Annotated in this window: 45 protein-coding genes, 2 pseudogenes and 1 riboswitch (1 of these 48 running past the window's edge); of the genes and pseudogenes, 20 read left to right on the forward strand and 27 right to left on the reverse strand. The window is 60.7% G+C overall.

Annotated features, from left to right (window positions below; genetic code table 11):
- Positions 1 to 114: 114 nt before the first annotated feature.
- The 4 genes from CR492_RS15325 to CR492_RS15340 all read right to left on the reverse strand — a co-directional run bounded on the left by CR492_RS15325 (position 115) and on the right by CR492_RS15340 (position 3766).
- Positions 115 to 1056 (reverse strand): class I SAM-dependent methyltransferase, encoded by a 942-nt coding sequence (locus CR492_RS15325; protein ID WP_180982573.1) that lies wholly within the window; start codon positions 1054 to 1056, stop codon positions 115 to 117.
- Positions 1057 to 1105: 49 nt separating this feature from the next.
- Positions 1106 to 1966: a dTDP-4-dehydrorhamnose reductase gene (gene rfbD, locus CR492_RS15330; RefSeq protein WP_102844610.1), complete on the reverse strand. Its 861-nt coding sequence runs from the start codon at positions 1964 to 1966 to the stop codon at positions 1106 to 1108.
- Positions 1963 to 2499: a dTDP-4-dehydrorhamnose 3,5-epimerase gene (gene rfbC, locus CR492_RS15335; RefSeq protein WP_102844611.1), complete on the reverse strand. Its 537-nt coding sequence runs from the start codon at positions 2497 to 2499 to the stop codon at positions 1963 to 1965. Before rfbC ends, rfbD begins: the two co-directional genes overlap by 4 nt.
- Before the next feature lie 340 nt (positions 2500 to 2839).
- Positions 2840 to 3766: an NAD-dependent epimerase/dehydratase family protein gene (locus CR492_RS15340; protein ID WP_102844612.1), complete on the reverse strand. Its 927-nt coding sequence runs from the start codon at positions 3764 to 3766 to the stop codon at positions 2840 to 2842.
- A 661-nt stretch (positions 3767 to 4427) separates the two neighbouring features.
- Here CR492_RS15340 and rfbF point away from each other — a divergent pair.
- The 8 genes and pseudogenes from rfbF to CR492_RS21185 form a co-directional block, all read left to right on the forward strand.
- Positions 4428 to 5195 (forward strand): glucose-1-phosphate cytidylyltransferase, encoded by a 768-nt coding sequence (gene rfbF, locus CR492_RS15345; protein ID WP_102844613.1) that lies wholly within the window; start codon positions 4428 to 4430, stop codon positions 5193 to 5195.
- Positions 5189 to 6259: a CDP-glucose 4,6-dehydratase gene (gene rfbG / locus CR492_RS15350; protein WP_245412113.1), complete on the forward strand. Its 1071-nt coding sequence runs from the start codon at positions 5189 to 5191 to the stop codon at positions 6257 to 6259. Before rfbF ends, rfbG begins: the two co-directional genes overlap by 7 nt.
- Positions 6260 to 6274: 15 nt before the next feature.
- Positions 6275 to 7513, forward strand: coding sequence for a class I SAM-dependent methyltransferase (locus tag CR492_RS15355; RefSeq protein ID WP_102844615.1), 1239 nt, complete (start codon positions 6275 to 6277; stop codon positions 7511 to 7513).
- A gap of 127 nt (positions 7514 to 7640) precedes the next feature.
- Positions 7641 to 8807, forward strand: coding sequence for a hypothetical protein (locus CR492_RS20560; protein WP_146030294.1), 1167 nt, complete (start codon positions 7641 to 7643; stop codon positions 8805 to 8807).
- Between the two features lie 99 nt (positions 8808 to 8906).
- On the forward strand, positions 8907 to 11408 hold the full coding sequence (locus tag CR492_RS15365) for a glycosyltransferase family 2 protein (protein WP_180982574.1): 2502 nt from the start codon (positions 8907 to 8909) through the stop codon (positions 11406 to 11408).
- 61 nt (positions 11409 to 11469) lie between these two features.
- A complete protein-coding gene (locus CR492_RS15370; protein ID WP_102844618.1) occupies positions 11470 to 12264 on the forward strand; it encodes a hypothetical protein in 795 nt (264 codons plus the stop codon).
- 200 nt (positions 12265 to 12464) lie between these two features.
- Complete coding sequence (locus CR492_RS15375) at positions 12465 to 13256, forward strand: ABC transporter permease (protein WP_102844619.1); 792 nt, start codon at positions 12465 to 12467, stop codon at positions 13254 to 13256.
- 73 nt (positions 13257 to 13329) lie between these two features.
- Positions 13330 to 13546, forward strand: a pseudogene (locus tag CR492_RS21185) (IS481 family transposase); the annotation flags it as partial.
- 52 nt (positions 13547 to 13598) lie between these two features.
- Here the strand turns inward: CR492_RS21185 and CR492_RS15385 are convergent.
- Positions 13599 to 16403 (reverse strand): sensor domain-containing protein, encoded by a 2805-nt coding sequence (locus CR492_RS15385; RefSeq protein ID WP_245412105.1) that lies wholly within the window; start codon positions 16401 to 16403, stop codon positions 13599 to 13601.
- A gap of 183 nt (positions 16404 to 16586) precedes the next feature.
- A pseudogene (locus tag CR492_RS21535) lies at positions 16587 to 17129 on the reverse strand (CHASE domain-containing protein); the annotation flags it as partial.
- Between CR492_RS21535 and CR492_RS21195 the strand changes: the two are divergent.
- On the forward strand, positions 17058 to 17261 hold the full coding sequence (locus CR492_RS21195) for a hypothetical protein (protein ID WP_245412107.1): 204 nt from the start codon (positions 17058 to 17060) through the stop codon (positions 17259 to 17261). The pseudogene CR492_RS21535 and the gene CR492_RS21195 sit on opposite strands and share 72 nt — an antisense overlap.
- 128 nt (positions 17262 to 17389) lie before the next feature.
- Here the strand turns inward: CR492_RS21195 and CR492_RS15390 are convergent, their stop codons facing one another.
- Together CR492_RS15390 and CR492_RS15395 are read right to left on the reverse strand one after the other, a co-directional pair.
- Positions 17390 to 20011, reverse strand: coding sequence for a putative bifunctional diguanylate cyclase/phosphodiesterase (locus CR492_RS15390; protein ID WP_102844622.1), 2622 nt, complete (start codon positions 20009 to 20011; stop codon positions 17390 to 17392).
- 617 nt (positions 20012 to 20628) lie between these two features.
- Positions 20629 to 21282, reverse strand: coding sequence for a helix-turn-helix domain-containing protein (locus CR492_RS15395; RefSeq protein WP_102844666.1), 654 nt, complete (start codon positions 21280 to 21282; stop codon positions 20629 to 20631).
- Between the two features lie 463 nt (positions 21283 to 21745).
- Between CR492_RS15395 and CR492_RS15400 the strand changes: the two genes are divergently transcribed.
- The 4 genes from CR492_RS15400 to CR492_RS15415 are packed head-to-tail and all read left to right on the forward strand — an operon-like array spanning position 21746 to position 26278.
- Positions 21746 to 22051, forward strand: coding sequence for a DUF485 domain-containing protein (locus CR492_RS15400; protein WP_102844623.1), 306 nt, complete (start codon positions 21746 to 21748; stop codon positions 22049 to 22051).
- Complete coding sequence (locus CR492_RS15405; RefSeq protein WP_102844624.1) at positions 22051 to 23742, forward strand: cation acetate symporter; 1692 nt, start codon at positions 22051 to 22053, stop codon at positions 23740 to 23742. Before CR492_RS15400 ends, CR492_RS15405 begins: the two co-directional genes overlap by 1 nt.
- Positions 23743 to 23795: 53 nt before the next feature.
- On the forward strand, positions 23796 to 25607 hold the full coding sequence (locus tag CR492_RS15410; RefSeq protein WP_102844625.1) for a putative nucleotidyltransferase substrate binding domain-containing protein: 1812 nt from the start codon (positions 23796 to 23798) through the stop codon (positions 25605 to 25607).
- Positions 25608 to 25609: 2 nt separating this feature from the next.
- Entirely contained in the window at positions 25610 to 26278 is a 669-nt protein-coding gene (locus CR492_RS15415; protein ID WP_102844626.1) for a 3'-5' exonuclease, read from the forward strand.
- 155 nt (positions 26279 to 26433) lie between these two features.
- On the opposite strand, the gene CR492_RS15420 is transcribed toward CR492_RS15415, so the two are convergent.
- The 6 genes from CR492_RS15420 to CR492_RS15445 form a co-directional block, all read right to left on the reverse strand.
- Positions 26434 to 27699 (reverse strand): glycerophosphodiester phosphodiesterase family protein, encoded by a 1266-nt coding sequence (locus CR492_RS15420; RefSeq protein WP_102844627.1) that lies wholly within the window; start codon positions 27697 to 27699, stop codon positions 26434 to 26436.
- 261 nt (positions 27700 to 27960) lie between these two features.
- The gene (locus CR492_RS15425; RefSeq protein ID WP_102844667.1) at positions 27961 to 28383 is read right to left on the reverse strand and encodes an acyl-CoA thioesterase; all 423 of its coding nucleotides are present in this window, start codon (positions 28381 to 28383) and stop codon (positions 27961 to 27963) included.
- Positions 28384 to 28396: 13 nt separating this feature from the next.
- A complete protein-coding gene (locus CR492_RS15430; RefSeq protein WP_102844628.1) occupies positions 28397 to 29107 on the reverse strand; it encodes a glutathione S-transferase family protein in 711 nt (236 codons plus the stop codon).
- 49 nt (positions 29108 to 29156) lie between these two features.
- Positions 29157 to 33431 carry a translocation/assembly module TamB domain-containing protein gene (locus CR492_RS15435; protein ID WP_102844629.1) on the reverse strand — a complete coding sequence of 1425 codons (4275 nt, stop codon included), beginning with the start codon at positions 33429 to 33431 and terminating at the stop codon, positions 29157 to 29159.
- Positions 33431 to 35434 (reverse strand): autotransporter assembly complex protein TamA, encoded by a 2004-nt coding sequence (locus tag CR492_RS15440; protein WP_180982575.1) that lies wholly within the window; start codon positions 35432 to 35434, stop codon positions 33431 to 33433. The genes CR492_RS15435 and CR492_RS15440 overlap by 1 nt, the downstream gene beginning before the upstream one ends.
- A gap of 183 nt (positions 35435 to 35617) precedes the next feature.
- Positions 35618 to 36901 (reverse strand): NAD(P)/FAD-dependent oxidoreductase, encoded by a 1284-nt coding sequence (locus tag CR492_RS15445; RefSeq protein ID WP_102844631.1) that lies wholly within the window; start codon positions 36899 to 36901, stop codon positions 35618 to 35620.
- A 235-nt stretch (positions 36902 to 37136) separates the two neighbouring features.
- Between CR492_RS15445 and CR492_RS15450 the strand changes: the two genes are divergently transcribed.
- Both CR492_RS15450 and CR492_RS15455 read left to right on the forward strand, forming a co-directional pair.
- Positions 37137 to 38153: an Lnb N-terminal periplasmic domain-containing protein gene (locus CR492_RS15450; protein ID WP_146030296.1), complete on the forward strand. Its 1017-nt coding sequence runs from the start codon at positions 37137 to 37139 to the stop codon at positions 38151 to 38153.
- An 89-nt stretch (positions 38154 to 38242) separates the two neighbouring features.
- Positions 38243 to 38488, forward strand: a complete 246-nt coding sequence (locus tag CR492_RS15455; RefSeq protein WP_245412108.1) for a PepSY domain-containing protein — start codon at positions 38243 to 38245, stop codon at positions 38486 to 38488.
- A 53-nt stretch (positions 38489 to 38541) separates the two neighbouring features.
- On the opposite strand, the gene CR492_RS15460 is transcribed toward CR492_RS15455, so the two are convergent.
- The 6 genes from CR492_RS15460 to CR492_RS15485 form a co-directional block, all read right to left on the reverse strand.
- Entirely contained in the window at positions 38542 to 39192 is a 651-nt protein-coding gene (locus tag CR492_RS15460; RefSeq protein WP_102844633.1) for a peptidase S14, read from the reverse strand.
- A 102-nt stretch (positions 39193 to 39294) separates the two neighbouring features.
- Entirely contained in the window at positions 39295 to 40458 is a 1164-nt protein-coding gene (locus tag CR492_RS15465) for a glycosyltransferase family 4 protein (RefSeq protein ID WP_102844634.1), read from the reverse strand.
- A complete protein-coding gene (locus CR492_RS15470; protein WP_102844635.1) occupies positions 40455 to 40658 on the reverse strand; it encodes a hypothetical protein in 204 nt (67 codons plus the stop codon). Before CR492_RS15470 ends, CR492_RS15465 begins: the two co-directional genes overlap by 4 nt.
- Before the next feature lie 56 nt (positions 40659 to 40714).
- Entirely contained in the window at positions 40715 to 41389 is a 675-nt protein-coding gene (locus CR492_RS15475; RefSeq protein ID WP_180982576.1) for an FkbM family methyltransferase, read from the reverse strand.
- A 107-nt stretch (positions 41390 to 41496) separates the two neighbouring features.
- A complete protein-coding gene (locus CR492_RS15480; protein WP_102844637.1) occupies positions 41497 to 42798 on the reverse strand; it encodes a lipopolysaccharide biosynthesis protein in 1302 nt (433 codons plus the stop codon).
- 260 nt (positions 42799 to 43058) lie between these two features.
- A complete protein-coding gene (locus CR492_RS15485; protein WP_102844638.1) occupies positions 43059 to 43892 on the reverse strand; it encodes a YoaK family protein in 834 nt (277 codons plus the stop codon).
- A 50-nt stretch (positions 43893 to 43942) separates the two neighbouring features.
- Between CR492_RS15485 and CR492_RS15490 the strand changes: the two genes are divergently transcribed.
- Positions 43943 to 45058 (forward strand): NADH:flavin oxidoreductase/NADH oxidase, encoded by a 1116-nt coding sequence (locus CR492_RS15490; protein ID WP_102844669.1) that lies wholly within the window; start codon positions 43943 to 43945, stop codon positions 45056 to 45058.
- Positions 45059 to 45074: 16 nt separating this feature from the next.
- Here CR492_RS15490 and atzF read toward each other — a convergent pair whose 3' ends face one another.
- From atzF to CR492_RS15525, 7 genes are all read right to left on the reverse strand, one after another.
- On the reverse strand, positions 45075 to 46880 hold the full coding sequence (gene atzF / locus CR492_RS15495) for an allophanate hydrolase (protein ID WP_102844639.1): 1806 nt from the start codon (positions 46878 to 46880) through the stop codon (positions 45075 to 45077).
- On the reverse strand, positions 46877 to 50395 hold the full coding sequence (locus CR492_RS15500; RefSeq protein WP_102844670.1) for a 5-oxoprolinase/urea amidolyase family protein: 3519 nt from the start codon (positions 50393 to 50395) through the stop codon (positions 46877 to 46879). Before CR492_RS15500 ends, atzF begins: the two co-directional genes overlap by 4 nt.
- A 4-nt stretch (positions 50396 to 50399) precedes the next feature.
- Entirely contained in the window at positions 50400 to 51044 is a 645-nt protein-coding gene (locus tag CR492_RS15505) for an urea amidolyase associated protein UAAP2 (RefSeq protein ID WP_102844671.1), read from the reverse strand.
- A 23-nt stretch (positions 51045 to 51067) separates the two neighbouring features.
- Positions 51068 to 51880, reverse strand: coding sequence for an urea amidolyase associated protein UAAP1 (locus CR492_RS15510; protein ID WP_102844672.1), 813 nt, complete (start codon positions 51878 to 51880; stop codon positions 51068 to 51070).
- Between the two features lie 83 nt (positions 51881 to 51963).
- Complete coding sequence (locus CR492_RS15515; protein ID WP_102844640.1) at positions 51964 to 52734, reverse strand: ABC transporter ATP-binding protein; 771 nt, start codon at positions 52732 to 52734, stop codon at positions 51964 to 51966.
- Positions 52731 to 53549 (reverse strand): ABC transporter permease, encoded by an 819-nt coding sequence (locus tag CR492_RS15520; protein ID WP_102844641.1) that lies wholly within the window; start codon positions 53547 to 53549, stop codon positions 52731 to 52733. The genes CR492_RS15515 and CR492_RS15520 overlap by 4 nt, the downstream gene beginning before the upstream one ends.
- A 6-nt stretch (positions 53550 to 53555) precedes the next feature.
- Positions 53556 to 54629, reverse strand: a complete 1074-nt coding sequence (locus tag CR492_RS15525) for a putative urea ABC transporter substrate-binding protein (RefSeq protein ID WP_102844673.1) — start codon at positions 54627 to 54629, stop codon at positions 53556 to 53558.
- Positions 54630 to 54691: 62 nt separating this feature from the next.
- Positions 54692 to 54799: riboswitch (guanidine-I (ykkC/yxkD leader) on the reverse strand.
- Positions 54800 to 55106: 307 nt separating this feature from the next.
- On the opposite strand from CR492_RS15525, the gene CR492_RS15535 reads away from it, so the two are divergent.
- From CR492_RS15535 to CR492_RS15550, 4 genes are all read left to right on the forward strand, one after another.
- Positions 55107 to 56042, forward strand: a complete 936-nt coding sequence (locus CR492_RS15535) for a ketopantoate reductase family protein (RefSeq protein ID WP_102844643.1) — start codon at positions 55107 to 55109, stop codon at positions 56040 to 56042.
- Between the two features lie 25 nt (positions 56043 to 56067).
- Positions 56068 to 56448 carry a DUF805 domain-containing protein gene (locus CR492_RS15540; protein ID WP_102844644.1) on the forward strand — a complete coding sequence of 127 codons (381 nt, stop codon included), beginning with the start codon at positions 56068 to 56070 and terminating at the stop codon, positions 56446 to 56448.
- 54 nt (positions 56449 to 56502) lie between these two features.
- Positions 56503 to 57390, forward strand: a complete 888-nt coding sequence (locus CR492_RS15545; RefSeq protein WP_102844645.1) for an NAD(P)-dependent oxidoreductase — start codon at positions 56503 to 56505, stop codon at positions 57388 to 57390.
- A gap of 117 nt (positions 57391 to 57507) precedes the next feature.
- A protein-coding gene (locus CR492_RS15550) for a DUF1428 domain-containing protein (RefSeq protein ID WP_102844646.1) crosses the window boundary here: on the forward strand, positions 57508 to 57671 show its beginning. Its footprint extends 190 nt past the window's final position; 164 of the gene's 354 nt are visible here — the first part of the coding sequence; its start codon is at positions 57508 to 57510; the stop codon falls past the right edge of the window.

Genomic DNA, 57671 nt, shown 5'->3' on the forward strand with positions numbered 1-57671 from the left:
ACAAACGGCTCGAAGAACGCCCACTCCTCGTCGCTCATCATGTCCCGAATCAAAGCCGCCTCCCTGAGAAAGCAACGTTGAATCACCGAAAGCCGGGACTGGGAATCTTATTTGTCAACAGGACCTAGACTTGGTGATCCCCGACAGATTACCTTCCAAGTCGTCGATTTTGGTATTTGCCAAGTCGTCGATTTTGGCTTTTGCAATGCCACACTCGTTTTGTAGAGCACTGATACGGCCGCGCTGCTCTTCAATTATTTCGAGGAGTGAAGCGCTGATTTCCTGGGCGGCTGCGTGACCCAATAATATTGATTGTAGCGCACTTTTTGAGGAGGTAGTAAGCCAATTTTGCTCGGGCTCGACAACTGCTTCCTTACCACTATAAAGGCGACGGTAAGGCCGCGATTTTTCCTGGACAAGCCTTTCTACAACAGCGATCGAATCGTAAAATGTAATGCTGCCGAGCGATCTGTTAAGATCAACAAACAGTCCCCGTTCTTCATCAAGAATTTCATGGGAAGCGATGTGATCAAGATTGAGCGCATCTATTGCTGTTTTCAGCCACTCGATCGAGGACCCCGGCCGACGCAGACCGCCTTCATGAGACGCGTAATAGCTGCAGTGGAGATCTTCAATAAAAAAAACGCCTCCCGGATTAAGATGGTGGAACAATGCTTTGAAAGTAGCTACGACGTCTTTTGAACGATGTGATCCATCATCGATAATGATATCGAACCCTCGTCCCTGGAAGGCGTCTTCCAGCTTCGCAGCGTCGGTGGCGTCGAGGATATGGACTTCGATATTTTCCGTCTCAAATCGCAGGGCGCCGACTGCGGTATCAATATCGATGCCTGTAATCTTAGATCCGGAGGGCAGATACTGGCTCCAGAGCTCCAGCGAACCACCGTTTTGTACTCCGATCTCAAGAAGATCGAGCGGTTTTTCCTGGCGCAAAAACCTCTTTAACTCGCGCTCATATACGCCAAGATATTGCTCCCATTTATCGACGGTCTTTGAGTTCTTTTCGAAAAACAAATCAGCAAGTCGTGGTTGCACAGGCCCCTCGCTATTCGATAATGCCGCCAAATAAAAACTGCCGGTCTGGCTAAAGCGTTTCCACGTATCGCGCGAGCGCGGACTGCCAGGAAGGCAGCTTAATACCCAAAGACGCCACTTTCTCACAGCTCAGAACGGAATAGGGCGGCCGACGCGCTGGAGCATAGGCGCCGCCTCGATCGACGGGTATTACCTTGGTCGAAACCTTGGCCAGATCGAATATGGCCCCGGTGAAAGCCGCCCAGTCGCAAGCCCCCTCGTTCGTCACGTGATAATAGCCGGCGGGCGCATGCATTGCGATCATCGTTATAAGCGCCCCTGCCAAATCTGCCGCCGCCGTCGGGGTACAGACAAGATCAGAGCCGACTTCGATGTGCTTTCGCGTTCGCGCGTCGGCGAGGCGATTCAACACGAAATTGCCGCCCTTTTGCCGGCTCGACGCATGACCATAGAGACCGCAACTGCGGACCACCAGGGCGCCATCCGGATGCGCCGCAAGCGCCGACATTTCACCGGCGACTTTGGATACGCCATAACATTGAACAGGCGATGGCGCATCGGCTTCGCGATAAGGCGTCCGCCTGGCCCCATCGAAGGCATAATCCGTGCTAATCGTGACAAATCGTGCTTTGACCTCAGCAGCGGCCTTCGCCAGGTTCGACACCGCAAGAGCATTGATTGCTAACGCATCGCCAAACCTGTTTTCACATAGATCGACGACATGAAATGCGCTCGCATTGACTATAAGGTCAGGTTGAATGGCCGCGACCGAGGCGCGCAGGATGTCCGGCATGGCGACATCGAGCTCGGCGTGGCTCGGCGAAACAATGTCCCACATATCAGCGGCCTGAGCGCGAAGCTCGGTCCCGAGCTGGCCTGAACCGCCGATAAGGAGAGCCCGCAGCGTCATGGACGCCAATCGGCGAGGAGCGGCCAGGACCGATCTGCATCGGCAATGACCGACACGGGCAACGGCCAGCCTATTGAAATCGCGGGATCGTCGAACCTCAATCCGGCGCCGCGGCCCGGGGTATAGGCGGGCGAGATCATGTAGAAGACCTCCGTTTCATCCTGCAGGGTTTGAAACCCGTGCGCGACATCCTGAGGGACATAAAGCGCATACCCATTGGCGGCGTCGAGCTCAAATCCGAGCCATTGCCTGAAGGTCGGCGAAAGGGGTCTGAGATCCACGACCACGTCGAAGACAGCGCCCCGGACGCAACGGACGAGCTTGGTCTCAGCATGGGGCGCACGCTGGAAGTGCATGCCGCGGACCGTGCCCTTGCGCAGGTTGAATGACACGCTGCATTGCGCGAAATCGGTCAAGCCTCGATCGGCAAATTCATCCCTGCAAAAGGTTCGCGCAAAGTAACCGCGGTCGTCCTCGCGTCGCTGCGGGACAACAAGCAGAACTCCGTTAATATTCGTCTTGGAAAAAATCATCGATCACTCAAACCTGGCGCCGGCGACCCTGCTGGCGTCGCGCCCGAAAAAGACCGATCACCATGTCGAACGACCGTATTCGATTGTGAAGCGAAGTGGCAGAATTGATCTTGACTGTCAACTTTCTGACGCTTGCTATCCAGGTGCCCGTCTGAAAGCGCTGGCAGGATCTGCGCAGTGCGCGGAGGTCCCCTATTTGCGTTGTTTGATCGGCCGTCAAGCTGGGCGAGCATTGGCGCGCTTGGCGCGGGCCTCGCCTCTTTTAGTCATGCAAGGAGTGCGCCCCTATGTGCTCCCGCCAAAGGGCCGCCGCCTTGCAGCGAAGCAGGAACCCTCACGTTTAAGCTCTTTTGTCGGACCAACCTGAAAGCGCTTGCAGCGTCGCCTCAATGCCATCGGCAAACGAAACAATTGGCGTCCAACCCAGTTCGACTTCCGCGCGGGAGACATCGAGGACCGATATTGGCACATCAAAACGGCGAGGTGGAAGGTAATTGACCTTGATCGAGCGTCCAGTCAGGGAACGAATGACATCGATTACGTCGTTCAACGAATGACCCGCCCCGCTCCCGACATTGATTACACGCGATTGACTTTGAACTGAACCGGCAGCCACAATTGCCCGCACAAGATCGGAAATATAGAGATAATCGCGTACGACCGAGCCATCACCGTAGATGTTGATTGGTTTGTCGTCCAGAACAAGGGAAGCGAAGGTCGCGATGGCGCCAAAGTTGCGCCCGGTCGACTGGCCCGGACCATACGGATTGCTGATTCGCAGCGAGACGGCGTTGAAGCCGTAAAGATCATGGTAGAAGTCCAAATATTTCTCGACTGTGAGTTTCGAAACTCCGTAAGCGCAAGTTGGGCGGGTCCGATGTATTTCGGGCGCCGGCAGGGTCGATAGCGGGCCATAAACCGTGCCGCCCGAGGAAGTAAAAACGAATCGAACGCCGCCCTTCTTGTTAGCCGCTTCGATCAACCGCAAGCTTCCCACAATATTGTCGAGAGCATCTCCGACTGGATCGGAATTGGACGATTGTGGCAGGCTCGACCAAGCCAAATGGTAAATCGTGGACACGCCATCCAGCAGAGGCAGCCAATCGATCGCTTCGTAATTTGGGAGCGTCCGCCAGATCATCGATGGAGACGACCTTGCAATACGTGGTTTTCCGCTTACGACAATCACCTCTTCGTCACGCTGGGCGAGTTCCTTCAGCAATGCTTGACCTACAAACCCCGTCGCGCCGGTGATAAGAACAGTCATAAAAGCTCCAGGATAAAACGCTCCGCGATGCAAAAAGCACGAGCGCCGATTTCGTGCAATCGAGGCGCTCACATTACAGAATCTGGTCTCTCTCCAGGCATCGTTTTATCTGCAATTGCCCTCTTTGGGGATGAACGATTCGCTTTTACGTAGGCTGGTGCAGTTGAGCATAAAATGGCGTCCGCGACGGGATTGGAGAAGCCGTCGTTAGAACGACCGATAGCGCTTGTCTCATTCCCGCCTGTCTCGTTCCCGGCTCTGGAAGCGACGGTTCGCGCGAGGAGTTCGACCTGCATGTTTTTTTGAAGGTCTTGACCAACCCATACCGAAAATGGCCTTTGCCTCGACGCTGCAACGCGCCGCTTATTAAACCGGAAAAGCTGTCCAAACAACCGAGCCAGCTTCTTCTAGTGGTCCGATTCTGACATTCGCATCCGCGACTATCAGGATAAATCGGCATACAACATGTTGATCTGGTGGATAAACTTATCCTGCCGCTTGGGATTCAAGCGTCAGGTTTTATCCACTAGGGTTTTGAAAGTAGGCCCGCGGGCGCGATTGACATTTCGAGCTTCGGTCGTCTAACACCCTTCGGGTGTGATGCGAAGGTCGTGTTTGCCAAAACATCGAGGTTCTGAAGCATTATTGAAGAGGCGCCACAATGAAGCTGGTTATACTTGCTGGAGGCTTTGGAACCCGCTTATCCGAGGAAACGGATTCCCGGCCCAAGCCAATGGTGGAAATAGGCGGGCGTCCGATTCTTTGGCATATTATGAAAATATATTCAGCCTACGGAATCAACGAATTTATTATTTGCTTAGGCTATAAAGGCTATTACGTAAAGGAATACTTCAATAATTATTTCATGCATATGACAGATGTCACAATAGATATAGGTAACAATAAGATAGAAATGCATCATTCCAGGGCCGAGCAATGGCGGATAACCCTCGTTGACACCGGTCTGGAAACAATGACTGGCGGGCGTTTAAAGCGCGTGAAAGATCATGTCGGCGACGAAACCTTTTGCATGACCTACGGCGACGGAGTTGGCGATATAGATATCGGCGCGTTGATAGGCTTCCATGAAACGCACGGCCGCGAGGCCACGGTTACGGCCGTGAAGCCGCCCGGGCGTTTTGGCGCGCTGGATATTTCGAACGATCAGGTCAGGGGCTTCCTTGAAAAACCCCTGGGCGACGGCAACTGGATCAATGGCGGATTCTTCGTGCTGTCAAACAAGGTGTTCAGCCGCATTGCGGATGACAGCACTGTTTGGGAAAAGGATCCCCTTGAAAGCCTCGCACGCGACGGGCAATTGTCAGCGTACCGGCATGAAGGATTTTGGCAACCGATGGATACGCTGCGCGACAAGCGTATCCTTGAAGACCTCTGGGACAGCGGCAAAGCCAAGTGGAAGACGTGGTGATCCCCTCCTCTAGCTTCTGGGCCGGCAAGCGGGTCCTCCTCACGGGGCATACAGGTTTCAAAGGGTCCTGGGCGTCCCTTTGGCTGCGCAAGCTTGGGGCAGACGTTTTCGGGCTTGCGCTGGAGCCCGACACACAGCCCGCACTGTGGAATTTGCTCGGCCGGCCGTTCCTCGACGGGTCTCTCGGCGACATACGCAACAGCGCCGTGGTGAACGCGCTGTTCGACGCAAGACAGCCCGAGATCGTCATCCACATGGCGGCTCAGGCGCTGGTCCATCCATCCTACGCAGATCCGGTCACGACATTCTCTACAAATATCATGGGCCTCATCCATGTCCTGGAGGCCGCTCGCAGGACGCCAAGCGTCCGGGCATTCGTTAACGTCACCAGCGACAAGTGCTACGAAAATCGCGAGCAGATTTGGGCTTACAGAGAAGACGAGCCGATGGGCGGCTCCGATCCCTATAGCGCGAGCAAGGGCTGCGCGGAGCTGGTCACGGCATCTTATCGACGCTCGTTCTTCAATCTTCCGCAAGGACCAAGGCTCGCCTCCGGCCGAGCCGGCAATGTGATCGGCGGCGGGGATTGGTCGGAGGATCGTCTTGTTGCCGATTGCGTGCGAGCTTTCCAGACCGGCAGCCTGGTCCTGCTTCGAAACCCCCTTGCAACGCGTCCGTGGCAGTTTGTGCTGGAGCCCATTAGCGGCTATCTGGCTTTGGCGCAGGCGCTCTATGAGCGCGGCTCAGAGGTTGCGGAGGGCTGGAATTTCGCTCCGCCTGACGAAGACGCATGGACTGTCGGTCGCGTGGTGGAGCGCTTGATTGATGCCTGGGGGTCAGGCGCTTCCTGGGCGCCCGACAAAGACATGCGCGCCAAGGAGGCCATGCTGCTGCGCGTCGACGCGACGAAGGCCCGCTTGCGCCTCGGCTGGCGCCCGCGCCTGCCCTTGACGGAAGCTCTGGGTTGGACGGTCGACTGGCACAAAGCGGTTGCGGCAGGCGAGCCCGCTTTAGATGTGACGATCCGCCAGATCGAGTGCTTCGAAAAGCTTCTACCGGCGTGAAGGGATCGAATTTAAATGAACCACAGCTGCCGTTTTTGCGGCTCTCCTCTTGAAGTTACCTTTGCCGATCTCGGAATGTCGCCCATCTCCAACGATTATGTCGCCGCCGACAAGTTAATGGCGATGGAGCCTTTCTACCCGCTGCACGCCTATGTCTGCAGCGCCTGTTTACTTGTCCAGTTGATCGACTTTGAAAAGGCGGAAAACCTGTTTTCCAATGATTACGCCTATTTTTCTTCGTACTCCGAGTCCTGGCTGCGCCACGCACAGCGCTACGCCGAAGCCGCCATCGAGGCGGAGAGGCTGGGACCACAGTCGATGGTGGTGGAGATCGCCTCCAATGACGGCTATCTGCTGCAATATTTTCGCAAGTCAGGCATTCAGGTGCTTGGCGTGGAGCCCACCGCGAATACGGCTAAAGTGGCTCTTGAAGAACGCGGCGTGCCAAGCGAAATCGCTTTTTTCGGCCGGGAAACGGCGCAGCGGCTTGTCGATAGAGGGGTCCGCGCCGATGTCATGGCGGCAAATAATGTCCTGGCCCACGTCCCCGATATTAATGATTTTGTATCCGGCTACCCAATTCTATTGAAGCCCGAAGGCGTCGCAAATGTGGAGTTTCCACACCTGCTGAGGCAAATTGAATACCGGCAATTCGACACCATCTATCACGAGCACTTCAGCTATTTGTCGTTTACGGTCGCCTGCAAGATCTTCGCCGCGCATGCCATGCGCGTCTACGATGTCGAAGAATTATCGACGCATGGCGGCTCCCTGCGCCTTTATATCTGCCATGAAAACAATGCGGCGCGTAAAAACACGCACCGCGTGGCGGCGATGCTGGAGCAGGAGATCTCCGCAGGCCTGCAAGACCTCGAAACCTACAGGCTTTTCTCGAAGGCCGTGATCGAAACGAAATGCGATCTCCTCGACTTTCTGGTGAAAGCAAAGCGCGAGGGCAAGGCAGTCGCCGGCTACGGCGCCCCGGCCAAAGGAAATACGCTCCTCAACTATTGCGGAGTGAAAAACGACCTTATCGAATTTACCGTTGATCGCAGTCCGCAAAAGGCGGGTAAATTCCTGCCGGGCACGCGCATCCCGATTCTGACGCCTGACGCCATTTTGGCGCGCAGGCCGGATTACGTGCTCATCCTTCCCTGGAATTTGAAGGACGAAATCATGGAACAGATGAGCGCTGTAAGGACGTGGGGCGGGAAGTTCGTGACGCCCATTCCCACTGTAAAGATTTTCGATTGAGGTTGTGACACACGCGACGGCCTCGGAGGAAGGGCGTTGCGTTTCTCATTGACTGGCGCCATCGCTTCCGACTGGAGCATATTTTGATCAGATTGAATCGATCCGATCGCCAGGAATATGCTCTGGAGTGCTGATACGCCTGACGTTTTTATCGAAGGCAGGCGCTCTCGCAAAGGTTGCCGATTTCGCGAAGAACTTGACGGAAGGGTCTATCATGTTACCCCAGGATGATCGAGCCGGAGCGCAAAATTCTGGTGAAACATACCTTGGCGACCAGTTCTTGGACCGTGTGCGCAGCAGCTATAGGCTTTCCCTGCGTACGGACGCCGTATCGAGCGACTCTATGTGGGTTCAAATTGGCGCCCTGCAAACTTCGGTGCATGAAGCGCTTCTGGCTCAGGACAATTCTTTATTAAGAGCGGCTTTTATTGATCCGTCTACTACAGACTTATATTATGGTGTAGATAATTTTGCTCGCTCAATTGTAGAACCCCTGGTCAATAGACCGGATCTTGAAGAAATTAAATCGCGAGCAGCCGAAGATGTACGAATTTCGATATTTCGTCTATCCGAGGCGGTGGGGGTGAGACGATGGCTACCGCTCGATTCTGCGCAAGCTTCAAATTATTATCCAGACGGCCATGAAGTAGCCCCTGACATTGACGATCTTCTATCAATTATCGCCAAGTTCATTGGGCTTGATATTCGTTTTCCAAATCCATTTATCGGTGAACTGGGCTTGAAAACTTCGAGAGGTCTTGCAAGCTATCGTGCAATCCAGGCGATTTACCAAACGCATCGTATCAATCAAGAACTGAATGGATCCGCGCGGAAGTCCGTTTTGGAGATTGGGCCCGGCATGGGGCGTACGGCATTCTACGCTAGAAAAGGTGGCATAGCGGCGTATTCGACGGTCGATCTTCCCCTCGGAGTTGTGGCGCAAGCCTGTTTTCTTGGCGCGACGCTCGGACCCGACGCCGTCTGGATGATCGGCGATAGTCCGGCGCTCGCGGCTGAAAGGATATGCCTGTTTCCAAGCACCCATCCGCTGCCGGAGACGGAGAGATTTGGGCTCATCCTCAACGTCGATTCGATAACCGAGATGGGGGCAAGCGCCAGCGCCCGCTACGCAGAGTGGATCGCAAAGCGAGCCGATGTTTTTCTGTCGATTAATCATGAGGCGAATGCGGTGACAGTGGCAGATTTGGCTTCCCGTTTTTTCCCTTCGGCGGACTCCCGCCGGGTGATCTATTGGATGCGTCACGGCTACGCCGAGGAAGTGTTTCGTTTTTAGGCTTCTATCGACTATCGTGCGACCGTTTGCCTGTCCTCGAATTCCAGCAGATGGGCGAAGATGCGGGACCCCAACTGGCTCAAGAACAGGAACCATCCTATGCTCTTCGGCAAGAGTCGGTCGTCCGGCGAACACGCGCGCTCGATCATTGAAAAATCCGGCATTTTTGATGAAGGCTGGTATCTGGAAACATATCCCGACGTGCGGGCGGAAGGCGTCGACCCTCTTGATCATTACATTCGGTTCGGCTCAGACGAAAATCGCAACCCCAATCTCCTGTTCGATGCCCTGTTCTACAAGCAGCAGGCGGCGTCAGGTGGGACAAATCCTCTTGTGCATTATATAACGACAGGAGAGAGAGCAGGGTTATCGCCCTCGATCTTTTTCCCTTTGCCTTGGTATTTGGCAAAATATCCCGACATAAAACAGGCTGGCGTATCCGCCCTAAGTCACTTTATGCTGTACGGGGCGAAAGAGCACAGGAATCCAAATCCGCTGTTCGATACAGCCTGGTTCATCCGGGAATTCAATTTGTCCCCGGATTTGGCGCCGTCGGCATTTCATTATTTCATGGCCAACTGGCGGACTGAAAAACTAAGGCCAAATCCACTCTTTGATCCGTTATGGTATCTGAGCCGATACCCTGACGTTGCGCAGGCCGGCGTTGACCCATTTTTGCATTATTTAACCTCCGGAGGGCGTGAAGGCCGATCCCCCCATCCGCTCTTTGAAGCCGACTTTTATCTTGCGAGCTATCCGGACGTCTACCAGGCCGGGATTAACCCGCTTGCGCATTACCTCGACCACGGCCGCTTCGAAGTTCGTAACGTCAATCGCTATTTCGATGCGACCTGGTATTTGACCAGCTACCCGGACGTCCAGCAGGCCAATCTTGACCCTGTTCGGCACTACATTGAACATGGAGCAAAAGAAGGCCGCAATCCATCGCCTCTTTTTGACTCGTCCTGGTATCTCGAAGCCTATCCGGACGTCGCCGCGACGGGCGTAAATCCCTTGCACCATTTTTTGGAATGCGGCAACCGCGAAGGGCGCGAACCGCTTGACCCAAATTTGACTTTTGCCAAGTACAATCTGGCAAAGACACAACGAAATGTTGTAGAAACCACCGAGATCGAAAGCCACATAGCGGTCATGACGTGGCGGCCCCGTTTCGCTATTGTCAGTCTGAACGAAATCGACGTTTTTTCCACGCCTTCCCTTAAGAATCAGCCCTACCCTTGCTGGGAGTTGGTCGAGGCGGATTCCCGCAGATTGGCGGATATAGAAGCCGATTATTTAATATTTGTCGATGTGGCTGCCTCCTGCGACCGGCGGATGCTTTACGTCTATGCTTCATACATTATCGCCTATCCGGATGTTGATATTCTTTATTGTGATGCCGACTGTGTCAACACACAGGGGATGAATGAGCGCCCGTTCTTTAAACCCGATTGGAGCCCGGATTATCTTGAGGTGTTTAATTATATTGGCGCCGGCGCCTGCTACTCCCGTTCTTTAGTCCATAAACACTGGCCCGAGTCGCAATCCTATTATGACTTTGTGCTAAGGGCCGTGGAAGGCGAGAAAAAGATTCATCATCTCCGTGATATTCTGGTCCACCTGCGGTCGCCGACAGAGTTTTACACGGAGCAGAGCGAGGTAGAGCAGGCCTTGGCTGCACGCCTCCAGCGAACCGGCAGGAATGGCGCAGCCGCGCGAATTGGCGGAACGGATTACTACAGGATCAACCTGAGGCGCGCGACGGCGCCGCTTGTCAGCGTGGTCATTCCTACAGCAGGGAAAACGATCGACATTGAAGGGCAAAAAATTGACTTGATTGTGAATTGTATCGAGCAAATCTCGGCAAATAGCGCATACAAAAATCTTGAGTTTGTCATTGTAGATAATGGCGACCTTACTTTCCAACAAAGGCGGCGCCTTGCAGCATTTGGCGTCAAGCAGAGGGTTACCTATAGAGAACCCGTCTTTAACGTGTCGAAAAAACTCAATCTCGGCGCCCGTTACGCTTCCGGTGATTTTCTCTTGCTTATGAACGACGATATCGAACCGTTGACGACGGACTGGATCGAGACTTTGCTGAACGAGTTTGACAAGCCTTGGGTCGGCGTTGTCGGCGCGAAGCTCCTCTTCCCCGCTGAATTGATTCAGCACGCCGGAGTGATCCTCCATGACGGAAACCCCGACCATGTCCGAAAATTTTATCCACACGATGATGAAGGGTACTTTGGCAGCACATGCGCCAATCGCAACTATGTCGCGGTCACCGGCGCCTGCATGATGACAAGGACTGCGCTCTATCGCGAGGTCGGCGGGTACAATGAACATCTCGCGGTCAGCTACAATGACGTCGATTATTGCTTTAAGGTCCGTGAAGCTGGTTACACAGCGGTCTACGCCGCCGCCGCCGAACTAACGCATTTTGAGTCACAATCGCGGGCGCCGAAGCTCGATCTGTCGGAGGCGGATTATTTTCACAAGCGCTGGCGCCACATGCTCGCAAGAGATCCATTTTACAATGGGCAAATGCTATCCAGCGCGCCCCCCAATTACAAAATTGTGCATAGAACGCGGTCGTTTTAAGCAATCTACAATGAGCGCCTACTAGCCGGTTCACAATTCCATTCCAAGGTGATAGATCGTCATGAGCAGTGCAAAACCTGCAGTTCTTTACCTCGCTCGTGGTGCCGACAGCAATGCCGAGGCGAAATTCGCAGCTTTTGTCCGGTCATACTCGAATTTTCCCGCCGGCGTCGAGCACGATTTATTTATTGTCATGAAGGGTTTTGCCAGCACGTCAATGCTCCACTCGACAAAGGACGTGTTTAAGGGGCTCGCGCCTGTGTTTATCGAAGTAGACGATAATAGTTTCGATATTGGCGCCTACAGAGATACCTTGAAAACAATTCCGCATGAGCGCTTGTGTTTTCTCAACACCAATAGCGAAATATGCAGTGCGTCATGGCTATTGAAGCTTTGCGTCAATCTCGATCGGGACAACGTCGGGGTTGTCAGCGCGAGCGGCTCGTTCGAAAGCCTTTCGATGATGGGAAGGCGTTTCCCGGCATTCCCGAATGTTCACATTCGTTCTAACGCCTTCCTGATGCATCGCAATCACTTCCTGGCCGTCGTCAGCAAGGCGAAGCTCAGCGCCAAATTGGACGCGTGGTTGCTTGAAAGCGGAGATTCCAGTTTCACGCGCTATGTGTTCTCGCTCGGCCTCGATGCTTTGATCGTTGGCAGAAACGGGCGCGGCTATTCATCGGCCTGGTGGACGGCGAGCGACACGTTTCGGCAGGGCGAACAAAGCAATCTCCTGGTCAGCGACAATGTGACCCGAAGCTTCGATGACATGACCTGGTCCGATAAGGCAGACGCGTGCCGTAGCGCCTGGGGCGATTATATCAATAACCCGGGCAACATTGTCGTTGCCGGGTAAGAGGCGGCGCGAGTACGGAGAAAATGGCGATTTGGATGACGCCTTCGGCGCTGGTGGTTCGGCGCCGAAGATGGCGGCGCGTCTTGGCCATAAGCGCGGTGAATTACTCATGCGCCGCTCCCGGGAGACGATTCGGCACGCTCCTAGGCATACACCCAAAATGGCTATAACTTTCTGATTCGGTAACGAGGCGGAGGAATATGTCCGAGACAGGGGAACCGCCGCCGGCCAGCGCGCTTGCGATTAACCTTGCGGTAATTCGCGCGATCCTGTTGCGCGATATAAATGTCCTCGTGGGGCCAAACGGCGTCGGCCTGCTCGTGCTGCTCCTGATGCCTCTTGGGCATCTTCTTGTAATTACGGTTATTTACAAAGTGCTCGGTCGGCTCGCGCCCGTCGGAATGGATGACACCGTCTATTACGGCATATCTATACTTCCGTTTGTAATGTTTGTTTATCCCTCGCGACAAATAATGATTGCAATTATCTCAAATAAATCACTTTTATATTTTAGCAGAGTTAAGACGTTCGACATTTTATACGCAAGAGTAACACTTGAAATTGTAACCGCAATCGTTGTTTTTGTTGTCGTAATGCTTGCTTTGTTAATATTTTCACGCGGATTTTCGCCCAGAGATCCATCTGGATTCATTTTTGCGATTGGTGCAACAATCTATCTCGCGTGTTCGATCGGCATTATGAACGCCCTGCTGGCACAAGTCCTCCCTATCTGGTTTATGATTTTTAATCTCTGCGCACCTATCCTATGGATGATCTCCGGAATTATCTTTTTTCCGCCCGCCCTCCCGGACCAATATTCTTATTGGCTTGGTTTTAACCCATTACTTCATTGTGTGGAGTGGATACGATACGCCTACTACGAGGATTATCCGGAAAAGTGTCTGGACATCCCTTACATTTTCAGCTTCGCAACGGTGTGCCTTTTAGGGAGCTTGATTGGGGAAAGACTTTCCCGGGCCGCGCTTCGCTAGTTGTTTGATCTCGGCCTTTGATGGCGCGATTTTTTCTACCGAATGGAAGGATGCGCTATGGCTCCAGTTCTCCATGGGTGGCGCCACGACGACGACGGCCGCGCGTCGAGTAATACAAAATTGCCAGGAGAGCCTGAGGGCGCTGGCCAAACTGCGACGGGATCGACCAGAAGACCCTCCCCAAACGGAAGGAACGGACCTCGCCGGGCGATCTGCCGATCGGTTCGAAGGAGCCGAGGTCGACGGTGCTCTCAGTTGAGGAGGAGGGGATCATTGTCGCCTTCACGCGCATATGCACCGACGCGCCGGGCGGCGGGCGCTCTGCTGCCCAAACCGCGCCGGTCAGGCCGCGGGTTTAGCGTCGAGCCGTGCTCCAAAACGCGGTTCGATTCGCTTTTGCCGCAACAATTCGGCTGCCCGTTCCGCCTGAACTGGCTCGCTGTAATAGAACCCTTGCACTTTCATCGGCAAGGGACCGGCCGTCAGCAGCGCGCGTTGCGCTTCGGTCTCCACGCCCTGGGCGACCACCTCCATGTTCAGTTCGCGCGCTATGGCAATAATCGCCCGCACCATCGCCAAACTGCCTGAATCAGATGTCGCAGACTCAATCACCGATCGCGGTATCTTCAGCCGGTTCACATGATAAGTATTGAGATAGAAAAGCGATGAATATTGACTGCCAAACTCATCGATCGCGATCCGCACGCCGAACTGCTGAAGACGCTCAAGGACGTTATTTTGCATTAAAGTGACATGGGCCAGCATCGCTTCGGTCACATCGAGCTCCAACGCCTTCGGTTCAAGGCGCCATTTCGCCAGGGTTTGCATAACGTCGTCAACCAACTTGTCTCTGGTCTTGAGCTGACCCAGCGAGAGATTGACTGCGAGGGTTGGCGGAGCGATTGCGGCCTTTCGCCAGGCGCTCATTTGCTCGCAAGCATGGTCGAGCACCCAATGTCCGAGCGCGATAGAGGCGCCTGTCTTCTCTGCGATCGCCATGAAGTCAGCTGGTTTGAGGATGCCGTAACCGGGACGATTCCACCGGATCAGCGCTTCCATTCCGACGATTCGACATGTGGCGAGCTCCAGCTGGGGCTGGTAGTATAGTTCCATCTCGTCACGCTCGAGCGCACGCGCCAGATCTCCCCTGAGGGCGATTCGCTCGCGCGCCTCTTTGTCGAGTTCCTCGGAATGGAAGCGAAATTGATCGCGGCCTTCCTCCTTGGCGCGATAGAGCGCGAGATCGGCTTGCTCCAGCATCTCCTTCGGCCCCAATACCTCGGAAGCGTAGGAGGCAATGCCGATGCTGACGGTGATCCGCAATTCGCTTTCGCCGAGTCGGTAAGGCGCCGTGAGTAGATCACGGATCGTCACCGCCAGGGCTGTTGCGCCCGAGAAATCCGTCAACTCCGTTTGCAGAATTGCGAATTCATCGCCACCCAAACGCGCGGGAAGATCGGCTTCACGGCAACCGCTTTTCAGACGGCGCCCGACTGCCTGCAGCAGTAAATCGCCCATGCCATGGCCAAGCGTGTCGTTGATATCCTTAAAGTGATCGAGATCAAGATAAAGAACGGCGAACGGGCTGGCGCCGCGCCTCGCGGCGGCGAAGGCTTGCTGGAGACGATCCATAAATGTCGCCCGATTGGCCAGCCCGGTGAGGGAGTCAGTCCTGGCGAGCAAAACGATCTTCTCCGCCGCCTCCTTGCGCTCCGTGATATCGGTCATGGCGCCTTCGATTTCGAGCAGGCGCCCTGTGGTGTCGCGGACCGGCGTAACGTAGGTTTCGACCCAGCGATAAACGCCGTCGCGCCTCCGGAGCCGGAATTCGATGACAGAGGGGCCGGCGCCCTCCGTCGCTGCGGCCGCCTGAGCTTCCTGCACCTTCGTCACATCGTCTGGGTGCTGGAGGGTCTTGTAGAGCTCCGGAGAGGCGATCATTTCCGCCGGGTCATAGCCGAATTGGCTCACGTTATGCGAGACGTAGGTCATCGGCAGGGAAGGCTCGCCGCGCAGGCGAAAAAGCACCGTCGGACTTCTTTCGATGATTGCGTTGGCATTCTTGAGTTGCGCAATGTAGCGCTCGCGCATTATCGAGCCGCCAATTAGATCGGCAACCGTCTGCAGGATGTCGACGTCGATCGAGGTCCATTCGCGCTCGGTCTTGCAATCGTCGAAGCCGATTCTTCCCCAGGATATTCCGTCGATGATCATGGGCACGTCCAGCATCGTGACGATCCCAAAGCGCGTAAACAGCGCCTTGGCCGCTCCATCCTTCATGGCGCGCGCCAGACCGGTGACGGCGCGCCCTTCGCCGAGCGGCGCCAGCCAGGGGTCCATCTCGAGCTCGGCCGGCGCCATTTGAGCGAAGGAGTTGTGATCGAGCAAATCAGGCGCGTTCGGCGAATTCCAGCTATAGCGGAGGACGGGAACAGGCGATTTCCCTTCCTGCTGCTTGGTCTCGACGATAAGGACCCGGTCGACGCGGGCTGCTTTTCCGATCGTCTCGAGCACCTTGGGGATCGCGTCCTTGATCGTCACGGCGTTCAGCAATTCGGCGGCTATGATCGATACCGCGCGGAGGAGTTCGCTGCGCAGTTGCAGCGTATCGGCAAGGCGCACACGCTCCGTGATGTCGCGCACGATCGCGATCGAGCTCCAGGCGTCGCCGCGAGGGACCGCGGTAACCGAGAGCTCGATGGGAAATTCCGAGCCATCCTTGCGGAGACCGTGCAGTTCGACAGTTTTCCCCAGCGCGGCGCCTTTTCCCGTATGGCTGAAGCGCGCCAATTCCGCGTTCGCTTTTGCCCGATACCGTGCAGGGGTCAGCAGCTGGTGTACGCCGCGCCCGAGGATCTCCTTTTCGTTGTAGCCGAAGATGCGCTCCGCAGCCGGGTTCCAAAAATTCACATTGCCGTCAACATCGGCCTTGACAATCGCATCATGAGCGTTGTCCGTCACGCGACGAAACCTTGCTTCGCTGTCGCGCAGGTTCGTCAACAATTGCCGGAGCTGCAAGGTATTTCGGCGGGAAATCCACACATGAGTCATGATCGCCACGGTAAGGATCAGCCCCATCGCGGCAACCAATACGGCGCGTTCATGACCAGCCAGAAAGGATGCGGTTGGGATCGGCGTGACGACCATCGTCCATCGGGTATCGGCGAGTGTAAGTTCGTTATTCCAATGTATTCCGGCTTCGAGTTCGCCGCGCGGCCTCGCCACAGCCGGCTCGGAACGCTGCAAGGAGGATCGGATGTAGAACGGAAGCGCCGTCGGACCGGCTCCCGCTTGAAAGAAGGAAATATCTATGCCCTGAGGCGATTTTTGGCCGCGAAGGGTCTCGTCGATCAGCGCGCCGGGAACAAGCGTCACCCGAACGAAACCTGTGAGGTTGCGGCGGCGATCTTGCGGCGTATCGTGCGGAAGCCCCAACGCAAATTCGGGCGCCAGCAAAAAGACAATTGAGGGGCGGCTGAAATCGGTTTGCTTCATCGGAGCTGTCGCGGCAAGCGCCGCGCCATTGCGAATGCGGTCCATGGCTTCTCGTTGCGCCGGGTCGGATTGAATATCGAAGCCAAGTTGCGACGATGTAGGGCTCCCGTTGCGTGTAAAGAGGATCGGGAAATACTCGTCCTGCCCCTCCGCTGGAACAGGCTTGGCGTCGGGACCAAAAGTGTTGATGCGATAGTCCGGATAGACCTCGCGCGCCGCCGCAACCTCGTGTTGGGCGCGCTCGCTCTGGCGCACGCGCGGCGCCCAGTCGATCTCCAATGAGAGATCGACGACCCCATTCTTTGGATGGGTGACGCGATCAAATTCAAGATGATTGACCGTCTCGTCGGAAAGCTCGAACTGGCGCGCGACCGCCAAGACTGTATGCTCGATGTCCGTCAGCCCGCTCTGTATCACCAGCCGGCGGTTTTCGCCGGAAAGCTCCAGTTCAGTCTGAACCTTCGCATCCTCCCAGGAATGCGCCACCCTGAAACCAGCGCCGACCGATAAGATGAAGCCGATGACGCCAATGATCAGAGCCGGCGAGACGCGCGCGGCCCAACGCGCGCCAAATTGTCTCGCCGTTGTCGAGGCTGTCCGAACGCGATGGCCAAGTCGATACGCCGCGCCAAGCCATCTCATGGGTTTTCTCCGTCGATCATTGCCGTGGGGGCGGGGTCGTCGATCTTGTCCGTCAAGGGCGCCGGCTCGCCGCCGTCTTTCGCAGTCCCGAGCGCGCGCCGACGCAGCATCTCGGTGACCTGCGCAGCCGGCGCCGGGCGGCCGAAGTAATAGCCTTGAGCGCTGCCGCACCCGGCGGCGCTGAGAAATTCGACCTGGCCTGCGGTTTCAACGCCTTCGGCAATGACTTCGATGCCTAACTCGCGCGCGAGCCCAATCGTTGCGCGCACGATGGTTGCGCTGCGTTCGTCTGAGGGCAGGCGACTCACGAATTCCTGCGCGATCTTGATTCGATCGACGCGGTAGTCGCGCAAATATTCGAGCGAGGAATAGCCCGTGCCGAAGTCGTCGATCGCGATGCGCACGCCGAGCGCGCGCAAGCGTTCGATCACGCTGACTCGCGCGTGGACTGTTTGCATGAGCACGGTTTCGGTGAGCTCGAGCTCGATCGTCGTCGGATGGAAGCCGCCAACAGCGAGGATTTGCGCCAGATGGCGCTCGAAATCGGATTCGACGGCAAGCTGCGCCGCGGAGAGGTTGGCGGCCATGATGGGCGGATTGATTCTCTCGGCGCGCCAGATCCGGAGCTGGCGCGCGATCTCGGTCACGACCCACCGGCCAATCGGAGAGATCAATCCCCGCTTCTCGGCTATAGGGATGAAGACGCCAGGCGAGATCAGGCCGCGCAGTGGGTGATTCCAGCGCAGCAACGCCTCGACCCCTGTGACCGCGCCCGACGGCAGTTCGACCTGCGGCTGATAGTAAACTTCGAACTCGCCTCGATCGAGCGCCAAGTGAAGGTCTTCGGTCACGCTCACGCGGTCGCGCACGGCAAGATCGAGCGCTTCGGAATAGAAGCAGTAACGGTTGAGCCCCACATCCTTTGCTTCGTAAACAGCGACGTTTGCCTCTCGCATCATATCCTCGGGCTCCGTCATCACGGTTCGATAGACCGAGACGCCAATGCTTATCGTGATATGAATCTCGGCCGCGCCGATGTCGAACGGCGCGGCCATCAAACCGCAAATCCAAGTCGCAAGCGTCGCAACCTGGGTGGTATCCGCGAGACCGCTGAGAACAACCGCGAATTTGTCGCCCCCGATGCGAGCAAACAAATCCCCCTCACGCAAACCGCCGTTCAGACGTTCCGCCACGGCCTTCAGCAGCACATCGCCTTTTGAATGACCAAGCGTCGCATTGATGTCGTTGAAGCGGTCAATATCGAGGTAAAGAAAAGCGAGCGGTTTGGCGCCGCGTTTTGCCGCCGTGAACGCCTCCGAAAGCTCCTTCATGAAGGCCGCGCGATTGGGCAAACCGGTGAGGAGATCCGTATACGCCAAGCGCGTCATCTCCGTTTTGACCATCCCGGCGGCGTCCGTCATCGCCTTGAAAGTCTGCGCGCAGTTGGTCGCGGCGCCGATAAGTTCCGCAACGGTGCGAAGGGTATCTCTATCGACCGCCGACCACGCGCGTTCCGCCATGCAATCGTCAACTCCGACTACCCCCCAACGTTTCCCGTCCACGATCACCGGCGCAGCGAGAAATGACAGAACGCCGCGGGAGTTGAGAAGACGCCTGGCGGACTCATCGGCCTCCCGCGTGATAATCCCCTCAGTCTCTCCCTCGGACAGAGACGGAAGCAAAAGAGACGAAGCTTTGTTCGCCCTGACGCGCAAGGGAATCTGCGCATCGCGCATTGGCGGGATTCCCGGGGCGCTCCATCCCTGGCGCGCCGGCCGTAAAAGAGTTCCATCAGCCGCGCTATCGCGCTCATACAATTGCACGCGGCTCACGCCCATGGCCAGGCCGATAAGCTCCAGCACTCTTGAGACCGACCGATCGAAATCCAATGAATGCAGAATTTCGATGGCGCCGGCTGCGACAATCTTCAGATCTTGATTGGCCCGACGCAATTCGCTTTCCGTCAGCTTTCGCTCGGCGATTTCTTTTTCGACCTCGGCCGCCCGCGACGCCCGCGTGATTTCGCGCCGAACACGGGAGACGATCCACCGATTGGCGTTAAGGCCGGCAATCCCAACCAGCGTAGCGAATGCGGCCAGGAGAAGAGCCGCCGAAATTGATGTCGGATCAGATCGGATGAGGAAGGCAAGGATCACGGGCAGAACGGCCGGCGCGACAAAGGCGACGAGCGCGGGCAAATAGGCTGAATTGCCGACGAGCGCGCCCGCCATCACGCCGGCCAGCATGAGAGCTATGAAAGCATGGTACGCCGGATCGGGCGTCAACAGGATAACCGACCCGGCTAGCGCCCAAAGACAACCTGTCGCAGCGGCCCCGAAGGCGAACCGCCGGCCCCAGCCCTCGGTCGATTCGACGGATTGCAGTTCATGTTTGTAGCGCCAGCGACTGAAGATTTGCGCCAAGATGACAAGGCAGAACAGCCCAACCCATACGGCGAGAATCCACACCGGAAAGATCGGCCGCAATATGAAAGCGCAAAGCAAAGCCGCGACCGCATTGATCGCCAGGATCGCAGGCGTCTGGTAGAGGATCCGGACCTGTTCGCGGAGCGCCTCCATTTCCAGCGCGACCGGATCGGCCGCGCGCGACTGCTCCATGTGGCGTCTCCGCTATTCGCAGCATGACGTCCCTCGTCGACGCATATTCTCCGGCTCTTGGTCGCTTCGTCGGTGAAGCGACCGCCAAAACCCGGCCGCGCAGGCCCCGTCCCAGACGTTCGCCCGCGTTGCATTGCGTTGACTTGAGGCAGTTACTGCCGACACCCAAGTTCGAGGCGCTCTCGGGCGATCGCGGCTGCGAAAGAACTTCTTACTTATTCTTGATGATTGATCATATATCTTCTGCGCACATTTAACAATGTGAAACGACGCTTACGTCTGCCACGCTCGTGAACGGCAGCTAATTGTTATGCTCTCGCTGTCGCCCGGCGGCGCCGTTTCAGCTGTCGGCGCCGCGGCGTGCAACAATAGCCTTGACGATTATGCGGAACGGCAACCGCGTTTGCTGGCCGACAAGCCTCGCCTGCGCAGATCGTTTAGGCAAAGGAAGGTCAAGTCGGTCATTCCATCGACCGACGGACGCCCTGTTCGCTCGACGCCTAACCTTAGAACTGGCGGCGCGCAGCATTCAGAAATGATCGCCACGCGCAAAACGACCTATCCGGCCTTGCGCTTGCAGCCCATCATCATCTCATGGATCAGATCTTGTCCTCGATCTAATCCAGCGGATAGATGATGATCGAAAGATAGGTCATCGGCAGCTGCGTCAGCTCCTCGGGGCCATGCGGCGCCCCGGCGTCGAAAAACAGCGTGTCGCCCGGCTCCAGCGCATAGCTTCGATCGGCGTGGCGATAGAGTACTTTTCCGGTCAGCATATAGATGAGTTCGATGCCGGCGTGCTGGAATGAGGCGTAAGGCCGGGCCTCCTCGGACAGCGTAATCAGATAGGGCTCGACCATGACGTCCTTGCCGAGCGAATGCCCGAGCAATTGGTAATGATGACCAGCCTTGGTGCCGCGCCGTTCGATGTTGACGCCGCGCCCGGCCTTGACGAAAGAGCAGTCGTGATGCTCCTCAAAGGGCGTAAAGAACGACGACAGCGGCTGATTGAGCGCGCGCGCCAGCGACTGAAGGGTCGAGAGCGAGGGCGAAATCTGGCCATTTTCGATCTTGGACAGCATGCCTGTCGAAAGGCCCGCCGCGGCCGCGAGTTCGCCGCCGGTGATGTCGAGCCGCTTGCGATGCATGCGGATCTGCGCCCCGATCGCCTCCTCGAGCGTGCGTTCCGCGACATGCGGCGCGCTCGAGCCGGTTTCAAGCGTTTCTTCAGGCCGCGCTTTTCCGGAACTGGTCACGGGAGGCTCCGTCATGGCAAAAACCGCCTCGGGGCGGTTCATCGGGAAAGACGACTTTGTGCATAGCACAACACGACGGGCAAGGAGGCCGATGATTTATCGTTGCGCACGGCCGTTTTAGGCGCGAATTTCGCCGCAAATCGGGACGACGGGCTACGCTGCCCCGCTTAAGCCATAAGTCGTAAAATCGCGGGACGCCGGCCCGTTGCGGCCGCGGCCTTGCCGGTGCCGCAACGCCGAAGAGATTCCGCCACACTGTAAAAGATGATAATCCATCTATCTTTCAATGCCTTACTCAACAACATAGGCAACATAAGCGCGCCGCGGCCGGCGCGAGCGCGAGCGCTCCGGCGCGAATCCGGCGGCGCTGATTTGGCGCCGCAAAGGATTGCGCAAGAAATGCCGATGGAGCAATGTGTGGCGCCAAGTCGAAACAATAAGGCGCCTCAAACGGCGCCGTAAAAGGGGGCCACGTCTCATGGCGGTGCAGGGATACGAATCCATCCAGCGCAATCCAAAATACATAGAGCTTGTCAAAACCCGGTCTTCCTTCGGCTGGACGCTCGCGGCGATCATGCTCGCCATCTATTTCGGATTTATTTTGCTGATCGCCTATGCGCCGAAATTTCTCGGCACGCCGATCGGTACGGGCGTCATGACCATCGGCATTCCGATCGGTCTCGCCGTGATCGTTTCCGCATTTGTCCTCGTCGGAATCTATGTGCTGCGCGCAAACGCCACCTATGACGGACTGATCCGCGACATTGTTGAGGAGTCCCGCTGATGATCCGCCTCAACACGATCGTCCCCGCCGCGGCGCTCGCCGTGCTTCCCGCCGCCGCTTTCGCGGCCGGCGATCTTTCGGGAGGAACGCAGCAGGCCACCAACTGGCATGCGATATTTATGTTCCTCGCATTCGTGCTGCTAACGCTCGGCATCACCTATTGGGCCGCCAAGCGGACGAAATCCGCGGCGCAATTCTATTCCGCCGGCGGCGGCATCACCGGCTTCCAGAACGGCATCGCCATTGCGGGCGACTATATGTCCGCCGCCTCCTTCCTCGGCATTTCCGGCCTCGTCTATCTGTCCGGATATGACGGGCTCATCTATTCCGTCGGCTTTCTCGTCGGCTGGCCGATCGTCACCTTCCTGATCGCCGAACCGCTGCGCAACCTCGGCAAATATACGTTCGCCGACGTCGCCTCGTTCCGGCTCGGCCAGACTCCAATCCGCATTCTCGCCGCCTGCGGCTCGCTCGTCACCGTCGCCTTCTACCTGATCGCCCAGATGGTCGGAGCCGGCAAGCTGATCCAGATCCTTTTCGGCCTCGACTATTGGATCGCGGTCGTGATCGTCGGCGCGCTGATGATCATTTATGTCACCTTCGGCGGCATGCTCGCCACCACCTGGGTGCAGATCATCAAGGCCGTGCTGCTGCTGTTCGGGGCGAGCTTCATGGCGCTGGCGGTGCTCTGGCATTTCGGCTTCAGCCTCGAGGCGATGTTCGCCAAGGCGGTCGAAGTGCATCCAAAGCACCTCGCCATCATGCAACCCGGAAGCCTCGTCACGAACCCGATCTCGGCGATATCGCTTGGCGTCGCGCTGATCTTCGGCACCGCCGGGCTGCCGCATATTCTGATGCGCTTCTTTACCGTGTCAGACGCCAAGGCCGCGCGCAAATCGGTGTTCTACGCAACCGGCTTCATCGGCTATTTCTACATCCTGACCTTCATCATCGGCTTTGGCGCGATCACGCTGGTTTCGACCAACCCAATGTTCCTCGATGAGGCGATCGTTGCGGCGAAAGGTCCGATCGCGGCGATCAAGGGCGGCTCCAACATGGCCGCCATCCATCTTGCCGATGCCGTCGGCGGCGACCTCTTCCTCGGCTTCATCTCAGCCGTCGCCTTCGCCACCATCCTTGCCGTCGTGTCCGGACTGGCGCTCGCCGGCGCCTCGGCGATCAGCCACGATCTCTACGCGACCGTGGTCAAGGGGGGCAGGGCGAACGAAAAGGACGAAATGCGCGTGTCGAAGATCGCCACGATCTGCCTCGGCCTGCTCGCCATCGTGCTCGGCATCATCTTCGAGAAGCAGAACGTTGCCTTCATGGTCGGCCTCGCCTTCTGCATCGCCGCCTCGTGCAACTTCCCGGTGCTGCTGTTGTCGATGTTCTGGCGCGGCCTCACCACCCGCGGCGCGCTCATCGGCGGCTTCCTCGGCCTGTTCGCCGCGGTCATCATGGTCGTGCTTTCGCCCGCCGTGTGGGAAGTGACGTTTGGCAATCCGAAGGGAACGGCGCCGTTCCCCTATGAAAACCCCGCGTTGTTCTCGATGAGCCTCGCCTTCGTCGCCATCTGGCTGATCTCGCTGCTTGACAATTCAAAGCGGGCGCAGCTCGACCGCGCCGGCTTCGACGCGCAATTCGTCCGCTGCCAGACCGGCATCGGCGCAACCGGCGCCTCCGCGCACTAGATCCGAGATATCCGGGCGCGGATCGCTTCACCCCGCGCCCGGAGCATCCGGCGATGCCCAACGCCTTCGACAGCGCCAATCCCCCCTTCGACCGGCTTAACCCGCAGGAGCTCGAAACCCTGCGCCGCGCCCTCGACATCGGCTACTTCCGGCCGGGCGAGTGCATCATCAAGGAAGGCTCGCCCCCCGAAGCCCTCTACGTCGTAATCAAGGGGGTCGTCGAGGAGCGTTCCGGCGACGAACTCGTCGCCCTGCTCGAGACAAATGATTTCTTCGACAGCCGCGGCCTGATCCAGGGGCACAGCGGACATGGCTTTTTTTCGCGGGAAGAGTCGCTGCTCTATGTCCTGCCAAAGGCCATCGCGCTCGATCTCGTCAAAGCCAATCCCCGCTTCGCCGCTTTTTTCTATCTCGAAATTTCGCACAAGCTTGACGCCATCGCGCGCGAAGAAGAAGAGACGACCGTCGGCGCCCTGATGCGCGCGCGCGTCGGCGACATGAATTTGCAGCCGGCCCATTTCATCGACGCGTCCGATTCGATCGAGACCGCCGGCCATCGCATGCGCGAGATCAACTCCAACGCCTTGTTCGTCCGCGACGGCGATCGCATCGGCATCATCACCGGCATGAATCTGTCGAAAGCCGTCGTGCTGAAGCGCATGCCCATCGCGGCTCCCGTCGGACCGGTGACGCATTTCGACCTCGTCTCGCTCGACCGCCAGGATTTCGTTTATGCAGCTCTGATCCTGATGACGAAGACCAACAAGCGCCGCGTCGCGGTGCGCGATGGCGGCGTTTATATCGGCATCCTCGAGGACATCGAGCTGCTCAGCTTCGTCGCCGGCAATGCGCAGCTGGTCGCCGGCCGCGTCGACCGCGCCAAAGGCATGCCGGATCTTGTCATCGCCGCGCGCGAAATCGGCGATCAGGTCCGCCTGCTGCGCCGGCAGGGCGTCAAGATCGCCGTCGTCGCCGAGATCGTCTCGGACCTTAACCGGCGGCTATTTTCGAAACTTTTCGAATTTCTCGCGCCGCCCGCGATCCGGGCCGGGGCCTGCCTCATCGTAATGGGCAGCGAGGGACGCGGCGAGCAGACGGTGCGCACGGATCAGGACAATGCGCTGATCCTTGCGCAACCGGTCGATGCAGCCGAACTTGACGCATTCCGCCGCGACTTCACTGCCGCGCTGGAAAGCTTCGGCTTCGCGCCCTGCCCGGGAAACGTCATGGTCCGCAATCCGATGTGGTCGCAGCCGCTCGACGCCTATCTCGGCTCCTTCCGTCGCTGGATCGCCATCCCCGACGAGAACGCGCATATGAATGTCGCGATTTTTTACGACGCCGACGCCGTCGCCGGAGACGCCTCCCTGCTGGCCACGGCAAAGGCTGCGCTGATTGGCGAGGCGCGGCAGTCAAGCGCCTATCTGTCGCATTTCGCCAAAGCCACCGAAGCCTTTCCGATGCCGATCGGCTTTTTCAACAATCTCCTGACGCTCGATGGCCGCGGCGACGCCGTCGATCTGAAGAAGGGCGGCATTTTTCCGATCGTTCACGGCGTGCGCAGCCTCGCGCTCGAGCGCGGGCTCGTCGAGACGAGCACGGCGCAGCGGATCCAGCGGCTCGTCGAGCTTGGCGCGCTCAGCCGCGATTTTGGACGCGAGCTGACGCAATCACTCTATTTTCTGATGACTTTGCGGCTCGATGCGCAGCTCGCCGCAGAGCTCGCGAGGACCTCCGCGCAATCCGCGCTGGTGCGCCCCGCCGAGCTTTCGAGTTTGCAGCGCGACCTGCTGCGCGACGCTTTTCAGGTGGTGAAGCAGTTTCGCGAGATCGTGCGCCGCCACTTCAATCTCGGCATGTTCTGAAGATGATCCCGCGCGCCCTGAAGCGGCTGTTCCATCAGATCAGCATCGGCGATCAATCCTACCGCTTCATGTTCAAGCCCGGACCGGAGGACGAGGCGGTCGCCTTCGACTGCGAAACCACCGGGCTCGACCCGCATCGCGACGACATCATCACCATCGCCGCCGTCAAGATTCGTGGCAACCGTATCCTGACCAGCGAGCGCTTCGAGGCGGTGATCCGGCCCGAAGCGCGCATGAACGCCGAAGCAATCAAGGTGCACCGGCTGCGCGAGGCCGACGTCGAAGCCGGCAAGCGCATCGAGAAGATCATGCCGCAGTTTCTGCATTTCATCGGCGGACGGCCGCTGATCGGCTATTATCTCGAATTCGACGTCAGGATGATCGACAAATATCTCATCGGTCTGCTCGGCATCGAGCTGCCCAATCCGCTGATCGAAGTCTCAAATCTCTACTATGAGCGCAAATATGGCGACGCGCCGCCGGGCGCAACGATCGATCTTTCCTTTGCGGCGATCCTGAAGGACCTCGATCTGCCGATGCTGGACCAGCACGATGCTTTCAACGACGCGCTGATGACGGCGATGATGTACATCAAATTGCGCGACATGAAGGAGCGCGGCGTCCGCATTCCTCGCCCGCGCCAGGGCGGCGCGCCGCAAACAGTGGGGTAGATGTCGTGAGGACTGCATTTTCGGATTGATGCAATCCCGATGCTCTACGCTGCAGGCGCGCGATGTTGGCGAACTCTCGCCGCCAACATCGTTTGTCGATTGGCGTCCTCACCGGCGCGCCCCGACGATCCGGCGCGCCGAAGACGAATGCTGTGTTATGGCTTGTTGAAGCAGTTGCCGTAGTAGGTGGCAGTGCCGGGCCAGTCGGAGAAGATGCCGAGGATGCCGACCTTCGACGACAGCACGTCGAGCACATTATAGTAGTCGCCCGGACCCTTGATGACGCTTGAGACGCTCTGGTAGTAATAGCCGCCGCCGTCGGTCAGGGGTCCCGAACGCTCCAGCGACCAGGGGATGATCTTGAAGCCATTCTGTTTGATGGCGTTGGCGTAGGCGGACGGGACGATCTTGCCATTTCCGTCGAGCGCAACCAGCGCCCAGATCGGCGGGGCGACGATCTGCACCCCCTTGGCGCGCATGCCGGGCAGTGCGGCGATAGCGGGCGGCAGATCAGCCGGGACGTCGGTCTCGGCCAGCGCCACCGCCTGTTTGCCAAACGCCGGTTCGTTTTTGATCCAGTAATAGATGTCGTTGATGTTGAACGATTGGGCCCACACGCGCTTCGGCGAGACGCCAGCAGCTTTATAGGTATCAATCATTTTCTGCGCGTATTTTTCCTGCGTAAAATCACCCTGGTAGGGCATCGGCACGCGCGCCTCTTTCAGCTCGGGCGTCATGTTCACGCCGAACTTGTTCATCAGCGCGATATGCTCCTTGAGCGTCACGAGCGTTCCCGTCGCGGAGTAGGCCTCGGTGCGCCAGCTCGGCGTGCCGTTCTGGTATTCTTCCGGCGTCGTCGCGTTCGGGTTGAAGCCGTCCATCTTGCCCTTGAGCAGCCTGAACTCGGCGAGCGTGATGTCGCTGGTGCAGCAAGTGGCGGAGGCTTGGGTCCCCCCATTCGCCGGCGTGAACGGCTGCGTGCATTTTGCCGCAAGCGCGGGAATCGTCAGAATGTTGGTTGTGGTGTGAAGATCGCATTGATCGTGACGGCACACGAGTTCGCGGTCCTTCGTAAAGGTCACGTCGCATTCGATAATGCCTGCGCCCATGCGCGCCGCCGCCTCATAGCCTTCCACCGTGTGCTCGGGGAATTGCATCGGCGCGCCGCGATGCGAAATCGAAAACTTCGTCCGCGTCAAATGCTTCTCCGAGCAGGCCTCGAGTTTGGTCTTCAGCGGACCATTCTGAAGCTGGTCGACGAGATAATAAGGGCGCGGCCCGACCTGCACGTTCAGCGCCTTGCCGAAGCCGGAGCTGCTGGATTCAACCGAATCATCGAACGCCAGGGCCTTGCCCATCGGCAACGCCAAAGCGGCCAGCAGCGCCGTCGCAAGCAGCTGGTGTTGTCGTTTAAAAATCATGTGAAATCCCCCCCGAGCCTATGAACGAGGCAATGCAACAGCGACCTACCGGGTCCCGCCAGGCAAGCCGATGCGACACTGCATCCAATGGATAGCGCCGACGCGCCCACCCGCGCCGACGCCAACAAACGCGGCCCTGTCTAATGATCTTGCATGAACGGCTTGTGACGACGCCAACACTTGCGCGGTTGGCGAGCCGGCGCCCGCGTGCGGAAGCCGGCCGCACGCGATCGGGATGTAAGAGGATGTGCGGCCGCGGCTCTACCGCGGCGCGGGGTCGAGCAGCCAGACGGCGGCGGCGGCCGATAGCGGGCGCGAGCGCCGCGTCGCCTCATCCGTCAGCACGATCACGCTCTCGGCTGTCGCGGCGCATCGCCCATGCTGGAACAGTCCTTGTTCGAGCTTGATCGAACTGCGTCCGACCGAGGCGACGCGCGTTGCGATCGCAACTTCGCCCGGCCATGTGATCTCGGCCTTGAAATCGATCACGAGCCGCGCGATGACCAGCGCGGTCCCGGGCTCCAGAACAGGCGAGGCGGCGGACAGGAGCGCCTCGACCCGACCGAGTTCGAGAAAGGTGGCGAACACCGCATTATTGACGTGGCCCTGGCGATCGGTGTCGCCGTAGCGGATCTTGTCTGACGTCCGGAACGCGTAATGTTCGAGCTGGACGTCCTCGGTCATGCGGACGATCCTCTTAAGGCTGATAGCGTGGAGCGGATCGAGCGAGGCCGCCGAAAGCGTCAAGCAGGCGGTCGCGCCAGGCGAACACGACATCCTCCTTCTCAATCAGTTCGACGGGGCTGACGCAGCGCGCCCACATGAACATTCCGAACACGCAATAATCGGCATAGGCCGGCGCCTCGCCGGATAAAAAGGGCTGATGCTTCAGCGTCTCGCGGAGCGGCGCGAGAACGCGTTTCAAATTCGCAAGCTGCGTCGGCCGGTCGGCGACGACGTCCTCCAGACTTTGCCCATATCTTATCTCGCGGGAAGCGCGAAAATAGACTCTGTCGGCGTCGCCGAGACGGTCATGGATATCACGCAGGATAATGCGGCCGATCGCCGGCGAAAGCGCGCCGTCGGCCCAGCTGTTGATGAAGCGGACGGGCGCGATGGCGTCCGCGACGCCAAACAGCGACGGCGCATCCGGAAAGCGCTCGTCGAGATAGAGCGCGATGCGCCATGAATCGGCAATGGTTTCAGCGCCGTTGACGAGCACCGGCACACGGCTTTGGCCCGAAAAGGCGAGCGCCTCCGTCTCCGTAAAACGCCACGGCAGGCGCAGCACGTCGAGCCCCTTATGCGCCAGCGCCATCCGGATCTTCCAGCAATGCGAGCTGAATCGCAGAGCGGGATCGGCTCCCGCCAGCTCATAGAGCGTGAGTGTGGTTGCTGCAGAATTCATTCGCTCGTCCTGACTTTCGAGATTTGCCGCGCGCGCCTCGCCGCGCCCGCTACCATTCCTTCTCGGCGCCGACGCCGACCGAGACCGCGCCCGTCGCGTCGATCACGCCGCGCGCCTTGAAAGCCTTCCAGATGTTGATGGTCATGCCGACGCCGGTCTGTTGCGGCGTCGCGCCGGTCTGCACGCCGAGGCTGACGCGATCGCCAAGGAAATTCGATAAGGGATTGCTCGAATTGTCCGCCCCGAGCCCGAGCGAACGGCGCAACCCCTCCAGCGCGTCATTGCCGCCCGTATAGATCGCGACCGCCTGCGCCAGAGCCAGCGCCTGCGTCGGCGAGAGCTGGCCCGAAGGCGAGCCGAACAACAAGCGCGAGATGACCTCATCCTGCGGCATGTCCGGACTCGAAGTGAAGGCGAAGATGGGATCAGCCGGATCGCCGGTGATCGCGACGCTGATCGAGGCGCCGCCCGTTTGCGTCGTCGCCAAGAAGTCGAGGGAAGGCGAGAGGTCGCCGGCGAAGGTGAGGTTCGCCCGCGTAAAATCGAGATCCGCGGTCAACACTTTCAAATGCCCATTCACCAGATTGAAGGCGCCAACGGGCTTTGGCGCGGCGAGCGTGCCGGTGAGGCGCAGGCTGCCGCCGAGCGAGGCTTCGAGACCGCGCCCGCGCACCCTGATCCGCCCCGGCGCGTCGATCAAAAGGTCGAGCATGGCGTCAAACGTCGGGCCGCCGTGGCCGCGCCTTTGCCGCGCGATCTCGAGCCGCGCCGCCGCCGTCGGCGTCGGGTCGATATGCCGCGTGCCGGGCAGCGGCTGCAGCGCGCGAGGCAGCCGGTCGGGAATGAGGATATCGAGCGAGGCGATATCGATTTTGCCGCCGATGCGCGGGTTTCGCGCCAGCGGGCCGGAGAGCGTGAGGTCGAGACTGGCAACCGCCGTCGCGACCGGGCTCTGCATGAGCTGCGCGTTGCGCCCGGCGACGCGTATGTCGCCGGGAAAGCCGGCCGCCGGATCGAGCCGGACAGAGCCCGTCGCAGTGATCGTTCCGCCATTCGGCGTTGTCGCCGAGGCGCTTTCGATGGTGATCCGGTCGCCATTGGCGACAAGCCGCGCGCGAACGCTGTCAAGGCGCATGCCCTGCACGGCGTCCTGGAACGAGCCATTGGCGAAGGTGATCGCGCCGAACGCCTGCGGGCGCGCCACCGAGCCGCGCACGCCGCCGTCGATGGTCAACCGGCCGGCGACGCTGCGCCCCGCCGCCGCCAGATTGCGATTGGCGAGGGCGGCGTCGAGATTTCCCTTGACGGTAAGATCGAGCGCGCCGTCGGCAGCGAGCGGCGCGGAGCCGGTGATCCTCAGCCGCCCGGCCTGTCCGGCGACGACATTGGCGTCCGTCGTCACGCGGCCGCGCTCGAAGCGGCCATTGGCGTTAATATCGATCAGCGGCAGCCCGGCGTTTTTGGTCTGCGCGGCCGCCAGTTGCGAAATCTTGATTTTATAACCGCCCGCCGGCGCAGCAGCCGGCCCGCTGACGGTCGCCTCGCCTTCGAGGGAACCGGACAGGCCAAGCCCGGGGCTGAAAATATCGGCGACCGAGAGCGGGATTTTGCGCGCCAGAATTTTAAGGTCGAGCGTTTTGGCCGCGCGACCGTCGAGGGCAAGCCGCCCGCCGTTCAGATTGAGCTCGAGGTTCCTGAGGTCGGCGCCCGCGTCGCGGACGATGATCGTCGCGGGGCCAGCAAGGCCGATTCGGTCGCGGTCGCGTGTGATGTCGAGCTTGGAGAGCTCGATCCGCACGGGATCGGCGGCGATCAGCTTCGCCCGTCCGGAAAAAGCGAAGCCGCGCGCATTAGCGACCAGCGTGATGTCGCTTGCCTCGCCCAAGGGCTTGGCGTCGAAGCGGATGCGCGAGATGGTCTCGCCGGCGATGTGCGCCTGATCGACCGACAGCGCGCCCGAAATGGCCGGCCGGCGATAGAGGTCCGTCACAGCAAGGTCCGCGGCAAGCTTGTCGAGCGCAACGTCAAACGCTGCAACCTGTTTGCCGCTCGCCTTCAGCGCGGCGTCCTGCCGGCCGCCGTCATGGCTGAAGCTGGCGTCGAGATCGAGCGCGCCGGAGAGCTTTTGCAGCGCCAGCGCCGAGACATCGTCGAGGTTGGGCGCATGGACGGCGAGTTGGCCCGCCGCGAAATTTTCCGCGTCAAGCGTCGCCCCCCCCTTGATCGTCGCCGCGCCGATGCCGACGTCGACGGCGTCGAGCACGAGACCACCCGCGGCGGGACGCGCGACATGCAGCGAGCCGGTCGCAGGCTTGCGGTCGATTTCGCCATCAAGCGTTATCCGCGCGTCCGGCGCCTCCCTGAGATTGGTCGCGACGGCTTCAAGATCGAGGCGCGGAACTGGCCGGCCGAGCAGGCTCGCGTCGTGGATCGCGATCGAGGCTGTTGCGTCCGGCTTTTGCAGCGTCCCCGTGACATGGGCGGCGATGTCGCCACGTCCCGTCGCCCGCTTGTCGGCTTTGGAGAGATCGGGAATGGCGATAGCGGCGGAAAGATCGGCGAGCGCCGGCGTCGCCGCGCCGTCGATTCGCGCCGTCGCATTCGGCGCGACAAGCTTCAGATCCTTGAAGCAAAAACCGCCGTCGGGATCGAGCCGCGCCCCGCCCGCGAGCGTCAAAGCGCCGCCAAACAGCCCGTCGACCTGATCGAGGCCAGTCGCGAAATGATCGGCCCTTGCGTCGATCATCGCCCGAAAACTGTTGGCGCGCGGCGTGCCTTCGACATCGGCCTTGAGCGCGGCGTCGCCCTTGAGCGAAAGGCCGGAGATCGCGCCGAAACGGGAGAGATCGGGGATTGTGGCCTGAAGACGGCCCTTCAGCTCGCTGCCTGCGGCCCGGCCCTTGAAGCCGGCTTGAAGCGTCTGCGATTTGATGTCGAGCGCGTCGAAGTCGATGACGCCTTTGACGCTGCTTTTGCCGCGCATCGTAAACGTCGCCGTTGAGCCGACCGCCTGCGCCAGCGCGGGATTGGTCAAGGCGAGGCCCTTGACGCTGGCGTCGGCGGCTAGCTGCAGCATCGTCGCGGCATTGGCGATCGAGCCGGTCGGCGTCGCCTTGAAGCTCGCCTCGAGCCGGTCAAGCGCCGCCGCCGGCAGCTTCGCCTTCTCCGCCGTGAGCGTTGAATCGATCGTCGGCGAATCGAGCGCGCCCGTCACATGAGCGTCGAGCGCCAGGCGTCCGATCTCGACGTCGCGGAGCCGCGTCGCAGTCCCATCGTTTGGCACATTTTCCGCCGTGATCCTGATATCGGCGATCTGCTCCTTCGAGACGGCGCCCTTGACGACGAGCCGCGCCGCCGCGGCGCGCAGCTCGACGCCGGGAATGGCGACGCTGGCGTCGTCGTTGAAGGCGATATTGCCGGAGAGCCGCGTCGTGCCGGCGAACACCGGGGCGGCGATGTCCGGCAGCATGCCGGAAACTTGCGCGGAGAGATCAAGGCCGAGCCGGCGTCCCGCGCCCTCGCGATTAAGCGAGGCGTCACCGGTCGCGCCAATGCCCGGACCGGCGTCGAAGACGAGCTTGGCGTTGAACGCGTCGAGCACGCCCGATCCGTCAATATTGAGACGCACGGGGGGCCGCCCGGGAATATTGCCAAGCTCCGAAAGGATGCCGCCGGCGGGCTCATCAAGATTGACCTTGAGGTCGAGCCGCTGCGTGCCCGGAACCAGGTTGAGCCTGAGGTTAAAGGTCGCCGGTTTGTCGAGCCGCTGCGCGTCGAGAAACAGCTGAAGTCCTTCGGCCGGGGCGCCAAGCTGAGCGTGGCCGCCAGTCGAAAAGGCTGATTTCACGCCGAGTACCGGCTCGCCGAGATCGGCGCGGGCGAGGGCGAATTGCTTGATGTCGACCCGCACCGGCAGTTCCGGCAGCAGTGGCTGTTCTTCGCCGGAAACCGGCGCCTCCGCCGGGATCGGCCGACGGCTCATGGTCATCTGGTCGATGTCGAGCTGATCGACCTCGAGCCGCCGCTGCAGCAGCGCCAGGCGGCGCCAGACGATGCGGATGCGGTTGATCGTCAGCCAGACGCCGTCGCGGTCGGCGATGCTGAGATCGTGCACCGTCGCGTCCGAGGAGAGCGCGCCCTCGACGGAGCCGATCGAGACGCGGCTCGAGGGCGTCGACAAAGCGCGCGAAATGAGATCGGCGAGGACGCCCTTGTCCTGTTCGGCGGCGCGGCTCGCCGGCGTCAGCAGATAAAGCGCGGCGACAACGCAGAGCGCCACCATGGCCGCGACGAGGCCGAGCGGGAGAAGAGCGCGGCGCGCCATCAAAATGGCTGCCCTATGCTGACATAGAAAACGACCGGATAATCCCCCGGACGCGGATCGAGCGGCTTGGCGACGTCGACCCGGATCGGGCCGATCGGCGTGTAATAGATGAGGCCGAGGCCGGCGGAAAAACGCGTGTCGCCGCAGCCGCCGTGGGGGATGGAGTCGCAATAGGCTCCGCCGGCGTCGAAGAAGGGCGCGACGCCGATATTGTCCCACACCTTGATGCGCGCTTCGAGGCTGGCGTTGAAGGCGCTGAGGCCGCCAACCGTGTAGCCCTGCGACGTCTGCGGCCCGATCGTCTGGAAGCGGTAGCCGCGCACCGTCGCAAGGCCGCCCGCGTAAAAGCGATAATTGGCCGGGATGGCGGCGAGGCCGCCGTCATTGCCAAAGATCGACCCGAAGCCGGCCCGGGCGGCCAGAATATAATTCGCGTCCTCGTCGATCGCGTAATAGGCCGATGCCGTGACGCTTGCCTTGGTGAAGCCGGCGTTGCCGAACAGATTGGGGTAGGGCGTCGCCGTCGCCGCGACGCGAAAGCCGCTGCTCGGGTTCAGCAGATTGTCGGTCCCGTCATATTTCAAGGTCAGCGGAACGCCGAGAAACGTATAATTCACGGTCCCGAGCGCGTCGGTCGCCTCGCCTTTCTCGAATTTGAGCCCCGCCTGAACAGACAGCGTCTCGTCAATGCGATAGCGCAGCGCCGCCGTCCCGCCGGCGTCCTGCCAGGCGTAGCCGCCGAAACTGCCGCCGCCGGAGCGATTGCTTTCCGCAGCGGCGCCGAGCAGAAGATCGACCCGCGAACCGGCCAGGGCCGGCTTGACGAAGCTCGCCGACACTCTGCCGCCGATGCCGGAACTGTCAAAATTCTGCGTCCCGGTGAAGCTGTTGAAGCTGTTCGAGGCGACGCCATAGATCGGCGGCGCATAGAAAACATCGCCCTCGAGCCGGAGGCTTTCGGCGCCGCCGAACAGATTGCGGTTCTCATAATAAAGGGCGCCCGTCGGCCCGTCGACGGTGGAATAGCCGGCGGTAAAGCCGACGAGATTGTTGGGGCGGTCGCCGACCTCGATGAAGATCGGCAGATTGCCGTTGGCGTCGAGCTTGTCGCCCTCGCGGATGCGGACCGAACCGACGGCGGCGATCGAACTGATCGATCTGCGCGTCTCGGCGAGCGCCTTCGGCGTATAGGGCTGGCCCTCGCGCAGATAGGTGAATGAGCGCACGATCGACGGATCAAAGCCCTGTGGGCCGCTGATCGAGACCGCGCCGAACCCCGCCTGCGACCCCGGATCGACGGTAAAGGCGACGTCCATCGTTAATGTCGCGTGATTGACCACCGGCTGCGGCAGCGGCGCCTTGACGAGCGGGTAGGATTTGCCGCGAAAAAAATCGATCAGCCTTGCGTTGGCGGCGCGCAGATCTGCGGCTCTGGCGGGGTCGCCAGGCTTCAATTTCAGAACATAAGCCGGAAGGGTTTCGGGCGGAAAGGGGGCGCGCGTCGCTGAATCGAGAATGGACACGTCGCGCAGATGGAACAGATCGCCCGTCTCGACGGTGATCGTCACGGGCGCGACGGCGCGGCCGGCGAAGGCGCTTGCAGCCCTGGCGAAAGCTTCGGGATCGGCGCCTTTGAGTTCGCGTTCGAAATCGCCGACACGGGCGAAAATCCGTGCATTGTAGTAGCCAACCGCCCAGAGCGCGTCGAGCATGGGCGCGAAATCGGCGGCAAGCCGCTGCGCCAGCGCCGCGGCGTCGGGCGGCGGATCCTGCCGCAATTTATAAAGATTGGAGGCGTCCTGCAGCGATTGCTTGACGCTGTCGTCGCCGCGGATGACGAATTCCACTTTGTAGGGCGCCGTCGTGGGCGTTGGCGCGGGCGGCTCGTCCGAGCCGAAAAGCCCGAAGAAATCGAAGGCGGCGGCAGATTGCGGCGCCGACGCCCCGGCCGCCAGCGCAAGCACTGCTGCGAGCGGGGGGCCGAACAGCGCACGGCTTGCCATCTTTCGTCTCGATAAACGCATCAAATCTCCGGCGCTCGCCCGTCCGTCCCCGCGGCGGCCTATCTCCTGACTTGAGTTGCCGCGCTGTTCAACGCGGCAACTCGTTTGATGGAGGCAAAATATGAATATTGCGCGTCGGGATTGAGTTAACCGGCCATTAAATGGCGCGGCGCCGCGAAGGCCTCAGGTCTTTTCCTCGCCGGCCCATTGCTTTCCTTGCGTAATCAGCCGCGCGCTGCGATGGCCGAGCAAATAGGCCCAAAGCCAGCTGAGCGCGACGCCAAGACGGTTGCGGAAACCGATCAGGAAGTAGATGTGGATGAAACCCCACAGCCACCAGGCGAGCGAGCCGCGCACTTTCAGCCAGCCGAAATCAGCGATCGCCGCGCGCTTGCCGATGGTCGCAAGGCTGCCGACATGTTTGTAATGGAATGGCGCCGGCGCGGGCTTTTCTGCGAGGCGGGCCTTGATGACGGAGGCGACATAGGTGCCTTCCTGCTTCGCGGCAGGCGCAATGCCCGGCACCGGGTGTCCGTCAGGCCCCGTGATCGAGACGGTGTCGCCGATCGCGAAAATCTGCGGATGTCCCGGCACGCTGAGATCGGGCTCGACGAGGAGCCGGCCGACCCGGTCGGCCGCAGCGCCAAGCCATTGCGCCGCGCGCGAGGCCTGCACGCCCGCCGCCCAGAGGATCGTCCGCGCCGGGAGCGTTACCCCGCCGAAGACGACGCCTTCCGCCGAACATTCTGAAACCGGTGCGCCAAGCTTGACCTCGACGCCGAGCTTCTCCAGCGCCTTGGTCGCGTAGGCCGAGAGGTCTTCGGTAAAGCCCGGCAGGATGCGCGGGCCGGCCTCGATCAGCACGATCCGCGCCTTGCGCGTGTCGATGTGCCGGAAATCTTCGACGATATTTTCATGGGCGAGCTCGGCGATGGTGCCGGCGAGTTCGACGCCGGTCGGGCCGGCGCCGATGATGACGAAGGTCAGCAGCGCCGCCAGCCGGTCGGGATCGGTCTCGCGCTCCGCCCGCTCGAAGGCGAGCAGCATGCGCCGCCGGATCGTTGTGGCGTCCTCCAGCGTCTTGAGCCCCGGCGCGTAGGGCTCCCATTCGTCATGGCCGAAATAGGCGTGGCGTGCGCCCGTCGCCAGCACCAGCGTGTCATAGGCGACCGAACCGCCATCCTCGAACAGCACTTTGCGCGCAGCGGCGTCGACGCCGTTCACCGCCGCGAGGAGGACTTCGACATCCTTGCGCCTGGCGAAAACATGGCGGATCGGCCACGCGATCTCCGAGGTCGCGAGCGAGGTCGTCGCCACCTGATAGAGGAGGGGCTGGAACAGATGATGATTGCGCCGGTCGACGACGGTTATTCTGACGGGCGCCCCGGCAAGGCTGTTGACGCAGTGCAATCCGCCAAATCCGGCGCCGACGACGACGACGTGATGAAGGTCTGAAGGTTCGGGCAAGCGCCATCCTGTCTGATTACGTCGGCGGCGCGCCGGCCGCCGCACGGATGTTTGATCTCGAGCAACCGAGCGAAGTTATTGGCCAGATTGGCCCCCGGCACAAGCGCCGCAGCTTTGTTTGAGGCTGGCGGCGCCCCGCCGCCAGCCGGCTATCCCCCGCAGCCGGCGGCTGCTATTTCTCTTCCCCCTGCGGCGCAGCCTGCTCCGCCCCGCAAATCTTTCGCAGAAAGAACGCATGATCTGGCGGCTCTCACGAAGTTTCGCCATCGGCGGCTTTATCTTCGTCCTCCTGTTGTCAGCGCTGTGGGGCAGTTTTGCGCTCTGGTTTCAGCTGCCTCTCGAGGTCGCCGCGAAGGCTGGCGTGATCGCGCTGTTCAATCTCCTGGCTGCGCTGACCATCGCCGGGACATTCTGGCGGCGCGCGCGGCGCGCCTTCATCGCCTATGGCGCGGCCTATCTCGCGCTGATCCTGTGGTGGGGAACGATCCACCCGACGAACGATCGCGACTTCGCCCCGCCCGTCGCCCATGGCGCCACCGGCGTCCTGCGCGGGGACGTCCTGACGATGCAGAATGTGCGCAATTTCAGCTGGCGCTCCGCCAGTGATTTCTCCGAAAACTGGGAGGAGCGCAGCTACAAGCTCTCCGACCTCACCTCGGCCGATTTCTATCTCGTCTATTTCATGGGTCCGCTGATCGCCCATTCGATGGTCAGCTTCGGCTTCAAGGACGGCCGCCATCTTCTGTTCTCGATCGAGATTCGCCCAGAGCGCGGCGAAGCCTTTTCGGCGATCGCAGGTTTCTTCAAGAGGTATGAACTCGTCTTCCTCGCCGGCGACGAGCGCGACTATCTGTTTTTGCGCAAGGCGCAGGACGAGGACACCCGACTTTACCGGCTTGCCGTCACGCCGGAGCAGGCGCGCGCGCTTTTGCTCCAATATGTACGGGAGGCGAACCGGCTCGAATTGCATCCCCAATTCTACAATACGCTGACGGCGAATTGCACGACGACCATCTTCGTTCTGATCCGCTCGATTTTTCCCTACTTTCCGCTCGACTGGCGCGTGCTGCTCAATGGCTTCCTGCCATCCTTCGCCTATCAGCACGGCCTCGTCGATACGCGCATTCCGCTCGACGAATTGATCCGCCGCGCCGCGGTCTCCGACCGCATCAAGATGGGGCTTTCGGAAGTCGCGTTCGGGCAGAGGCTGCGCGAAAACGTCCCCGACCCCAACGCGCCGTTGCGGCCCTGATTCAGCTGCATCTTTGGGAGATTTGAAACAAGTTGACGCGCTATTCGGCCCACATCGAAAAAGGGAGACAAAAGATGAGGAAATGCGCTTTGTTGGTTTCAGCCCTGGTCCTGATGGGCGCCGGGTCCGCGCGGGCCGACCAGCCCGGCGCCGACTGGATGAATAAAGACGTTCTGAAAAAGCAACTCCAGGCGAAGGGTTATAGCTCCATTCTGGTCTGGGCGGACGACGGATATTGGGAGGGCGAGGCCATCAAGGACGGAATTATCGTCGAGTTTCACGCCGATCCACACACGGGCGCGCTGTTGAAAGCCCTTCCAAAAAAAGAAGATTAGCGCTTCCGTCGCGCCGGGGCGGCTCCGGCCAATAATCGCCCGCGCTGTTGCCCTTAGACGATCCCCGCCACCAGCTTCAGCTCCAGCGCTTCGGTCGCGTCGAGATACCAGTTTTGCGGCGCCTTGCGGATGACCTCGTCGAGCGTCAGCGGCGACTCGCTGATGAGCGCTTCAAACCCCTCGCGCTCGATCCGGACGCCATTTTCGATCTCATGCACGAGCGCCAGCGCCATATTGAGGCACCCTTCGAGCGGCCCGGAAAAATGCACGTTTTTTTCGAGCTTGCGCTCATGGATCATGAGGCGCGTGTCGCGCTCGAGCCAGCGCTCGGCGCGGGGAAATCCGGCCATGAAGGTGACCCCGGCAGAATAGACTGCGGATTTGCCCAGAAAAATGAAGCGTGCGTCCTCGGCGGCGCGCAGAAGGCGCAAATCCGCGGCCATCGCGCGCGCGACCTCCGGATCGCCGCCAAGCGTCGTCATGGCGATGACGAACGGCCCTGCTCCCGACAGCGCGGCAAGCTGGCCCTGGAATTTCTCGTGCATGGAATCATTCACCTGGCCGGCGAGGCGGATGTCCGGCCGCGACAGGCGTCCGAGCAGACCGTCCTCAAGGCGCAGTTCAGCGCCGGCGCCGGGCGCGGATCGGAGAAGGGCGCCGGCGTCCGTCGCGACATTTTCGTGCGGCGCTTCGATATCGTCCAAGGGGCGGCTCCGTGATGCAAGCCAAGCTTAAACTCGACGCCACACGAACGGTTCCGCCTTTTGTGCGCCGCAAAGGCCCGCGAGCTCGCGAGGCGCTTGAGACTATTTGGCCGCGGCCAGCTCGGAATAGATCGCCATCGCCTCGTCGCCATATTGGCGCCAGCCGCCGAAGCCCTGCATCCGCGCCAGCGCGCGCGCGCCCATGGCGCTGCGGGCATCGGGATTATCCGCGAGGAACTGCATTTTTTCGGCAAGCGCATCGACGTCGCGGGCGGGGACGATAAAGCCTTCGACGCCGTCGGTGACGATGTCCTCCGCCCCTGTATTCGGGGTCGCGAGGATCGGGCAGCCGCAAGCCATGGTCTGGGCGAGAACCATGGCGAGCCCCTCCTCGACGCTGGGCAGAACCATGACATGGCTCCGGCTCATGAGCGTCTTCAGTTCCGACTGAGGCACATGCCCGACCGCCTGCGCCTCCTGCGGCCAAAGCTTCCGCTGCCTCAAGAGATCGATGACCGGGGCGGAGGTCGATCCGACGAAGGTCAGGCTTTTCGCCGGATGCCGCACCTGCTGGAAGGCGGCCGCCAGATAGGGCAGCCCCTTGCGCAGGCTCATGCCGCCAACGAACAGGACGTCGAACCGTCCCTCGTCCGGCGCGCCGGCCGGCTCGAACCGTTTGAGATTGACGCCATAGGAGAGCTTGCGCAGCTTTTGCGCCGGAACGCCCTGGCTCAGAAAGGTGCGGTAGACGAAGCTTGAGGGAACGGTGATGAGATCGGCCTCTTCATATTCCGCCTCCTCGGCCGCGATGACGCGCGCGTCGACAGGGTGAGACGGGAACCCCCAATGCGCAAATTCCTCGGTGAGAATCTGATCCTGCGCCCGGATATGGGTCGAGCCGCGGTCGCAGACATAGCGCGCGCCCCTTTTATGAGCGAGCTTGCCAGCCTTGAGCGTCGACCCTGACAAGCCGACGTAAACGTCGCACGGCGGCAGCTTCCAGGCCGCGTAGCTGGCGAAGGTTTGGGCGTCGAGCCATTCCCATTGCAGCATCGCCTTGTCCGGCAGCCGATCCTTCCAGGGAAAAGCCATATAGGCGCCATGCACCAGCGAAAAGCTGTGGATCAGTTCCGGCGGCAGGCCTTCGTTCTTCAGCTTGAAGCGCGGATAGCCGGTGACGACGCTGGCGAGCGCGCCACGCGCATAAAGCTCGCGGGCGAGATCGAAGGTGTGAAACTTGCCGATCGTTGAGAGGGCGACTTTCAAGGCATGACTTCCTGCAACGCGGCCAAAATTCGGTGTACGATCTTGCGCGTCTGCGCTTGATCGCCGGCCCGAAAGGCGATGGGTATCTGGTCAAATTCCGAACCGCCATCATCATTTGGACTTCGGCCCAAACGATTGTGACGCCGGTCCGGGACCTTGCCGGCGCTTTTTTTAGGTGCTGGCGACACAGGCGAATCCATTCCGGCGCGCTCCCTTATCGAAGTGAAGCAGTCCGGCGGGGGCGCGGCCTCCAGGATCAATTTGCTCCAACAAGTCGTTGCTGCTTGGAAAACGTAAAATCCATGTTTCTATTATATATGACACGGTATCCATGTCTAAAAAGCTTGATGATTAGAAGCGCCGCGTCCGCCACTGTCTTATCAATGGCGATCACCTTGTTATGATGAATTTCCACGCAGATCTGCTCAACATCAAGCTTTTTCTCGAAAATGGACTCGATGATCTCATACTCGAATCCCTCGACGTCTATCTTTAAAAGGTCTATTTTATTCTTGTCGTATTTGGCAAGAAGTTCGTCCAAAGATATGCATTCAAAGACGATCCCTTCCTCTTTCCCGCCTTTCCTGAAAGATCCCTCGTCGGTTCGGTCCGGACGTCCGAAGGAGATTTCGCCGCCCTGGCTGGCGAGCCCCATCTCCAGGAAATCAATATTTCGCTTATCCGTCTTTTTCCTCATCGTCTCGACCCCGGTCGGGGACGGATCGAGCAGAATCACCGTCGCGTCAAATTTTTCAATGATCGCCTCTTCAAAGGTGATCGAGCGGCCGACGCCTGCAGAAATGATGAAGGACTGCGCATTGATCGAGTTCCGGAGAACCGCCCATTGATCGGCTTCGCCCAGAAGCTCGGTCGGCGCCTTCCTTGAAAATGGAAGGATAAAAAGCTCTTTCAGTTTTTTGAAAACGCTCACTTCACTTCTCCCATCGTTATTCGCGACAGATAAATTGCAAGCTGCGTTCCAGTCAGCGACCGCCCGTCGCCGACAAATCTCAACCGTGCTGGAGGTGAGTGGCCCCGTTACTCGCCCGGCGTTGGCTTTACTTTAACCTCCGTCTTCGTCTGCGCAAACAAATCGGCGACAATATAGATGCAGATCGCAGCGATAAAAGCTTCGGAGACGAACATTGCGGCGCCGACGCCGTCAACCTGCCAGAAATGACCGAACGCCCATGCGAGCGCCACCGACAGAACGCCAGCGACGAGGGACCAGCCAGCAATGCCGACATGCTGGTTGGTCGCCTGCAGCAGGACGCGCGGCGCGTGCCACATCCCGCCGACCGCGGCGTAAAGGAGGAGCCAGCCCATAAGGCCTGGGTTGAATTCGATCCGGCCGTGCGTCCAGACCTGCAACAGCCACGGCGAGACAAAATACAGCACGACGCTGACAGCGATCGACTGGACGGCGCTGAGCGTCGCCGAGTGGCGGAACACCGCCTGCAGCGTCGCCATATCGCCATTGCCAAACAACCGCGAGAATTCGGGACCGAGCGCATGGCTGAACATGCTGGTGACCTGCACCGCCACCCGCGCGATTGTGCGATAGGTGTTGAACACAGCCACCGCGGAGGCGCCCGCGAGCGCTCCGACGAGCAGGGTCACGCCCTGGAAACTCAGCGCGTTCGCGAGCGGAAAGGCCATGAAGGAGATTGCCGGCCGAGCCATGCTTTTCAGCTCGTCCGTGCTGGCGTGGCGAAAGCCAAGCAAAAGACCCTGACCGCCCCGCTGCGCCATATAGATTCCGATTCCGGCGCCAAGGGCGCGGGCGAACAGGCTGCATAGCGCGACGCCGGAAAAGCTGCGGAACAGGATGAGGCCGACCATGGCGCCGCCCCATTCCGCGAGGCGAATTAGCTGCCCGAGCATGGTGCCGACGGCGTAGCGGCCGGTCGCCCTGAACACAGCTTCGGAAAGGCCGCCGTAAAGAGCGATAAGAACGCCGCACAGCATCGCCGCGAGCGCGACCCTCATATCGGTGGTCATATAGTCGGGCAGCGGCCCGAACAGCGCGAACGGCGTCAATATAATGGCGAGCGACAGGCAGACGATCGCCATAAACAGCTGGGCGCTTTGGAAGACGTTATTCGCCTCCGCAAGATCGCTGCGCCCAACGGCCATCGCCATTTTATTGCCAGCGGTGGTGACCATGCCTACATCGGCCATGTTGACATAGGCCGGAATGGCAGACAGCAGAAGCCATGTGCCGTAGGTCGAAGAATCCCAGTAGAGAAGAAACAGCGGCAGCGAAAAAAGCTGGATCGCGATGCTGACGCCTTGACTAAACGCGTTGGCGCCAAAGCCTAAAAGGATCCTGCGAAGCATGCGTTACGCTGTCCGTAAGTTAAAGTTATGCTTAGCCTGCTTCTGTTATAGAGCTAGTTGTTTCAAGTCAAGTTTTGCGCGCTTAGAAAAAGCGTCACATAATCTCAATAAGCCATCCATTTTCCGATAAGACTAGGCGTTTTCAACCCACAACCTGACGGGCACGACCGGATCTGCGGCAGTATGTCTCGCCCGTGCGACAGCAACGGCCCTGCCCGCTCTGTCCAGAACTGGCAGGCAATCCACGTGCCAAGCCGCGCCTATAAAGCCGTCGGGTCAAAATCGTGATCGCTGCTTCGCGCATCGAGCGCGATCAAAAAAGTGAAGAAGGCGAGACAGGCGAAAGCGCCGGCCATGACCCCGAGATTTGCGACGAGACTCGATCCCGCAAGCGAAAAAGCGCCGCCGGCCGCGCCGGCGGCGAAACAGAACCATGTCGCCAGAAACACCAGCCATTCGCCGCGAGGCGCCTTGCCTGTCATCGCCCGCGCCAGCGACTGGCCCGCCGAAAACAGCGCGCCGGTGACGAAGCTCTTGCCGATGTCCGCGCGTCCAACCATTTGCCTGAGGCCGTTCTGCATGCCCATGGCGACGGCGACGGGCAGCAGCGCGGCAAAGCCGGGCGCCAACCCTGTCAGCGCAATCGCCGCGCAAAACAATATAGTCTCGACGGCGAGAAGCGAAGGCGTACGGAAGAGGCGCGCCGCGTCAGCGATAAGGGTCCCCAACACGGCGCCGGCAAAAAAGGCCGCGATGACGGCGGCGCCGCGCCAAATCGTCGCGTCGTCGCCGCCGGCGATTGCGACGCCCAATTGCGTCGTGTTGCCGCTCATGAAGGAAAGGTAGAAGCTGCCAAGGGAAACGAAACCGATGGCGTCGACCCATCCGGCGGCGAAAGCGACCATCAACCCAAAGCCGAAGCGCGCGGCCCCGGAGGGAAGAATTTCCAGTGAGCGCGCGTCCGACCTCTCCATCATCAAAAACGATCCGACTTTGTCGCCCGCGATTTGCGGCGAATCGCCGAACAAGATCACATTGCGGCGAAACGCATTGCCGGATTGAATCGCAATCGCGCGGCGCAGTCGAGGCCGCATTCCTTTAAGGCGCCGCGTCGATGCGGGACGCCAGAACGACGGAAGATCACATGAGCGCCCTGTTTTCGCCCCTCCGCCTGCGCGGCCTCGCCCTCGCCAACCGGATCGTCATCTCGCCGATGTGCCAATATTCGGCCCATGACGACGGCAAGCCGAATGAGTGGCACCTCATTCACGTCGGCAGCCTGGCGCTTTCCGGCGCGGGCATGTTCTGCTTCGAGGCGACCGCCGTCGAGCCCGCGGGGCGCATCACGCCCGGCTGCCTCGGCCTGTGGGACGACGCGACCGAAGACTCCTTCCGACTGCTGATGGCCGCCGTGCGCGCCCATTCGAAGATCGCCATGGCGATGCAACTCGCCCATGCGGGCCGCAAGGGGTCGAGCCGCGTCCCCTGGGAGGGCGGCCAGCAGATTCGCCTGTCTGGCGGCGGCTGGCAGACCTGTGCGCCGTCCCCGCTGGCGCATCAGCCCGGCGAGGAAACGCCGCTGGCGCTTGACGCCGAGGGGCTGATCCGCGTCCGCGAGGCTTTCGCGGAGGCGGCGAGACGCGCGCACCGGCTGGGGATCGACGCCATCGAGCTTCACGCCGCGCATGGCTATCTGCTGCATGAATTTCTGTCGCCGCTCGCCAACCAGCGCGGCGACCAATATGGCGGCTCGCTGGAAAACCGCATGCGCTATCCGCTTGAAGTCTTCGACGCGGTGCGCGCGGCCTTCCCGGCCGACAAGCCAGTCGGCGTCAAAGTGTCGGCGACGGATTGGGTCGAAGGCGGCCTCGACCTCGCCCAGACCATCGCCTTCGCCAAAGAGCTCGAAAAACGCGGCGCCGACTGGATTACCGCCTCATCGGGCGGCGTCTCGCCTTTGCAAAAAATCCCTGTCGCGCCAAATTATCAGGTCCCCTTCGCTGAAGGACTCAAAGGCGCCGTCGGCTTTCCGGTGATGGCGGTCGGCCTGATTACGGAGGCGCAACAGGCCGAAGAGATTATTGCCGACGGCAAGGCCGATTTCGTCGCGCTCGCCCGCGCGATGCTTTACGATCCGCGCTGGCCCTGGCATGCGGCGGCAACACTCGGCGCGACCGTCGAGGCGCCGCCGCAATATTGGCGCTCGCAGCCGCGCGAAATGAAGGGGCTGTTCGGCTATACGCCGATCGGCCAGCGCTGAGCGGCGACAGCCGACGTTACTTGCTCGCCAGATAGGCGCGCCAGCCGCCAAAGCCGGTGACGTCGGCTGCGCCCTCAAGCGCGAAAGCCTCGCATAGGAAGCCGGGAACGACGGCGCCGCTCGCAAGCGTCACCTTGCCGATCCCCATCGGCGCCGGCACGCCGGCAATGAAGCGGCCGAAATTTTCGGGGCTGAGCGACCACACCTCCACCTCGATGCCCGGCCCTGCAAACCCCGGCGTGCGGACGAGGCCCGGCTTTGGCGGAACCGTTCCCGGAAGCGCCATCAGCCGATAGGACGGCGCCGTCCGGGTCGTCTCAATGAGCCTCCCGTTGAGTTTGGTTAGCTCATGATTGAGCGGCAGGCCCGACATATGCGCGCCCGCGACAACCACCTGTATGGCTTCAGCCGGGACGGGCGAGAGGGCGGCGACCGGACGTTCGGCGCCCTCGCCAACCGCGCGCCCGACGCCTTGCCCCAGAGCGCGATGCAGCCGGTCGGCCAGCACAAGAAGGTCGGCGTCCGAAAAAGCCGGGCCGATCAGCGTGACGCCGAACGGAAGCTTGCTCGCGGGGCGAAACCCGGCGGGGACGGCGACCGCGGCATAATCGAGCAGATTGACGAAATTGGTGTAGAGACCGAGGCGGCTGTTGTTTCCGATCGGATCTTCCGCCATCTGCGCCACGGTGAAGATCGTGGGGGCCGTCGGCAACAGCATAAAATCGAATTTCCCCCACTCGCCTTCAGCCTTTCTCGCGAAGGCGCGTAGCTTGTAGGCAGCCCTGAAGGTGTCAGCCGCCGAAAAGTTTTGGCCCTTGCCGATAATCGCGCGCACATTCGGGTCCATATCCTGGGCATGGGCGGCAAAAAACGCCTCGATCCCGGCGAGCCGTTCGGCGACGAAAGCGTCTTCATAAAGAAGCGCCGCAGCGTCGCGGAACGGCGCATAATCGAAAGCGACGGCCTGGCCGCCCAGCGCCGCCAGACGGTCGATTGCGGCCTCATAAAGGGCGCTGGCCTCCTCATCGCCGAAAAACTCACGCTGTTCAGCGGCGAGCACGCCGAACCGAAATTTTTCAAGCGGGAGGCGGACCGCAGGGCCCTGACGTGAATATTCATCGCTCGCATCAAACCCTTGCGCAATCTCCGCAACCGCTTGCGCGTCGGCGGCGCTCGCTGCGAAAATGCTGACGCAGTCAAGCGAACGGCAGGCGGGCGCGACCCCCGCCGTGCTGATCAACCCCTTCGTCGGCTTGACGCCGACGAGATTGTTGAAGGCCGCGGGAACGCGGCCGGAGCCGGCCGTATCCGTTCCCAGCGAGAAAGCGACCAGCCCCGCCGCGACCGCCACCGCCGAGCCGGAACTCGAACCGCCGGAAATATAGCGGTTGTCGAACACGCATCGCGGCGCCCCATAGGGCGAGCGCGTTCCGTTAAGGCCTGTTGCGAACTGGTCAAGATTGGTCTTGCCGATCAACATCGCCCCGGCGGCAAGGAGCCTGGCGACAACCGTTGCTTGGACCTCCGGCGTATAGGCGAAGGACGGGCACGCCGCCGTCGTCGGCAGGCCGGCGACGTCTATATTGTCCTTGACCGCGAAGGGCACGCCATAGAGCGGCAGCCGCTCCAGCGCGTCCGCGTCCTCTTCCAGCTCATGCGCGCGCGCAAATACGTCGGCGTCTTTGACGCGACAAATCCACACGGCCGGATCATCATAGGCGTCGATCCGCCGCAACACGTCCAGCGCCACATCCTTCGGCGACAATGTCTTTTGACGATAGGCCTCGCGAAGCGTCACGATTTGCAGCATGTCAGGCGTCATCTTGCGTCCTCCATCGCGATCACCACAAGTCTTTGGCCATTCTGCACCGGGCGTCCCGCCTGACAGGCGATCTCGGCAATGCGGCCGGCCGCCGGGGCCGGAATCGCGATCTCCATTTTCATCGATTCCAGCACGACCAATGTGTCGCCGATAGCGACTCTATCGCCGACCGCCATCTCGATCTTCCAGACATTTCCCGGCATCGGCGCTTCGACGGCGATCGCGTTGTCGGGCAGCGCGACGTCCTCCAACGGGTCGGACGATTGATCCTCGACGAAGAGGCTGAGACCCTGTTCCTCCCAGCGGCGGCGCTCCGCCTCGAAGGCCGCGCGCTGGCGCGTCTGCGCCGTTTCAATCTCCTCGGCATGTTCGGCAAGAAACGCCTTATGCTGCTTCAGGCTGAACCTTGCCGGCTCGATCTTCAGGGGATAGCGGCCGTGCGGAAAAGCCTCTCGCGCGTCGGCCAGCTCCTCGCCGCTGACGGGATAGAAGCGGATCTGATCGAAGAAACGCAACAGCCACGGCTTGCCAGGCTCGAAGACATCGGTCGAGCGCCAGCTGTTCCACATCTGTATGGTGCGGCCAAACAGCTGATAGCCGCCCGGTCCCTCCATGCCATAGACGCACATATAGGCGCCGCCGATGCCGACCGCGTTCTCGGGAGTCCAGGTGCGGGCTGGATTATATTTCGTCGTGACGAGACGGTGGCGCGGATCGATCGGCGTCGCGACCGGCGCCCCGAGATAGACGTCGCCAAGCCCCATCACGAGATAGCTCGCGTTGAAGATGATGTCGCGCACCTCGTCGACGCCGCCAAGACCATTGATCCGGCGGATAAATTCGATATTCGACGGGCACCAGGGCGCGTCCGGCCGCACCAGCTCTTGATATTTGCGCATGGCGAGCTGCGCTTCAACGTCGTTCCACGACACCGGCAGATGCACGATGCGGCTTTCGATCTCGACTTCGTCCACGGGCGGAAGCGCGCGTTCAAGCTCGACCGTCCGCTCCAGCAGATGCTCTTGCGATATGATATTGTCGTCATAATGGATTTGCAGCGATCTTATGCCGGGCGTCAGATCGATGACGCCGTCTATCGCGGCCGCGAGCAAAGCTTCATGCAGGAGATGCGCGCGAAGGCGCAAGCCAAGATCAAGCGCGAGGGGTCCGAATTCAATCAGCAGATAGCTGTCGCCAGCGCGGCGGCAGCAGACGGCGCCGTCCCCCTCGCCATATTGGCGTAGGACCGGATCGCCAAGCTCCCGCGCGCCGGCCGCATTGGGCGCGGGCCGGAAGCGGACCTTGTCGCCCGGCCGCAACTGGCCCGTCTTCCAGAGATCGTTTTTGACGATCACCACGGGACAGACGAAGCCGCCGAGACTTGGGCCGTCCGGTCCCAAAATGATCGGCATGTCGCCGGTGAAATCCACCGCGCCGATCGCATAGGCATTATCATGGATGTTCGAGGGATGGAGGCCCGCCTCGCCGCCGTCCGGACGCGCAAAGCGGGGCTTTGGCCCGATCAGCCTGACGCCCGTGCGTGCGCTGTTGTAATGCACTTCATAGTCTGTTGCGAACAGCTCCGCTATGTCTTCATCGGTAAAGAAATCCGGCGCGCCATGCGGACCGTAGAGCACATCGATCTCCCACCGATGCGATAGATCCGCACTCGCCTTTTCCTCGCGCGGCGCGGCGACGGCCCCGGCGGCCGCAACCCGCAACACATCGCCGGTACGAAGCGTCCCCGCCGCATGGCCGCCGAATTTGCCGAGCGCGAAGGTCGCCTTCGAACCGAGATAATCGGGCGCCTCAAAGCCGTTGCGGATCGCAAGATAGGTCCGGTTGCCGGCGCCCGCCACCGCGCCGAGAGTCAACACCTGACCGGCCGCGACGCTGACCGGCGCGTCATAGGCGACCGGGGCGCCGTCCAGCATCGCCGCCATGCGCGCGCCGGTGAGCGCGATCACCGTATCGATGTTGAATTTCAGCGTCGGGCCGCGCAGGGTGAGTTCGAGCCCGGCGGCGCCTTCGAGATTGCCAACGATCCTGTTGGCCAGCCGAAAATGCCAGTCATCCATCGGCCCGGATGGCGGCACGCCGACATTCCAGTAGCCAAGCCGCCCGGGCCAATCCTGAACGCTCGACAGCGTGCCGCCCGCCAGCACATCGACCGTACGCGGCGTAAAGGTAAATTCACCGAGCGTCTTCGTAATCATCTCGCCGCTGCGGAAAGCCGGCAGGTCGAGGATCGCCGCAAGATAGGAGAGATTGCTCTCGATGCCGGAGATATCGCTCGCAAGCAGCGCACGGGACAGGTTGTCGATCGCCTCCTCACGCGTCGCGCCGGCGGCGATGACTTTCGCCAGCAGAGGATCATAATAGGGCGAGACTTCGACCCCGGTCTCGATCCAGCCGTCGATGCGGACATCCTCCGGAAATTTTACCCGCGTGAGGAGGCCCGTCGACGGCCGAAAGTCCTTCGACGCGTCCTCGGCGTAGACGCGCGCCTCGATCGCCGCGCCCTTGGCCTGCAGGCCGCTCTGCGCTGGCAGGGTGAAGTCACCAGCCGCCTGACGCACCATCCATTCGACCAGATCGACGCCGAATATCATTTCGGTTACGCAATGCTCGACCTGCAGTCTTGTGTTGACTTCGAGAAAATAGAATTTTTGCTGATCCGCGTCATATATGAATTCGACGGTGCCGGCGGATTCATAATTGACCGCCTGACCGAGCGCGATCGCGGCCTCGCGGAGCGCGGCGCGGTTCACGTCCGTCAGGCCGGGGGCAGGGGTCTCCTCGATAACTTTCTGGTTGCGCCGTTGCAGCGAGCAATCGCGCTCGCCGAGAGCGACGACGCCGCCTCTTCCATCGCCAAAGATCTGCACCTCGACATGGCGCGCGCGCGCGATGAATTTTTCCAGATAAACACGATTGTCGCCGAAATTATTCGCCCCCAGCCGCCGCACCGAATCAAATCGCGTCGCCAACTCATCCGGACCAAAACAGAGCTGCATGCCGATGCCGCCGCCGCCGGCGGTGCTTTTCAACATCACCGGATAGCCGATACGCTCGGCTTCCTTCAGCGCCTCTTCAGCTGAGCTGAGCAGCCCGCTCCCTGGCAGCAGCGGCGTGTTGGCCCGCTGCGCCACCTCGCGCGCGCTATGCTTGAGGCCGAAAGAGCGCATATGCTGCGGTTGAGGGCCGATAAATTTGATGCCTTCCGCCGCCAGCCTTTCGGCGAAGTCCGGATTCTCGCTCAAGAACCCATAGCCCGGATGCACCGCCTCGGCGCCCGTCGCCTTGCAGGCGGCGATGACCGCCTCGACATTGAGATAGCTTTGCGCGGGAGGCGAAGGACCGAGCCTTGCCTGTTCGTCCGCCGCAAGCACGGTCGGCGAGAAACGATCGGCGTCGGAGTAAACAGCGACGGAGCCGACGCCCATCCCGCGCAAGGTGCGCACGACGCGGCCGACAATCTCGCCTCTGTTGGCGATCAGAACTTTCCTGAACATTTCCTCACCCTTCCGCGCAATCATAGATGACGACGCGGATCGGCGTCGGGTTGAAGCCATTGCACGGATTGTTGACCTGCGGGCAGTTCGAGAACAGGCACAGCACATCCATCTCGGCCTTGAGGTCGACATAACCGCCCGGAGCCGAGACGCCATCGACAATGGCGAGCTCGCCGCTTGGCTCGATCGGCACATTCATGAAGAAGTTGATGTTGCTCACCAGATCGCGCTTGCCCATGCCATATTTGCCGATTTCCAGCGCAAAATTCTCGCGGCAGGCGTGCATATATTTCGTGTGATGACCGAAGCGCACCGTGTTGCTCTCGCAGCTGCACGCGCCCGCCGAGGTGTCATGCAGGCCGCAGCTGTCGCCAACCACTGTCAGCATGAGATTGCCCTCATTCGAGATAAGCTTGGAGCCGAGGCCGATATAGGCCGAGCCCTGCTCGCGCAGCGTATCCTGCGCGCTGTAGCGCTCCTCGAAATGGTCGGCGCGGTAGAACAGCGCGTCGACGGCCTGCTGGCCTTCGAGATCAATGATGCGCAGGATCTGGCCTTTCTTCAGAAAGCCGGACCAGGGCGCCCGCGCGGGCACGATTTCATCGAAGATCGCCGTCGCGCGATCGACCGAAAAGGCGTCATTTCCCATGATAGTCATCCTTTGATCGGACGTCAGACGCCAAACAGCGCGTCGTTGTTTTCAAATCCGCGAGCGCCTTCTTCGCTCGCCGTGCGGCAGGAATCATTTGCGTCGGCTTGCGCCCCGCGCCAGACGGTCGCCTCGATTTCGCCCGGCGCATAATCGGGACGCGGATCGTAGGGATGCGGACAATTGGAGAGAGCGACCAGCAGATTCATCTCGGCCCGAAGCTCAACGAAGTCTCCCGCCTGCGCGTCCTGGCCTGACCAACCGAGCTTGCCTTCGCCGTCGGTGCGCACCGGCGCGAAAAAGGTGAGGCAGGGCATGATGTCGCGACGGGTCAGGCCGAGCTTTGCAGCGGCGAGACAGAAATTGTCGCGCGTATTGCGATAGCCGGCGCCATAGCGTCGATCGGTCGTCGCCTTCGTGCCGCCGCCAACGAGGAAATCATGGCCCGCGCCGCTATCTTCGACAATCGAGGCGAGCACGCGCCCCATGTCGGAAAAAAGCACATAGCCCTTGCCAAGCAGCGCGTTCCACTGGATTTTTACAGTGTCGCCGGCGTTGTAGCGCTCGCTCACATCATCGGCGTTCCATATCAGGATCGAGGCTGCGGCGCGGCCTGTTTTGTTGACGATGCGCAGCGTCTCGCCGCGCCCGATCTTACGCGTCGAGTACCAGCCGTCGGGAATCTGTTCGCGCCAGACGATCTCGGCGTCGTCAAGCGGCCGCAGCGCGGAAGGCACGCGTTCGCGTGGAGCGTGCAGCCGCTCCGCGGCGTTGCTTTTCAGTTCAAGGTAACGCGCCCTATGTTGTTCGGGCGTTGAAGCGTCCAACAGGCTCATGGGTTCATCCATACTGGTGAGCGCCAGGTCGTCCCGGCCGTTGAGGATCAGATCGCCGGGCCGTCCCGGCGACATGCGTTGGCTCAGCGAGCGGGCGTCTTCTTTCCCGCCGGCGTCGCCCAGGCCGCGTGTTTGGGCGGCCAGACGTCGATGTCGCGCGTAATCGTCGCGCCGAAGCGATCGGGCTCCAGCGCGCTATTTTCCTTGCGCTCGAATACAAGCACCCTCGTGCCAAGGCGAAACGCCTCGCTGAGATCATGCGTGACCATGACGACCGTCATTTTTGTTTCCTTCCACAGCCGCAGCATCAAGACATGGATATCCGCCTTGATGCCGGGATCGAGCGCGCCGAAGGGTTCGTCGAGCAACAGGATTTTGGGACGCGTGATCAGCGCCTGCGCCAGCGCAAGACGCTGCTGCATGCCGCCGGAAAGCTGCGCCGGATATTTGGACGCCGCTCCCGTCAGCCCGACTTCCGCGAGCAGGGCGTCAGCCTCCTCGATCGCCTTGCGCCTTGCCTTCCCGTAAAGCATTCCGAGGAACTTCGACTGGGCGAACTCCTTGCCGAGCAGCACATTCTCCGTGACCGTCAGATGCGGAAACACCGAATAGCGCTGGAACACAACGCCGCGATCGACCGTCGGCTCTGGCGCGAGCGGCGCGCCGTCGATGAGAATGCGGCCGCGCGTGGGCGTCTCCTCGCTGAGCAGCATCCGCAAAAACGTCGTCTTGCCGCATCCAGAAGGGCCGACAAGAGCGACGAAGGATTGCGGCGCAATCTCGAGCGAAATCTTTTCAAGGACGACCTTGCCTTCATATTCCTTCCAGACATTCTGCAGGCTGATGGTCGTCATTTTGCGCGCGCCCCCGCGAACCAGGGATAGAGGCCGCTCTGCAGCCGCCTCAGGATCAAGTCGAACAGGAAGGCGAGGAAGGTGATCCAGGCGACGTAAGGCAAGATCACATCCATTGCGAGATAGCGCCGCATCAGAAAGATGCGAAAGCCAAGACCGCTCTCGGAGGCGATCGCCTCCGCCGCGATGAGATAAAGCCACGCCGCTCCGAGCGACAAACGCACGGAGTCAATGAGCCGTGGCATCATCTGCGGCGCGACGACGCGCGCGAGAATCTGCCAGGTGGTCGCGCCGAGAGTCTGAGCCTTGATCAGTTGCTCGGCCGGAAGCTCGCTCACCCGTAACGCCAGATCGCGCGTCATGAAGGGCGCAATGCCAATCACGATCAACACGATTTTTGAAGCCTCGCCCAGCCCGAACATGATGAACAAAATAGGCAAGATCGCCAAAGGCGGGATCATCGACAACACCGCAATGAACGGCGTCAGCAACACACGCAGATAGGGCAACAACCCCACCGTGAGGCCGATCACGCAGCTTGTCACGGTGGCGATCGCAAGGCCGGCGCAAAGGCGCGTGAGGCTCGCCAGCGTATCGCTCCATAATAGATATTCCCCCGTCCGCTTGTCGGGGGAGAAAGCGACCCGCCGCACGGCCCCGACAAGAGCGTCGAGGCCAGGCAGCAGCTTGTCGTCCGGATTGCCGGCGTGCCGGAGCGCCGAGCCGATCGTGTAGGCGAGGATCAACAAGATGAAGGGGATCGCGGGGAGCAGGAGATTTGCTCCCCGGCCGGGGCGAAGCGAGAGCAGTCGCATCGCCGGCTAGTTCTTCGCGGCCGCGGCGGCCGAGTCCATATAGGTGGTGACGAATCGCAAGCCGATCTTGTTCGGGTCGCCAAACACGGAGCCGTCAGGGAATTTTACGCCGATGACTTCAGCGCTTTTGGCGTTATCGCCCAGCAATCCGTGCTCGAACAGAAACTCATTGACGAGCTTTGTCGTCTTCGGCAACGCCGCGCCCTTGGCGAAGGCCATGGCGTCGCCCGGCGTGAAGAACATGCGCGTCGTCTTGAGTTGCGATTCAAACCCGGCGAGATCCGTGCCGGAGGCCTTGCCCATCGCTTCGCGCGCGGCCTCGCCGGCGGGCGTGTTGGCGCTCATGATCGCCATGGTTTCATACCAGATCCCGGCCAGCGCCTTGCCGAAATCCGGGTTGTCTTCCAGCGTCTTGGTGTTGGCGATGGCAAGGTCCATGATCTCGCCCGGAATCTGGCTCGAGTTGAAGACGTTGTGCGCGTCCTTGCGCTTGAGGATTTCCGAGACGATCGGATTCCAGGTTGTGACGGCTGTAACGTCCGGCGTCGCGAAAGCGGCGGCGATATCGGCGTCGGAGGTGTTGACGACCGTCACATCGCGCTCCTTGAGGCCGATCGAGTCGAGCGCCCGCGCGAGCAGATAATGCGACACCGAGAACTGGACGAGATTGATCTTCTGGCCCTTGACGTCCTTGAGGCTCGTCTTGTCTTTCAAGATGACCGCGTCATTGCCGTTCGAGAAGTCGCCGATAATCACCGCGGTCGAATCTACGCCGCCGACCGCGGGCACAGCCACGGTGTCCATGTTGGTGACGGTCAGGGCGTCGAAGGCGCCGGCAGTGTATTGATTGATCGATTCGACATAATCGTTGAACTGAACGACGTCGATCTTGATGCCGTATTTATCGGCCCATTTCTTGACGATTCCCGTCTCGTCGGCCCATTGCCACGGCATCCAGCCGACATAGATCGACCAGGCGAGCTTGAACTCTTTCTTCGGCGCGGCGAATGCGGCGTCGGCGGCTCCGAAGAGAAGCGCGGCGCTGAGACAAAGGGAAATGAGCTTTTTCGTCGGCAACATCCAATCCTCCATTGTGAGGGGATTGGCGAGACCATTCTGACGCCAATCCCTGACGTCGTTTGGTCTCCCGGGCTTTTGTCCCGCCGTGCCTCCAGCCGATTTCTCCCAGCTGGATCGCAGCTCTCGGACCAGCACCGCAAAAAGCGATCGGAACCCTAGCCGCCTACGTCTGGTTTTAAGCAAGCGAGGCGCCAACCCTGGATTCGCCCATGCGCCGGCCGTTATTCCCTTTAAAACAAGGATGTGGGGGCCTCGAAGGTGCGCCTATCGCTGTCGCCGCTTTCTCCGCCGCCGATAAAATAGTCACCTTGGCGGCAATGCAGTCACGCTTGCCCGAAAATCAGGGGATTTTAGCCCTCCGGCCGGACGAACAACCGGGCGTGATTGTTCGCGTCGCGCTGGCGTTCTAGAGTTCGCCGCTCGCCGATCGAGAGCCATGATGAATGGCGCAGGCGGCAGTATTGGAAAGGACGGGAAATGCGCATACTCGTGGTTGGAGCGGGAGCCATTGGCGGCTATTTCGGCGCGCGTCTCTTGAAGGCAGGCCGTGACGTGACCTTCCTGACCCGGCCGAGACGCACGGGGCAGCTGGCGACGACCGGCCTCATCGTCAAAAGCGCGTTCGGCGATATCGATTGGCCCGCCCCGCCAACCATTTCCGCCGAACGGCTGAGCGAAAATTTCGACCTCATTATCCTGTCCTGCAAGGCCTATGATCTCGACGCAGCGATCGAATCCTTCGCGCCCGCTGTCGGGCCGAACAGCTTGATTCTGCCGCTGTTGAACGGCATGCGCCACCTTGATGCGCTCGACGGGAGGTTTGGCGCCGAGCAAGTGCTTGGCGGCCTCTGCTCCATCTCCACGACGCTCGATGATGAGGGCCGGATCCATCATTTCGGCAATTTCCACAATCTGGCTTACGGCGCGCGAAGCGTCGGGCAGGCGGAGCGCATCGCCCCCGTTGCCGCGGCGCTCTCGAACGCCGGCTTCGACGAGCGCCGCAGCGACAAAATCGCGCTGGAAATGTGGGAGAAGTGGACGTTCATCGCCGCCGCTGCGAGCATAACCTGCCTCATGCGCGCCGCCGCCGGCGACATTGCCGCCGCGGGCGCTTCAGACCTTGCCATCGCCATCCTCGATGAATGCGCGGGGATCGCCGCCGACAATGGCTATGCGCCACGGGAGCCGTCGATCATCCGCGGCCGCACCATGCTGACCGCGCCGGGATCGGAATTCGTCGCCTCCATGCTTCGCGACATCGAGCGCGGGGCGCCGATCGAGGCCGACCACATCGTCGGCGATCTTGTGGGGCGGAGCAAAGCCGAACCCGACCCGTTTTCGCTGCTCCGCATCGCCTATGCGCATCTGAAAGCCTATGAGGCGCGGCGCGCGCGTGAATTTCCGAAGACCTAGTTTCAGGCGCGGGAGACAGACAACCATGACCGAATTCTGGAATTATTATCTGGGCGCCCTGCGCAAATATGCGGTTTTCACAGGGCGCGCCTCGCGTGCGGAGTTTTGGGGGTTTGTCCTCATCTATGTCCTGATCTGCATCGCGGCGCTGCTCGTCGATCGCCTGTTTGGGATGAGCGGCGGGGGATCCGGCCTCTTCCTCAGCATCGCCGAGATCGGGCAGCTGCTGCCATTGACCGCCGTTTCGGTGCGGCGGCTGCACGATACCGATCGCACCGGCTGGTGGCAGCTCTTGATGCTCAGCGGCATCGGGCTGGTGCTTCTCATCTTCTTCTATTCGGAGCGCGGCGCCCTTGCACCCAACCGCTTCGGCCTTCCGCCGGCAGGAGCGCCGTCCATCCTTTAAAGCTGGTGCGCCGAGAAGATCACGAACCCTGCGACAGTGTCTAAGGAGCATTCCATGCATATTGCGTTTCTCGGGCTCGGCAACATGGGCAGCGCCATGGTCCGCAATCTTGTGAAAAACGGACATAAAGTCGTCGCCTGGAACCGCAGCCTTGAGCCGACGAAGCCGATCAATGCGCTCGGCGTCGCCATCGAGCGCACGCCCGCCGAGGCCTGCAAGAACGCCGAGATCGCCATCACCATGCTCGCCGACGACGGTGCCGCCGAAGCCGTGACGCTTGGCAAGGACGGGCTGATCGAGGGTCTGGCGGAAGGCGCCGTCCATGTCTCGATGAGCACCATCTCCGTGGCGCTGTCGGAAAAATTTACCGAGGCGCATGCGGCGCGCGGGCAGCTTTATGCGGCCGCGCCGGTGTTCGGCCGGCCCGAGGCCGCGGAAGCGCAAAAGCTTACCGTCGCCGCGGCGGGCAAGCGGCAGACGATCGCGAAAATCCGGCCGGCGCTCGAATCGATCGGCCAGAAAATCTTCGTGATGGGGGAGGAGCCGTCACAGGCCAATCTCGTCAAACTCACGGGCAATTTTCTGATTACCTGTGTCATAGAAAGCCTCGCCGAAGCCTTTGCGCTAACCGCCAAGGGCGGAATTGAAACGCAGAAGGTTTTCGAGCTGTTGACCGAATCGCTCTTTTCCGCGCCGGTCTACAAGACCTATGGCGGGTTGATTCTAGAAGGCAAGTTTTCGCCGCCCGGCTTTAAAATGCCGCTCGGCCAGAAGGACAACCGACTGTTGCAGCAGGCGGCGGAAAAGCTCGAAGTGCCGCTGCCCTTCGCCGCCATTATCCGCGATCGCTTTCTCGCCGCCAGAGCCAATGGCGACAGCGAACTCGACTGGTCTGCGATCGCCAAACGCGCCGCGGAGGACGCGGGGTTCGAGGTGAAGTGAGGAGGGGCCGTTGAGGGCGCGCGGGAGCCAAGGAGCACCACGATGCACAACTTCGGCCCCTGTCGGATCCGGCGACGCCCGATCGTCCTTCGGACTTTGCCAGCAAAGGAGCGTCCAATGCCCTATGTCGATGGTTTCGTTCTCGCCGTGCCGAAAGAGAAAATCGAAGACTATAAGAAGGCGGCTCAGACCGCCGGCGCGCTCTGGAAGGAATATGGCGCCCTCGCCTTCATCGAATGCGTCGCTGACGACGTGCCCTATGGCGAACTCACCTCCTTTCC

The organism is Methylocella silvestris (assembly GCF_002891535.1).
GTDB lineage: Bacteria > Pseudomonadota > Alphaproteobacteria > Rhizobiales > Beijerinckiaceae > Methylocapsa > Methylocapsa silvestris_A.

Excerpts from the sequence above, each read along its gene's own strand:
- rfbD (WP_102844610.1), bottom strand. The coding sequence starts at position 1,966 with ATGACGCTGCGGGCTCTCCTTATCGGCGGTTCAGGCCAGCTCGGGACC.
- CR492_RS15370 (WP_102844618.1), top strand. The coding sequence starts at position 11,470 with ATGAGCAGTGCAAAACCTGCAGTTCTTTACCTCGCTCGTGGTGCCGAC.
- CR492_RS15410 (WP_102844625.1), top strand. The coding sequence starts at position 23,796 with ATGCCCAACGCCTTCGACAGCGCCAATCCCCCCTTCGACCGGCTTAAC.
- CR492_RS15450 (WP_146030296.1), top strand. The coding sequence starts at position 37,137 with ATGATCTGGCGGCTCTCACGAAGTTTCGCCATCGGCGGCTTTATCTTC.
- CR492_RS15375 (WP_102844619.1), top strand. The coding sequence starts at position 12,465 with ATGTCCGAGACAGGGGAACCGCCGCCGGCCAGCGCGCTTGCGATTAAC.
- CR492_RS15485 (WP_102844638.1), bottom strand. The coding sequence starts at position 43,892 with ATGCGGCCTCGACTGCGCCGCGCGATTGCGATTCAATCCGGCAATGCG.
- CR492_RS15525 (WP_102844673.1), bottom strand. The coding sequence starts at position 54,629 with ATGTTGCCGACGAAAAAGCTCATTTCCCTTTGTCTCAGCGCCGCGCTT.
- CR492_RS15425 (WP_102844667.1), bottom strand. The coding sequence starts at position 28,383 with ATGACCGAGGACGTCCAGCTCGAACATTACGCGTTCCGGACGTCAGAC.
- CR492_RS15435 (WP_102844629.1), bottom strand. The coding sequence starts at position 33,431 with ATGGCGCGCCGCGCTCTTCTCCCGCTCGGCCTCGTCGCGGCCATGGTG.
- CR492_RS15420 (WP_102844627.1), bottom strand. The coding sequence starts at position 27,699 with ATGATTTTTAAACGACAACACCAGCTGCTTGCGACGGCGCTGCTGGCC.
- CR492_RS15365 (WP_180982574.1), top strand. The coding sequence starts at position 8,907 with ATGCTCTTCGGCAAGAGTCGGTCGTCCGGCGAACACGCGCGCTCGATC.
- CR492_RS15505 (WP_102844671.1), bottom strand. The coding sequence starts at position 51,044 with ATGGGAAATGACGCCTTTTCGGTCGATCGCGCGACGGCGATCTTCGAT.
- CR492_RS15520 (WP_102844641.1), bottom strand. The coding sequence starts at position 53,549 with ATGCGACTGCTCTCGCTTCGCCCCGGCCGGGGAGCAAATCTCCTGCTC.
- CR492_RS15510 (WP_102844672.1), bottom strand. The coding sequence starts at position 51,880 with ATGAGCCTGTTGGACGCTTCAACGCCCGAACAACATAGGGCGCGTTAC.
- CR492_RS15415 (WP_102844626.1), top strand. The coding sequence starts at position 25,610 with ATGATCCCGCGCGCCCTGAAGCGGCTGTTCCATCAGATCAGCATCGGC.
- CR492_RS15430 (WP_102844628.1), bottom strand. The coding sequence starts at position 29,107 with ATGAATTCTGCAGCAACCACACTCACGCTCTATGAGCTGGCGGGAGCC.
- CR492_RS15535 (WP_102844643.1), top strand. The coding sequence starts at position 55,107 with ATGCGCATACTCGTGGTTGGAGCGGGAGCCATTGGCGGCTATTTCGGC.
- CR492_RS15390 (WP_102844622.1), bottom strand. The coding sequence starts at position 20,011 with ATGGAGCAGTCGCGCGCGGCCGATCCGGTCGCGCTGGAAATGGAGGCG.
- CR492_RS15405 (WP_102844624.1), top strand. The coding sequence starts at position 22,051 with ATGATCCGCCTCAACACGATCGTCCCCGCCGCGGCGCTCGCCGTGCTT.
- atzF (WP_102844639.1), bottom strand. The coding sequence starts at position 46,880 with ATGACGCCTGACATGCTGCAAATCGTGACGCTTCGCGAGGCCTATCGT.
- CR492_RS15340 (WP_102844612.1), bottom strand. The coding sequence starts at position 3,766 with ATGACTGTTCTTATCACCGGCGCGACGGGGTTTGTAGGTCAAGCATTG.
- CR492_RS15385 (WP_245412105.1), bottom strand. The coding sequence starts at position 16,403 with ATGGTCGTCACGCCGATCCCAACCGCATCCTTTCTGGCTGGTCATGAA.
- CR492_RS15515 (WP_102844640.1), bottom strand. The coding sequence starts at position 52,734 with ATGACGACCATCAGCCTGCAGAATGTCTGGAAGGAATATGAAGGCAAG.
- CR492_RS15355 (WP_102844615.1), top strand. The coding sequence starts at position 6,275 with ATGAACCACAGCTGCCGTTTTTGCGGCTCTCCTCTTGAAGTTACCTTT.
- CR492_RS21195 (WP_245412107.1), top strand. The coding sequence starts at position 17,058 with ATGGGTGACGCGATCAAATTCAAGATGATTGACCGTCTCGTCGGAAAG.
- CR492_RS15500 (WP_102844670.1), bottom strand. The coding sequence starts at position 50,395 with ATGTTCAGGAAAGTTCTGATCGCCAACAGAGGCGAGATTGTCGGCCGC.
- CR492_RS15395 (WP_102844666.1), bottom strand. The coding sequence starts at position 21,282 with ATGACGGAGCCTCCCGTGACCAGTTCCGGAAAAGCGCGGCCTGAAGAA.
- CR492_RS15480 (WP_102844637.1), bottom strand. The coding sequence starts at position 42,798 with ATGCTTCGCAGGATCCTTTTAGGCTTTGGCGCCAACGCGTTTAGTCAA.
- CR492_RS15440 (WP_180982575.1), bottom strand. The coding sequence starts at position 35,434 with ATGGCAAGCCGTGCGCTGTTCGGCCCCCCGCTCGCAGCAGTGCTTGCG.
- rfbF (WP_102844613.1), top strand. The coding sequence starts at position 4,428 with ATGAAGCTGGTTATACTTGCTGGAGGCTTTGGAACCCGCTTATCCGAG.
- CR492_RS15470 (WP_102844635.1), bottom strand. The coding sequence starts at position 40,658 with ATGGATTCGCCTGTGTCGCCAGCACCTAAAAAAAGCGCCGGCAAGGTC.
- CR492_RS15490 (WP_102844669.1), top strand. The coding sequence starts at position 43,943 with ATGAGCGCCCTGTTTTCGCCCCTCCGCCTGCGCGGCCTCGCCCTCGCC.
- rfbC (WP_102844611.1), bottom strand. The coding sequence starts at position 2,499 with ATGATTTTTTCCAAGACGAATATTAACGGAGTTCTGCTTGTTGTCCCG.
- CR492_RS15540 (WP_102844644.1), top strand. The coding sequence starts at position 56,068 with ATGACCGAATTCTGGAATTATTATCTGGGCGCCCTGCGCAAATATGCG.
- CR492_RS15545 (WP_102844645.1), top strand. The coding sequence starts at position 56,503 with ATGCATATTGCGTTTCTCGGGCTCGGCAACATGGGCAGCGCCATGGTC.
- CR492_RS15400 (WP_102844623.1), top strand. The coding sequence starts at position 21,746 with ATGGCGGTGCAGGGATACGAATCCATCCAGCGCAATCCAAAATACATA.